Here is a 48725-nt window from a genome sequence, read left to right as displayed (position 1 = left end):
CCATCACGGCGGGGGTGGGGTCGCCAGAGGGTGTGAGCGTGTTTTCAGCCATGTTCTTGCCCCGGTTGAAGTGAGTGAGGGACGGCGGTCGGTGTGGCGCCGTCGGCGGCGCGGACCGGGAAGCCCGGCACCGGTTCGTCGAAGCCGCGTGGGTTCGCCAGCTGCCAGCGCCAGCTGTCGGCGCACATCTGGTCCAGACTGCGCTGTGCGCGCCAGCCGAGCCGGTCCTGGGCGTGCTGCACGTCCGCCCAGTAGGCCGGGGCGTCGCCGGGACGGCGCGGACCGATGTGCACCGCGATGCGGTGCCCGCATGCGCGTTCGAAGGCCGCAATCACGTCGAGCACCGAGGCGCCGTGCCCCGTGCCCAGGTTCACCGTGAGCAGGCCCCGATGGAGCGTCGCGTACCGCAGGGCCGCCACATGGCCTTCGGCCACGTCCATCACGTGCACGTAGTCGCGCACACCGGTGCCGTCGTGCGTCTCGTAGTCGTTGCCGTGCACGACGACGTGCCCGCGCTCGCCCACCGCGACCTGCGAGACATACGGCACGAGGTTATCGGGCGGTCCCTGCGGGTGTTCGCCCAGCAGGCCGCTCTCGTGCGCGCCGATGGGGTTGAAGAAACGCAGGCACGCGATGCCCCAGCGCGGATCGGAGCGGGCGAGGTCCGCGAGCATGCGCTCCACCATCACCTTGGAGCGCCCGTAGGGGTTGACGGCCGCGTACGACGCGCTCTCCCGTATCGGCGAGCGCGGGATGTCGCCGTAGACCGTGGCCGAGGACGAGAAGATCAGCGTGCGCACGCCGGCGCGCTCCATGGCACGCGCCAGCGCGAGGCTGCCCGCCACGTTGACGTCGTAGTAGCCGAGCGGGTCGCTCACCGAGCGGCTCACCGCCTTCAGCCCCGCCAGATGCAGCACCGCGTCGACCCCGTGCTCGGCGAACACGCGGTCGAGCACCGCTGCGTCGCGCACGTCGCCGCGCACCAGCTGCGGCTGCACGCCGCAGATGCGTGCCACGCGCTCCAGCGAACGCGGGTCGCTGTTGACCAGCGTGTCCAGCACCACCGGCAGGTAGCCGGCCGCGATCAACGCCACGCAGGCGTGGCTTCCGACGAAGCCGGCACCACCCGTCACCAGAATCTTTGAGTGGGTCATGGTTGGGACTCGCGCAGTGGGGTTGGCGTGGCCGTGCCTCGGTCCGCCACGCAGCGAAGCAGCTCTTGTTCGAAGCGCGACAGGATGGCGTCCTGGTCGAGCTCCGCCAGCGCGAACGCGCGGCCCGCCGCACCGAGCGCCTGGCGCAGGCCCGGTGAGCATGCGAGCGGCGCGATCGCGTCGGCCAGCACGGCCGCATCGCCCGGGGGCACCACGAAGCCACGGTCCGCGACCACGCGGGCGAGTTCGGTGCCGGGGTGCGCCGTGGCGATCACGGCCTTGCCGCTCGCGAACATGCCGGCCAGCTTCGAGGGCATCACGAGGTCGGCGGCATCGGCACGCTGCGGCAGCACGTGGATGTCGGCCGTGCCCAACAATTCGTTGAGCCGTTCGGCGGGCTGCAGCTCGAGAAAGTGCACGCGGTCCAGGCCGGCGCAGGCCGACTTCAGCGAGGCGCGGCTCGGGCCGTTGCCGCAGATCACGAAGTGAATGTCTTGCCGGTCGGCGAGCAGGCCCGCCGCCTCGGCCAGCAGCTCGATGCCCTGCTTGGCGCCCAGGCTGCCCGCATAGAGCACGACCACGGCATCGGGCGCAATGCCCAGTTCGGCCCGGTAGCCATCGACTGCGCGGGGAGCGGGGCGGATCGCCGAGACGTCCACCCAGTTCGGGAAGAGAACCAGCCGGCCTTCGCCGATGCCCTTGCTCCTGGCCTTGTCGACCATGGCCACCGAGATGGTCGAGACGCGGTCGAACCTCGCCAGCAGCCATCGCTCGAGCGACAGCGCGACACGCCGCATGCCCGCGCCGCGCACGAGGCCCAGGCCGAACGCCGCATCGACTTCGAAGTCCTGGATGTGCAGCCACGACCTGATGCCGAGCAGCTTCGCGAAGCACAGCACCGCGGGCGCGCAGAAAAGCGGCGGCTCCACGACGAACACAAGGTCGGGCTTCCAGCGCGCCTGCGCCAGCAGCAGCGGCATGCTCGACAGCATGAACGAGCACAGGTGCGCCACGCGCGCCAGCGCACGCGGCTGCGAAGGCACCCAGGTGGGCGCGCGCCAGACCGTGAGGCCGTTGCGCCCGGTGGTCTTGCGGTAGGCCCAGGCCGAATGGCCCTCGAACACCGCCCAGTGCGGGAAGAAGGGCGGCGCCGCGATCACGCGCACGTCGTGGCCCCGGGCCTGGAGCCAGTCGGCCATCTCGCCCGAGTATTTGCCGATGCCGGCCAGCTCGGGCGCGAAGTTCATCGAGTACAGCAGGATCTTCACGGCGATCTCCCCAGGGCCGGGCGCAGCAGGCGCACGATCGGAAAGAAGCCGAACAGCGCGCGCATGCGCAGCTCGTACAGCACGAAGTCGGTGACGAAGGCGATGAAGAAGACGTAGTGCGGCTTGTCGGGAAAGAGCGAGATCACGACGCCATACGAGGCCAGCCGCAGCGCGAACTCCAGCAGCGTCCACCACCCGAGCGAGCCCATCGTGGCGTTCAGCGAGAGCATCGTTTCGTGGTGGACCGTGTAGGTCCTCAGCAGGAAGTACGGCGCGATGCACACGAAGATGTCGCGCGCCTCGGGGCCGAGCTTGAGCAGTGGCGCGGCCACCGCCATCAGCCCCGCCAGCCCCACGAAGAGCACGCAGCCGAGCAGGAACGAATGCCGCGCCAGCCGCAGCTTCTCGATCGTCAGGTTGGCCGCGTTGGCGTCCAGCATCGCCGGCGTCTTCGTGACGAGAAAGGCCTGCACGAACTGCGAGGGCGCCTCCGCGAGAAGGAAGGCCAGCTTGAACGCGCCCACATAGCCCAGCGGCATGAAGAGCGCCACCAGCAGCAGGTCCGACTTGCGCAGCAGGAAGGTCAGCAGCGCATACACCGTGGCGCTGGCCTGCGACGCGAGCGCCAGCACGGGCGGCCCGGCCGGCGGCGCCGCGCCGTTCGCCGGCAGGAAGATGGCCGCGCCCACGAGCACCAAGGCCAGCAGGTTGATGGCGAGCAGGTGCGCCACGCCGATCTCCAGGCCGAGCGCAGCGAGCGTCGCCACGCCCAGCACCAGCACGGTCGCGCGCACGCCCGACTCCAGGTTGAGCAGGCCCGCATGGCCCAGGCCCCGGCTGTACGACAGGCGCAGGCTGTTGAAGGCGAAGACCGCGAGCGACAGCACGATCAGCATGAAGGGCGCGCCGGCCACCGGCAGGCGCTGCGCCCCCACGACGCCGGCCGCGAGCAGCGCGGCCAGCGGCAGCCCGATCGCCAGCGTGCGCACCAGGTCGCCGCGGGTCACGCGGGGCGGCACGCTCGCGGCATTGCGCGAGAACAGCAGCGAACTGCCCAGCGTGCCCACGACGAGCGCCACTTCGAGCACCGACTGGTAGACGGAGTACTCGCCGAAGCGCGCGGGCGCCACTTGCGCCGCGATCAGGAAGATCGCCAGGAAGCCCGACAGGTACACATACAGCCGCGACGCGAGCGCCCCCAGCCCCAGGCGCTGCGCCAGGCGGATGCCGGGCAGGGCGAACGAGGTGCCGGCGGCGGGCTTCATGGCGTGCTCCCGTCCGCGGGGTGCTTCGGCGTTGGCGCCTGCGCGACGCCCAGGGTGTCGGCCACGCGGCGCGCGCGCGAGGCGATCCGGTGCGCGTTGTTCTTGGCCCGGCGCGCCATCTGCAGTGCCCAGGTCAGCGCCGCGACCGCGTACACGCGGCGATGCAGCGCGGGCTGCATCGCCAGCTTGGCGGCGCCCTGGAAGTGCAGCGCGAGCACGCGCACCGTGTCGCCCACTGGCGTCTGCAGGCAGGGCTGGCCGTCGACGAAGGCCAGGCGCTTGGCGCCGCCGCGCACGCAGAACTCGCGCACGAAGTGGTTGGTGCCGCCGTTGACGTTGTGATCGATCACCTGGCCGTCGAACACCCGGTTGATCGGCACGGTGTTGCCGCTGGCCTGTGCCCACAGGTACAGCAGCGTCATGTCGGACACCCCGCCGCGCACGCTGCGGGCCGCGAAGCGCTCGGCGATGTCGCGCAGCTGGTGCAGGCCCGCGGGCGTGCTGTACATGCGCACGAGGCAGGCGACGAAGTCCTGCAGGCCGGCCGCCGTCCAGTAGCTCACGTGCGGCGAGATCTGGCAGGGGTTCCAGTCGTCCGTGGGCAGGATGCTGGAGCCGGAGAAGTCGGCGTTGCCCACCAGGCGCGCAATGTGGGCGCCGACGCCGTGGAACAGCAGCACGTCGCTGTCGATCAGCACGAAGGCACGGCAATCGGGGTGCGCTGCGAGATGGTTCGCCAGGAGGAAGTAGCGCCGGAAGCAGATCTTCTCGAACGCCGGCGTGTTGCTCGACAGGTGCACGTAGGCCTGGCAGAAGCGTTCGTATGCGGGGCCGGCATCGGTGTCCGACAGGACGACCAGCTGCTCCTGCGCCATGGCCGCGGATTCGCAGCACAGGCGCAGGGCCGTGTTCTGGCGGTCTTCCACAACGATGAAGGGGAGGGCGTGGTCCATGGTCGGGCAAGCGGGTTGGTACGGGTCAGGGCCGCGGCGCGGTGGCGCTGCGTACCAGCGCGACGTGGGCGGGAAGAAAGTGGAAGTCGGCGTCCAGCGGCATGTCGAGCGTGAGCATTCCGCCCCGCGCGTTCGCGTCGCCGATCCAGCTGCGCAGCTGCGCGGCCGAGAAGCGCGGCGCGCTCGGCTGGGCCCAGGAAGCGCCCAGTGGCGTCAGCACATGCAGCCGGAGTTCGGAGGGCGGCGAGGCCAGGCGTGCGGCGGGCTGCAGGTACTCGCCTGCCATGAGGTTCTGGCACGGCGCGCTCTTGAGGCTGAAGCGCGCCGCCCCCTCGCCGGCATTGAAGGCCAGCCACCGGGTGGGTGCGCCGTTGCGCGCGGCCGCGCAGAACCGGTCCCAGTCGCGCGTCGTCATGCCTGTCGTGTTGTAGACGCCGTCGAACCACCAGCCCGTGGCGACTGCGCCGTAGTGCTGCGACCAGCTGTCGATCACCGCCGACCAGGCGGCGATGAAGCGCGTCGGCGGTGGCTGCTGCTCGGAGACATCGCCCAGGCATTCCATCAGGTAGGCATCCCCTTGCGGCGCGCGGAAGGGCAGGTAGAGGATCAGCGCGATGCCGTGGCGGCGCAGCGCGCGGCCGATCTCCATCGGCAGGTCGCGCGGCGAACGGTGCGCGGCGCTGCGCGGGCACAGCGCTTCGAGGGCGGCGTTCGGCGCGATGAACTGGCCGTTGTTCTGCCCGAGCGTGAGGATGAGGTGGCTGGCGCGCATCTCCGCGAGCGAGGCGGCGAAGGCGTCGACGTCGAAGCGCCCGATGCCGGCGATGGACTGCTTGTCGGGCAGGTAATGCACCATGACGCCGAAGCCCGGGACGCCCGGCGTTTCGGGAAGTGCGGCGACGGCGGGCCGCGCCCACGCGGCCAGCCCGAGCGCCAGCACCGCGAGCGCGCGAAGCAGGGAGCGTGCGCGGTTCGTCATGGCGTGGCCCTCGCCAGCGACGCGTCGCCGCGCTTCAGCCTGAGGTAACTCGCGGCCACCGCGCCTGGCGTGCAGACCCGCGAGAGCGACCATGCGGGGCGCGTGCGCTGGTGCGCGGCCAGGTAGCGCTCGATGCCGCCGAGGCCGACGAATTCATTGCCGATGAAGAACGCGTAGCCCGCGAAGAGCTCCCGGTGCACCGGAAGGTCCGAGAGCAGCAGCGGCACACCCAGCGTGGCCGCCTCGGCGGCCGACAGGTTGAAGCCCTCGAAGGTGGACAGCGAGATGAAGGCCGTCGCGCCCCGGTACAGCCGCAGGAGTTCTTCCCGCGATACCAGCCCCCGGTGCCGCACGCAGCCGCGGAACGCGGGCGCCATGGCCGAGATCATGCGTTCGACCTCCTTGGCGCCGTTGCCGGTGATGTCGAGGTAGTCGACCAGGCCCTGGCGCTTCATGCGCACGAAGAGCTTCAGGATGCCTTCGAAGTTCTTGTGCGGGTAGTAGTGGTAGGCCGCGATCAGGTAGCGCCCGTCGGGCGCTGCCGTGCTGTCGGCGCTAGCGGCGACGGCACCCGCATCCACGGGATTGAAGATCACCGCCGGGTGCTCGCAGCGCCTGAAGTGCCGCTCGAAATCTTCCTGGCTGCTGCGGCTGATGAAGACCACGTCGGCGGCGCTGCGCGCGACGCGGCGCAGGTTCCAGTCGAGCCAGAGGCGCTTGCGCGCGCTGAAGTACTGCGGGTACGACTTGTACTGCACGTCGTGCACCACCACGATCGAATCCCGGTGGCGGCCGAAGGGCGCCAGCAGCGAGAAGGGCAGGAAGTAGTTCGGGAACAGCGAGTACACGCGCTCCCCGCGCAGCCACCCGCGCATCAGGTGGACGTTGTAGAGCAGCGTGTCGAGGATGAAGCGGCTGATCTTCAGCCGCCGTGCGGCCGCGTACAGGTGCGGATGGCGCTCGCTGACCGGCTGCACCTCGTGGCCCGGCGCGTCGCGCATGCTCTCGAGCAGCACCTCGGACACGTTCAGCACCCCGCCCGCCGACGCGTTGAGCCGGATCGTGTCGTAGAAGAGGTAGGTGGCCATGGTCGCTCCTGCGTGCGTGCGTTCTCATGCGGTCGGCAGGCTGGCGCGCGCCGGGTGGGGGGCCGGCCTGCGGAACCATGCCGCGAGGCTGCCGGCGACGACGGCCGCGACCAGCCCCGAGACGGCGAACGGTCCCCAGCCCAGGATCGGCCCGCGCAGGAACGGCACGTAGGCCGCCAGCAGCACCAGCGCGCACAGGTAGCCGGCCGTCAGCGTGCGTTGCGGGTCGATGGCCTTGTCGACGAGGCGAAAGAGCGCCGAGACCGCGAAGCCCAGCAGGGCCGGGCCCGCCAGTCCGAAGTCGAAGTAGGCGGTGGTGAAGGGCGGCAGCGACAGGTTGCTCTGCGAGAAGTTGCCCAGCACGGCCGGCCAGCCGAGCGGGTCGTAGCCCGGGAACATCTTCAGTTCGCGCGGCAGGATGAAGGAGAAGGCCGAGAGCAGGTAGCGCCCGTAGCCGAGGTCGGGCGAGGGCGCGCGCTCCAGGATGCCCGCGACGACGAACATCGCGTCGAAGTCCTGGCTGAACGGGTAGGACGCCAGCTCCGCGCCCCACATGGCGTCCCGCGAGATCAGGTTCAGCACCGGGCCCAGGCCCGCGATGGCGCCGAAGATCACGGCGGCGAGCGTCCACCGGTGGCGCCGCCCCAGCGCATGGATGAGCAGCGGAAGCAGCCCGATCAGGATGACCTGGCGCGCCGTGTTGACCGGGTTGGCGGCGATGGCGGCCAGTGCGAACGCGAGGCCCGCGACGCACCAGGCCCACAGCGTGCGCTGGCGCGTGGCGTGGATCGCGAGCGCCACGCAGCACAGCAGCACCATGAGCTTGGGCAGCGTGGAATAGACGATGTACTGGACCGGCGCGGCCTCCTCTTCGGAAATCACGCCGCGCGCCGTGAAGTTCATGTCGGGGCGCAGGAAGAGCATGGCGAACGCCACCTCCAGGCAGGCCAGCAGCAGGAAGGGGTGGGCGACGCCGGCACTGAGCGCGCGCTGCGCCGGCCGGGGCGCGGCGGGCGGCTCGGGCAGGCCCAGCCGTGCGGCTTCCACGCCGGCCATGTACAGCAGCACGAGCATCAGCGCCTGCGTGTGCGCGGCCTGCCCGACGATGCCGACCTCCCAGAAGTCGGTGTCGGTCGCGATCTGCATCGCCGGCGCCAGCGAGAAGTAGATGAGAACCGCCGTGTAGTGGATCAGCAGGAACACGCTGTCGCTGGCGGTGCCCAGCATCGACAGCTGCACCACCGTCAGCACGAACACCACCCCGTAGCCCCAGACAGGATCGATCAACCCGCACAGCGCGGCGCAGACGATGCCGGACCAGAAGACGAGGGTTCTCATGGCGAGGTCCGTTTCTTCTTCAGGCGTGCTCGGCCTCTGCGGCGGTCCGGCGCGCCGTCTGGTAGTCCGCATAGGTGCGGCGCAGCCCTTCGGCCAGCGGCACGGTGGCGTGCCACCCGAAGCTGGCCGCGCGCGACACGTCCAGCAGCTTTCGCGGTGCGCCGTCGGGCTGGGCCAGGTCGTAGTGGATGCTGCCCTCGTAGCCCACGACCTCGCGGATGTGCTCCACCAGCTCGGCGATCGAGACGTCCTCGCCCGTGCCGAGGTTGATGTGGCCGCGCATCGGATCGGTGTGCTGGTCGTAGGCGGCGCGCGACAGGTTCATCACGTCCAGGCAGCCCTCGACCATGTCGTCCACATACAGGAACTCGCGCCGTGCCCGGCCGCTGCCCCAGATCAGCACGCTCGGCGTGCGGCTGATCTTGGCCAGGTGAAAGCGCTGGATCAGCGCGGGCACCACGTGGCTGTTCTCCAGGTGGTAGTTGTCGCCGGGCCCGTAGAGGTTGCTCGGCATCACGCTGCGGAAGTCGACGCCGTGCGTGGCGCCGTACTGCCGGTTGTAGCTCTCGCACAGCTTGATGCCCGCGATCTTGGCGATCGCGTAGGGCTCGTTGGTGGGCTCGAGCTTGCCGGTGAGCAGGGCCTCTTCGCGGATCGGCTGTTCGGCCAGGCGCGGGTAGATGCAGCTGGAGCCGAGGAACAGCAGCCGCTTGACGCCGGCGAGAAAGGCCTGGTGCGTGAGGTTGGCCGCGATCAGCAGGTTCTCGTAGATGAACTGCGCGGGGTAGGTCATGTTGGCGTGGATGCCGCCGACCTTGGCCGCCGCCACGTAGACCTGGTCGACGCGCTCGGTCGCGAAGAAGCGCGCGACGGCGGCCTGGTCGAGCAGGTCGAGCTCGGCGTGGCTGCGCGTCACGACCTCGTGGCCGAGTTCGCCCAGGCGCCTCGTGAGCGTCTGGCCGACCATTCCGCGATGACCTGCAACATAGATTCGCATGGCGTTCTTTCAGTGAAGGAAGAGGGGGCTTCGGGTCTCAGCGCGAACCGCGCGCCCCGAGCACGACGCGGAAGGTCTTCAGCAGGATCACGACGTCGCGCAGCAGCGACAGCGTGGCGACGTACTCGGCGTCCATGGCCGCGCGGCGGCGGTAGCTCACCTCGTTGCGTCCGCTGATCTGCCACAGGCCCGTGATGCCCGGGCGAACGGCGCAGTAGTACGCCCAGTACGGGCCGTACAGCTCCTTCTGCGCAAACATGCAGGGGCGCGGGCCGACCATGCTCATGTCGCCCTTGAGCACGTTCCAGAACTGCGGAAACTCGTCGATGCTGTAGCGACGCAGGAAGGCACCGAAGCGGGTGATCCGCGGGTCGTGCTCGAGCTTCTGGAACTTCTCCCATTCGCGCCGCGCCGTGTCGTTCTCGCGCAGGTGGCTGGCCAGCAGGGCATCGGCGTCGGGCGCCATGGTGCGGAACTTGTAGAAGCGGAAGATCCGGCCGTCGCGGCCGTAGCGCGGCTGCACGTAGATGGCCGGGCCGCCCGAGGTCAGCAGCACGCCGAGGGCGATCAGCGCGTAGGCCCAGCCCAGGAACAGGAAGAAGGCGCCCGCCAGGAGGATGTCCATGGCGCGCTTGACGGCCTGCAGGAGCCGCGAGCCGCCCACCGGCACGGGGCGGGCGGCGGTGCGGTGCGGCGTGCGTGAAAGGTGCGTGCTCATGATGTCGCGCGCTCCGGTTCGGCGCGGGGGGTGTGCCCCAGCGCGGGCGGATAGATGTTCGGCGGCAGGCCGTAGGGCCCGTAGTCGTAGCCGTAGGCGTTGTGGCGTTGCCGCGCGTCCTGCGCGTTGAGCACCACGCCGTGGAACGCCGCGCCCACATGCGCCAGCCGCTTGGCACTCTCCACCAGGTCGCCCAGTTCGCTGTCGCCGGCGCGGGCCACGAGCATCAGGGTGCCCACGTCCGGTGACATCGCCACGGTCTCGGTCGCCAGCAGGATCGGCGGCGCATCGATGACCACGGCGTCGTACAGCGCCGAGAGGGTCTCCAGCAACCGCGTGAACGCAGTGGAACCCATCATCGTGGCCGGATCGAGCGGCAGCTTGCCGGTGGTGATCACGTCCAGGTGCGGCAGCACCTGCGCATGCACCGCTTGCGCGAGCGTGGCGGTGCCGGCGATCAGCTCCGACAGGCCGGTGGTCGCCTTGAGCCCGAACTGGCTCGCCAGCTTGCCGCGGCGCATGTCGGCGTCGATCAGCAGCACACGCCTGCCGGAGGCCGCCAGCACGGCCGAGAAGTTCGCCGACAGGAAGGTCTTGCCCGCGCCCGGCGTGGCGCTGGTCAGCAGGATGCGGTTGTTCTGCGCGCCCGCCATCAGGAAGCCCAGCGCGGTGCGCAGCCTGCGCACGCCTTCGAGCGCCGGGTCGTCCGGGTGCGAGGCCGCCAGCAGCTTCACGCCGGGCTTGCCCTGGCGGATGGCGCGGTCGAGCGTGCCCTGCCGCGTGCTGAGTGCGATCGTGCTGTAGACGTTCAGGCCGGTGCGCATCTCGATCTCGTCGGGGGTGGCGACCGTGTTCTTGAGCACCTTGCGAAGCACCGACGTGACCGCGCCCAGGAACAGCCCCACGACCAGCGCCAGCGCCATCACGATCACCGCCTTGGGCCGCACCGGCTTCTCGGGCGACAGCGCCTGGTCGAGCACGCGCACGTTGCCGATGCGGCCTTCGCGGGCCAGGCGCATCTGCAGCGAGCTGTTCAGGAGCGACGAATAGAGCTCGGTGTTGACCTTGATGTCGCGCTGCATGCGCAGCGAGTTCTGCTGCAGCATCGGCATGCGGCGGATGCGGTTGTCCACGCCGCCCAGTTCCTTGCGCAACGAGGCGATCTGCGCGTCGAGCGTGATCAGCATCGGGTGCTGGCTGGTGAAGCGGCTTGCCAGGTCCAGGCGCTTCTGGCGCGCGTCGAGCAGCTTGGCCTGCAGGTCGACGTTCTGCGACAGCGCGTTGCGCGCCTCGTCGTCCAGGCTGATGGTTCCGTTCTGGTTGCGGTACTGGTTGTAGGCCTCTTCCGACTGTTCCAGCTGCTGCTTGAACTTGGGCAGCTCGGTGCCCAGGAAGTTCAGCGTGCGCTCGGCCTGCGCGGTCTTCTGGTCGATGTTCTGGCGCATGTACAGGCGCGCCACTTCGTTGAGCAGGTTCGCCAGGTGCTCGCGATCGTCGGTCTGCCAGCTCACGTCGATCACGCTGGACTGCTTGCCCTTCTCGATCACGCGCAGCTCGCGCTGCAGCTCGAGCATGGTGAGCTGCGTGGAATGCCGGGTCAGCTCGAAGGCGCCGCCGGGCCGGGCGTCGATCGAGGCCACGAGCAGGTGGACCGTGCCGCCCGGCACCGAGCTGTCCTGCGGCTCGCCGACCCGGCCGTGCAGCGGGGTGTCGAGGTCGGGGTGCGTCAGGGTGTAGGTGCCGTCCTTGCCAGTGGTCAGCAGGAACTTCTTGCCCTCGAGGGCCGGCGGCACGTCCATCTGCGCGACCGCGATCCGCTCGGTGCCCGACACGTAGCCGCGCATGCCGAGGAAGCCCGGCCTGGACAGCGTCTTGGAATGCCGAGCGATGAAGGCGCCCACGACCGGGATGTAGTGCGGGCGGGCCTTGATGAACAGCTTGGTGTTCTCGATCGCCTGACCGAGCACCATGCGCGACTTCAGGATCTCGGCCTCGCCCGAGGTCGGCGTCTTCACGCCCACGCCGTTGACCGCGGCATCGCCCGCGCCGCCGGGCGAACGTTCGGCATCCTCGAGCTGGATCAGCACGTTCGCTTCGTACACGCGCGGCCCGAAGAGCGCGTAGCCCGCGCCCAGCACCAACACCGCGGCGGTGACCGAGGCGATCAGCCATCGGTTGTCCAGCATCAGGTCGACGTATTCCTTGAACCGCGAGTGCGGGCGCTCGGGTTCCGGGTTGTACGGTGCGGGAAGCGGGGGGTACCAACGCGCATTCATGGGCTTCACCTTCTTTGTCGTGTTCGGGCCGGGGCTGCGCGGCCTACCTGCTGCGGGCGGTGTCGCGCGCGAGGTTGATCACCTGGGCGGCGGGAAGGATCAGGTTGGCGACCCGGTTCCACGAGACCAGCGGCACGCGGTCGACATAGACGACGTCGCGCGGCCGCAGCTCGAAGCGGTCGGCCAGCGCGAGCGCGGCCGGGTTCTTCGCGTTCAGGCTGAAGATCTGCGGCGTGTCGGGCGTCTGCGGCGAGTTGCGGATCACGTAGATCTGCCCGGGGTCGGCCGTGAGCAGGTCGGGCCCGCCCGCATCGCCGAGGGCCTCGTTCAGGCTCATGCGGCCGTTGCGCATCAGCAGCGCCGAGGGCCGCAGGATCTCGCCCATCACGTAGATGCGGCTGTCGTCCCGGCTGCCGACGTACACGATGTCGCCGTTGCGCAGCGGAATGTTGTTGGCGTCGGCGCCGAAGCGCTTGAGCTGCATCAGGTCGATGACCACCGTGCGGTCGCCGCGCGTGAGCGTCACATGCGAACGGTCGCCCCCGGCGGTGATGCTGCCCGCGCGGTTGAGCGCCTCGGACAGCGTCATCGGGATGTCCGTGAAGATCTGCAGCCCGGGCGTGCGGACCTCGCCCTCGACATAGGCGCGCTGGCTGCGGAACGACTGGATTCGCACGCTCACCAGCGGTGCCTTGATGATGCTGCCGATGCGCTTGGCGATCAGCTCGGACGCACCGCTTTCCGTCAGGCCCTGCAGCCGGGTGCGGCCGATGTAGGGAAAGCTGATCTCGCCCGCGGCATCGACGATGAAGCCCGGCGCCACGGTGACGCCGGTCGGGTCGCTCTGCTGCGCGATCACCGCGCCCAGGTTGGGCTGCAGCTCGGGGTTGTTGTAGACGGTGATGCCCACCACGTCCCCCGGCCCGATGGTGTAGGGCGCGGGCCGGCCGAACAGCGCCTTCACGTCGGGCGGGATGCCCGTGTTCCCGGCGAGTTGCGCGCGGACCAGCTCCGGCGTGATGGCCGCGATCCTGCCGCCGGCCGTGCCGTCGGCCGACTGCAGCGGGCCCGGCGTGCCGAAGCCGGGTGCGCAGCCGCACAAGCCGAGCGACAGCAGCAGCGCCATGGCGCGCGACCGGAAGCGGCCACCGGGAAGGGCGCGGGCGCCCTCGGTGGCGAGGAGGCGCTCGCCGCGCGGGTTCGCTGGGGTTGCGGATGTCATGGCAATCTCCTTGGCTTCGGTTGTTGTTTCAGGGCGCGGCGAGCGTGGCCGGGATCGCGCGCGGGGTGCCTGTCGCCGGACGGTCCTGCCGCTGCGGGCTGCCGGTGGCCAGACAGTGCTCGACGACCCAGTCGCCGACGGACTGCAGGAAGAGCTGCTGGCCCTTCACCGTGCAGACGGTGTGGTCCACGTCCCGCATGAACTCGTACTGCAGGCCCTGCATGAACGGTTCGCGGCGCAGGGCGCCGAGCTGGTCGCGGTCGCGGTCGCAGACATGCAGCGATCCCGAATACAGCAGCTGCACCGCCACCTCGCGTTCGACCAGCCGCTTCATCGTGGCTTCGAACCAGATCGCGTTGACGTTGGGTGGCCGCCGGTCCACGAAGTAGCCCGGCAGCGGCTTGCCCACCGTGCTGCCCGGCAGATGGCGCAGCACCCAGCGCCGCGCCTTGCCCGGGAACGACGGGTGCAGCGGCGCCGCGAGCGCGCGGCGCACCGTGAGCTCCCAGCGCGTGCGCCGCTGGGGGAAGGCAAAGCCGTCGAACAGCGAGAGCGCCACCATGCGCGCGTCCACCGCGGCGGCCGACATGGCGTGCTCCACGCCCGAGCACATGGCCACGGTCGCGAACTGGCCGATGCCCTGCATGCGCTGCACGAGGTCCATGGCGGCCTGCAGGCTGTGCACCGCGCGCGTCTGCAGGTCGGGCCCGGTGTCCAGCGCCTCGCTGTCGCCGATGCCGCCCAGGTCGAAGCGCAGGCTGCCCACGCCGCGCGCGGCCAAGAGGTGCGCCAGCTTCACGTTGATGCGGCGCGGCCCGACGCGGTGGTTCGCGCCCATGTTGAACATCAGGCAGGCGACGGGGGCCGGCACGCGCTGCGCGGGGAGGGTGAGCATGCCCATCAGTGCGTTGCCGGGGCCGAAGCACACCGGGGTCTGCGTCAGGTCATTCATGGATCGCTCCCTGCAGGCGGTTGAGCGCATCGGCCGGCACCATCGCGCTGTGGGGAAAGGGGTCGGACGTCCAGTCCAGCGGGTGGCTCAGGTAGGCCAGGCGCACCGGCATGTGGCGCGACTGCTGCTCGGCCGCCCATTGCGCGGTGGACGTGTCGTCGGGCGGGGCCAGCACCAGGGTGTCGTGCAGGGCCGTGAGCGGCAGCGACTGCGGCGTGAGGGCGCGCAGCTGCGCCTGCAGCGCCGGCGAGAGACGCACGCCCAGCGCCTCCTCGGGCAGCGCGTCCGGTTCCCGCGCGAGGCTGCGGCGCCAGGACAGGTCGGGAATGCAGAAGGTCGTGTCGATCGCCTCGACGTGCCGCTCGCGCAGCAGGCGCGCGTAGCCCGGCCCGTCGATCACCGGCTCCCAGAGCACCAGCCGCGCCGGGTCGCAGCGCCCGTTGCGCGCGGCCAGCACGGCCAGGGTGGCGCCCAGCCGCGCGCCGATCCACACGATGGCGGCATGCGGTGCGTGCCGCCGCAGCTCCTCGTGCGCCGCGCACAGGTCGCGGCGCCAGCCGTCGAGCTCGCCCTCGCTCTCGTCGCCCGGCGAGTCGCCGGAGCCGTAGAAGTCGAAACGCAGCGTGGCGATGCCGGCGCGCGCGAGGCGTTCGGCCAGCACCTTGAAGAAGCGGTGGGTGCGCAGGCCCTCCTGCCCGAAGGGCGGGCACAGCAGCACCGCGGTGGGCTCGCCCCGGTGGTCGTCGGCGGCGTGGAACGCGCCGAAGACTTGGCGCGAGGCCGGCCCGAACATGAGCGGCGTGAAGAGGGTCATGCGACACCCCCTGCGCATCGCGCCTCGCTCATGCCCTTGCGCGGATTCAGGGGGCGCATGCGGCGGCCTTCGGGGTCGGCCTGCGAGGGCCGGGCGCGGGCTTCGGTATGGCGCCATTCGGCCAGCGAGCCCACGCTGTCCGCCCGCGCGGGTGCCGGTCCCAGGGCCAGCACCAGGATGCGGCCGGCCACCGGCAGCTCGACGCTGCGGCTGTCCGGTGCCAGGCCCACGTCGAAACTCTGCGGCGACACCAGCAGGCCCACGCCGATGGCCTTCAGGCAGGCTTCCTTGCGGGTCCAGCAGGTCAGGAAGGCGCGGTCGCGTTCGTGTGCGGGCAAGGCGGCCAGCGCCTCCTGTTCGCGCCGCGTGAAATGCGCCGCCGCCAGGTCGGCCGCGTCCGGCATCGGGCGCAGCAGCTCGACGTCGGCGCCCAGCGGGCCGCGACCGCCGATGGCGATCAGCGCCAGGCCCTGGCTGTGGCTCAGCGAGAACTGGGTGCGCGGATGCCCCGCCAGCGACGGCTTGCCGAAGGCGCCGATGGCCAGCGTCAGTGCGTCGGGGGCCAGGCCCGTGTACGCGCACAGCGCCTGGCGCAGCGCGACATGGGCCGCCACGAAGCGCTGCCGGTCGACGGGAAAGCGCAGGTTCTCGGCGCGTGCGCGCTCTTCCTCCGACAGCACCTGGGCGGGCAGGGTGTCGGTGAAGCTGTCCAGCTCGACGTACCGGCAGACCGGTGCGTCGATGGACAGTGCGTTGGCGGCGCCGGTCATGGTCACCCCTTGCGCAGCCAGCTGCCGAGTGCGCCGAGCAGCCCGCCGCGCTGTGCATGCGCGGCCGTGCCGGCGGCCAGGTCGGCGAGGTCCGAAGGCACGCCGTGCGGCGTGCCGTGTGCCGAAGACGCGATCTGCCCGAGGTTCTCGAACAGGTAGCGGCGCGGCTCCACGCGGTGCCCCAGCGTCTGCGCCGCCTGCTGCACGGCGCGCAGCACCAGCAGCGAGTCGCCGCCGAGGTCGAAGAAGTTGTCGCTGGCGCGGATTTCGTCGACGTCGATGCCGATCACGTCGGCCCAGATCTGGGCCAGCTGGGCGTGCTCGGGGCTGAGCAGGCCCCGCTTCGCCTGGCGCTCGTCGCCGTTGAGGGGCTCGGCCGGCGCGCCCTTGTCCGCCTCGTCGGCCGCCAGCTTGCGCAGATAGCGTGCGCTGGCCGAGCCTTCGGCGCTGGCGATCTCGGCGAGCGTGGCATTGGGGTGGTCGGCGACGCGGCCCAGCACCTCGAGGTAGCGTTCGCGCAACTGGGCGCCGGTCTCGCGCAGGTAGACGTCGGCGTTGTAGAGCAGCGCGCCTTCCAGGCCGTGCGGCTTGTCCATCAGCCACACGCCGACGTCGTCGGTGGCGCCGTGCTGCATCACGTGCACCTGGCGGGTCTGCAGGCTGCCGACGGTGCGCGCGCGTTCGCGGGCGTCCTGGAACGAGAACATCGCCTGGTAGGGCCCCGAGGCCTTGATCTGCCCCGCATAGCCGGGCTCGGCCATCAGGCGCTCGAAGGGCACCTGCTGGTGGTTCATCATCGACAGCAGCTCCTGCTTCACGTAGCGCATGAAGTCGGGCAGCGGCAGCGCCATGTCGACCGCGAGCGAGACCGGCAGCACGTTGTTGAAGAAGCCCATGACGTCTTCCGTCTCGGCCTGCTGGCGCCCGCGCACCGGGTTCGCGATGACGATGGCGTCGTTGCCGGTCGCCTGGGCCATGGTCAGCGCGTAGATGCCGAAGGTCAGCATGCTGAGCGTCACGTCCATGTCGCGCGCCACCTCGCGCAGCCGCTGCGTGCTCTGCAGGTCGATGTGGATCCAGTGCGCGCCGCCCTGGCCGCTCTTGCCCGCGCGGCGCGGCATGTCGGTCTTTGGCGGCCGCACGGCCCTGGCGCTTGCGAGCCGGCCGCGCCAGAACGCGAGCTGCTCCTCGCAGGCGGGCTCGGTCAGCCACTTCTCGAGCCACTCGGCATAGTCGCCGTGAGTGGTGGCGAGCGCGGGCAGGTTGTGCGGACGGCCGCGTTCGGCGGCGTCGTAGAACGCACCCAGCTCGCGCTGCATCAGGTCGAAGGACCAGCCGTCCCAGATCAGGTGATGCGGCACGAACAGGAAGACGTGCTCGTTGTCGTCGAGCTGGAACAGGGTCGCGCGCATCATCGGTGCGCTGTGGATGTCGATCGGCCGGTCGGCCAGCTCCTGCATCTGCTCGGCCAGCTCGGCCTCGCGTTGGTCCGCGGGCAGGCCGCGCAGGTCGACCAGCGGCAGGGCGAATTCCACCGACTCTGCGATCGACTGGATCGGGCGACCCGTGTCCTCGTCGAAGCCGATGCTTGTGCGCAGCGACGGCTGGCGGCGGATCATTTCGCGCAGCGCGCCTTCGAAGCGCGCGGCGTCGAGCTTGCCGGTGAGCCGCTGCGCCGAGGGCGCGTTGTAGACCGACCGGCCCGTGTACAGCTGCTCCATGAAGCGGATGCGTTCCTGCGAGGGCGTGAGCGGCGCGCTGCGGCGATCGGGGTGGCAGGCAATCGGCGCCTGCAGGCCGACGCCCGCGCCTTGCAGCGCCTCGATGACCGCGGTCAGCTTCTCGGCCGTGGGCGCCTCGAACAGCGCGCGCAGCGGCAGCGTGACCTGGAACTCGCGGCTCAGCAGCGTGGTGAGCCGCGCGGCCAGCAGCGAGTGGCCGCCCATGGTGAAGAAGTTGTCGTGCATGTCCAGGCCCGGCAGGCTCAGCACCTTCTCCATGACCGCGAGCACCTTGCGCTCGTGCGCGTTGCGCGGACCGGCGCCGCGCCGCACTTCGTTGCGCGCCACCGCCTGCGGCGGCGGCAGCGAGACGCGGTCGACCTTGCCGTTGGCCAGCGTGGGCAGGGCATCGAGCGTCACCACGTGCTGCGGCAGCATGAAGGCCGGCAGGTGCTTGCGCAGGTGCACCATCAGCGCATCGAGGTCGAAGCCGCCCTCGGGCGCCAGCGCCAGGTAGGCCACCAGGCGCACGTCGCCGGGGTTGTCCTCGCGGGCCACGACCACGCTGCGCGAGACGCCGGCCACTTCGCAGCAGCGCACCTCGATCTCGCCGGGCTCGATGCGGTAGCCGCGCACCTTGACCTGGAAGTCGAGCCGGCCGAGGTGGTCGAGCAGCCCGTCGTTGCGCCAGCGGCCGCGGTCGCCGGAGCGGTAGACCTTCTTCGTGGCGCCGAAGATGCGCACCGTGACGAAGCGCTCGGCGGTCAGCGCGGGGCGGTCGAGGTAGCCCAGCGAGACGCCTTCGCCCGCGATGCAGATTTCGCCGGGCACGCCGATCGGGCAGGGCTGCAGGTCGGCATCGAGGATCCAGATCTCGGTGTTGTCGACGGGCCTGCCGATCGAGATGCCACGCGAAGCGATCTCTTCCGGGCGCACATGCCAGGCCGTGGAGTACACCGTCGTCTCGGTCGGGCCGTAGCCGTTCCACAGGCCTTCCATGCGTTCGCACAGCGCCAGCGCCATGCTCGGGCGCAGCGCCTCGCCGCCGGTCCAGCCGCGGAAACCGGGCGTGCCGCCGGCCCACTGGGCATCGAGCAGCAGCTGCCACATGCCGGGCGTGGCCTGCAGCAGCGTGATCTGTTCGTCGTCGAGCGCCCGCGACAGGCGGTTGCCGTCCATCGCGACCTCGCGCTGCACCATCACCAGCTCGGCGCCGGCCGCCAGCGGCAGCAGCAGGTCGGGCACGGCCATGTCGAACGACAGCGTGGTGACGGCGGCGATGCGGTCGGACGGGCCGATGCCCGATTCGCGCTGCATCCACTGCAGCAGGTGCGCCACGCCCCGGTGGTGCGCAATGACGCCCTTGGGCAGGCCGGTCGAGCCGGAGGTGTAGATCACATAGGCCGCGTCTTCGGAGCCGGGGTCGTCGCTGCTCGGCGGCAGCGCGTCGCCCGAGAGCTGGCGCCAGGCGGTGTCGCGGTCGATCTCGAAGACGCGCTGGTCGGCGTCGGCGCGCCAGTCGCGCGGCGCCACCGCGATGTCGGACGAGGTCAGCATCAGGCTGAGGGTGGCGTCGCTGGCGTAGTGGTCCAGCCGCGCCTGCGGAAATGAGGTGTCCATCGGCACGTAGGAGGCCCCTGCCTTGAGGATGCCCAGCATCGCGACGACCATCTCCAGGCTGCGTTCCAGGCACAGCCCCACGCGCTGGCCGCGGCCCACGCCGCGCGCGCGCAGCGCACGCGCCAGTCGGTTGGACAGCGCATCGAGTTCGCCGTAGCTGCAGCTGCGCGCGCCGTCGCGCACCGCCGGGCGGTGCGGCTGCTGCGGCACGCGCGCCACGAAGCCGGCGTGCGCCAGCGGCGCGCCGCGCAGCGGCACGCGCGCGGGCTGCAGCGCCAGCAGCGCACGCGCGGCGCCGGCGGACAGCACGTCGAGCCCGCCGATGGTGTCGTCGGTCTTGTGCGCGGCCGACTGCAGCACGCACTCGAACATGTCGAGCCAGCGCTGCACGCTCACGTCGTCGAACAGGTCGGTGTTGTATTGCGCCTCGACCTGCAGGCTGCCGGCGTGCGGGCGCAGGTTCACGAAGAGTTCGAAGTTCTCGTAGCGCCGGGCGATGGTGTCCTGCACCACGTCGAGCGTGGTGAAGGCCTGCGCGCTGCTCGCCACGTCGGGGTCGACGTTGAAGGTCACGCTCACCAGCGGCAGCCGGCTCGGGTCGCGCTCGAGCGAGAGCTGGCCCAGCAGCGCGCCGTAGGTCAGGGCCTGGTGATCGAAGGCGTCGAGCACGGCGGTGCTGCATTCGTCCATCAGCGCGTCGAAGCGCATGGCCGGGTGCGCGGCGATGCGCAGCGGCAGCAGGTTCACGCAATGGCCGACCAGGCCGGGCACGTCGTGCGCGAGCTGGCCCGAGGTCGGGATGCCGACGACGATGTCCTCTTGCCCCGTGAGGCGGTGCAGCGTCGCCACGAAGCCGCTGAGCAGGCCCGTGAACAGGCTGACGCCGGCCTTGGTGCTCGCGATGCGCACGGCGCCGACCACGCGCCGGTCGAGCAGGCGCTCGGCGCGGCGCGAATTGAAGGTGCGGGCGGCCGGGCGGGGGCGGTCCAGCGGCAGGTCGAGCACGGGCTGCGTGTTGCCCGCGAAGCGCTCCAGCCAGTAGTCGATGTGCGCCTGCATGTCGGGGCTCGCGGCCGCGACGGCTTCCTCGGCGGCGAAGTCCGCGAAGAGCGGTGCGGCCTTGAGCTTCAGCCCGATGCCGGTTTCCTCGGCATAGAGGTGGCCCAGCTGCTCGGTGATGACCGCCCACGACCAGCCGTCGCAGACCACGTGGTGCGCCGACATCACGAGCTCGTGCTCGTCATCGCCCAGGCGGTACAGCACCGCCCGGAACAGCGGCCCGTGTTCGAGCGAGAACGGCGTGCAGACCGCCTCGTCGTGGGCCGCGTGCAGCGCCTGCGCGAGGGCTTCGGGCGCCAGCCCGCCCAGGTCGTGGCGGACCAGGTGGTTCCCGGCCGGGGGGCTGACCAGCATGAAGGTGCCGTCCGGCGAGATCGTGGCGCGCAGCGCCTGGTGGCGTTCGAGCAGCCGGTCGGTGGCGCGCGCCAAGGCGTCGCCGTCCAGCGCGCCGCGCAGGCGCAGCACGACCGACTCGTTGTAGGCCATCGAGGCCTCGGGGCTCAGCGTGGCGCCGAGCCAGATTTCGCGCTGCGACTCGGTGGTCGCAATGATGCATTCGACGAGGCCACCGCTCGCGGTGGGCTTGAGTGCGGCGTTCATGCTGCGGCCTTTCCGTTGATGAGGCGCTCGTGCAAGGCGGCGTCTTCGGGTACGTACCAGTACGGCTGGCCGTCGCTGTCGCGGGCCAGCACGCTGCCGTCCTCGGCGGGCTTGCGCGCGTCGAAGCGGGTGGGGGCGGGAGCGCGGCGCGGAAGGAAGCCGGATTCCTGCATCTCGGCGACCGACTCCTTGAAGGCGCGCTGCAGAAAGGCGATGTCCTCGGCGCTGTGCGCGCTCGTGAGGAAGCACGGGAAGTTGTCCAGGATGTGCACGCCGCGGCTGCGCATCATGGCGAACAGCAGGTCCTGCAGCGGCTGGTCCTCGAGCCAGCTCACGCGCCACAGCGACGCGAAATGGCGGATCTCGATCGGCGCGCCGACCTCCTGGCACCAGCCCGAGAGCTCCGTGGCCATGGCGGTCGTGCTGGCGGTGAGCCCGGCCTGCAGCGCGGGCCCGGCTTCCTTCAGGTGCGTGAGCGAGGCCTTGGCCGCCGCGAGCGCCAGCGGATGGCGCACGAAGGTGCCGGCGAAGTAGGTCACGCCCACGCCCGGGATCGAGTCGTCGCCGTACTGCCAGGCGCCGCCGTCGAGCGCGTCCATGAACTCGCGCTTGCCGGCGATCACGCCCACGGGGAAGCCGCCGCCGATCACCTTGCCGTAGGTGGCGAGGTCGGCGCGCACGCCGAACAGTTCCTGGGCACCGCCCAGCGCGCTGCGAAAGCCGGTGATGACCTCGTCGAAGATGAGGCAGCAGCCGTTCTTCGCGGTGACGTCGCGCACGTCGTGCAGGAACTCGCGCGGCTGGAAGTCGGGGCGGCGGCTTTGCACCGGCTCGACCAGCACGGCCGCCAGGTCCGCGGCGTTCTCGCGGATGAAGGCCAGCGCCTCGGGCGTGCCGTAGTCGAGCACGCGGATGTCGCCGAACATGCCGCTCATCACGCCGGGCGCGGCCGACAGGCCCTTGCCGCCCTTGCCGGCGCGCACCAGCACTTCGTCGAAGGTGCCGTGGTAGGAGCCCGTGAAGGCCACCACCGTGCTGCGCCCGGTGACGGTGCGCGCGATGCGCAGCGCCGCCATCACGGCTTCGGAGCCGGTGTTGCACAGGCCGGCGCGCTCGCTGCCCGTGAGTTCGCAGATGAGGCGGGTCACGTCGGCTGCGAGCGGATGCTGCGGTCCGATCTCGTAGCCCGCGTCGAGCTGGGCCCGCACGGCGTCCTGCACGAAATCGGGTTGCCAGCCGAACAGGTTCAGCCCGAAGCCATTGAGCGCGTCGACGTACTCGTTGCCGTCGAGGTCCCAGAGCCTGGAACCCTTGGAGCGCTCGATCACGATCTGGTAGGTGATCTCCTTGGTCAGCGGACGGAAGCCGTTGACCACGCGCGGATCGGCCATGTGGGCGCGGTTGTCCTCGGTGAAGCGCTTGCTCTTTGGCGTGCGCTCGACATAGCGCCGCACGAAGGTCGCCAGCCGCGCCTTCTGCCGCGCGCTGGGTTCGGCGGTGCGCTGGGTGTGGATGCGGGCGATGGCGCCGAAGGCCTTGTTGACGTCGTAGCGAAGCGGCGCCTCGGCGGGCGGCTGTGGCTGCGCGGCGGGCACGGCCTCGGCCGCCACGGGCACCGCTGCGACCGCCACCGGCGCGGCGGCGCCGGACAGGAGTGCAAGCTGCTGGCGCATCAGCTCCATCTGCTGCGCGATCACCTGGTTCAGCAGGCCGGTGGGCTGCGCAAGCCCTTGCGGTGGCGTTGGCATCGACACCTGCACAACGGATGTCGCAGGCATGGTGGGCATGGCGGGCACAGCCACCGGTTCGGCCTCGGGCGGCAGGCTCTGCAGCAGGTACGCGGCCAGCGCGTCGAAGCTGCGGTAGTTCTCCATCAGCTGGCGGAAGCTCAGCTCGACCTTGAAGCGCTTCTTGATCTGCGTGGCGGCCTGGGTCAGCGTGAGCGAGTCCATGCCGAGCTCGCCGAACGGGGCATGGCCCTCGGCCTGGGCCATGTCGATGCCCGAGATGTCTTCGAACAGGGCCCGCAATCGGCTGTCGACCGACGCCGCGCGCGACGCCTCGGGCGGCGGGGAAGAAGGCAGAGGAAGGTCAGGCGAGGGCGCTGCAGCGGTCACGATCGGCTCCAATGAAACAGGCAGGACGGGCGCAAGGGCGGGCGACACCGGCGCGGCGGGCGCGATGTCGACCCACAGGCGCTTGCGTTCGAACGGGTAGGTGGGCAGGCACACGCGCCGGGCGCCGGCGCGGGGTGCCAGCAGGGCGAGATCAACTTCGGCGCCGCAGGTCCACAGGCGTGCGGCGGCCAGGCGCAAGGTCCGGGTCTCGTCGGCCGGCTCGCCGTGCAGCAGCGACACCGCCACCGCGCCGGCCTTCGACGCCGGGGCCAGGCCTGGCAGGCGGTGCTGTCGCACCAGCGCGGCCAGCGTGTTGCGGGGGCCGACTTCCACGAACACCGGATGGGTGGCGTCGTCCGCCGCGCTCTGCAACGCGGGTGAGAAGCGCACGGTGCCGCGCAGGTGCTGCGCCCAGTAGGCCGGGCTCGTGGCCTGCGCGTCTTCGAGCAGGCGACCGGTGAACGTGGAGTAGAGGGGGATCTGCGGCGCGTGCAGCGCCACCTGGCTCACGAGCGCCTCGAAGGGCGCCACCGCGGCGTCCATCATGGCGGAGTGAAAGGCGTGCGAGGTCTGCAACAGCCGGCAGGCGACGCCCTCGGCTTCGAGCGCGGCCTGGAGTTCGGCGATGGCCTCGGTGGGGCCGGCAGCCACGCAGGCGCCGGGTGCGTTCTCCGCGGCGAGCGAGACCTGGGGCGAGGACGCGAGCCGCGAGGCCAGCGCGTCTGCGCCGAGCCGCACCGACAGCATCGTCCCGGCGGGCTGCGCCTGCATGAGCGCGCCGCGGCGGGCAATGAGCCGCGCCGCGTCTTCCAGGCGCATCACGCCGGCGATCACGGCCGCGACGAATTCGCCGACGCTGTGGCCGATCAGCGCGTGCGGGCGCAGGCCCAGTGACAGCAGCCGCCGCGCGAGCGCGTACTCGAGCGTGAAGAGCGCGGGCTGCGTGACGGCTGTCGGCGCGAGCGCCTGCGGGTCGTCTGCGAACATGCGCTCGCGCAGGTCGAAGTCCAGCGCGCCCTCGAAGGCGCGCAGGCAGTTGTCGAACGCGGCCGCGAACACCGGATCGCCGGCATGCAGCGCGCGGCCCATGCCCGGGTACTGCGCGCCCTGGCCCGGGAACATCAGCACGGGCTGCGGCGCGCGCTCGGCGATCCGGTCGCTCACGCGCCACGCCGTGTTCTCCGAGCGCAAGGCCTCGATGGCCTGCGCCGCATCGCCGGCCACCACGGCGCGGCGGAAGGCATGGGCCTTGCGGCCGACGCACAGGGTGAACGCCGCGTCGGCCAGGCAAAGCCCGGGCTGTTCCTCCAGGTGCGTTGCCAGTTGCTGCGTCGCGACCGCCAGCGCGGCCTCCGAGCGGGCCGACAGCGCCAGCACGTGGACGCCCGGCTGCGTGGTGCGCGCCTGCCGCGCCGGCGCTTCCTCGAGCACGACGTGCGCGTTGGTGCCCCCGACGCCGAACGAGCTGACGCCCGCGCGGCGCGGCAGCGCGGCCCGCGGCCACGGCTGCAGCTGGTTGCTCACGTGGAACGGCGTGCGTGCGAAGTCGATCGCCGGGTTCGGTGCCGTGAAGTGCGCGGTGGGCGGAATCAGTTCGTGGTGCAGCGACAGCGCCGTCTTGATGAGGCCGGCGGCGCCCGCGGCCGTGACCATGTGGCCCACGTTGCTCTTGAGCGAGCCCAGCGTGCAGTAGCCCCGCGCGTCGGTGTGCTCGGCGTAGGCGACGGCCAGGGCCTCGACCTCGACCGGGTCGCCCATCGGCGTGGCGGTGCCGTGCGCTTCCACGTAGGAAATGCTGCGCGCGTCCACGTCCGCCGCGGCCAGCGCGGCGCGGATCACGGCCGCCTGGCCGTCCACGCTGGGCGCGGTGAAGCTGGCCTTGGCGCCGCCGTCGTTGTTGACGCAGGCGCTGCGCAGCACGGCATAGACGGTGTCGCCGTCGGCCTGCGCGTCGGACAGCCGCTTGAGCAGCACCACGGCGGCACCGTCGCTGAACACGGTGCCTTTGGCCTGCGCGTCGAAGCTGCGCGTGTGGCCGTCGGGCGAGAGCATCGAGCCCTCGTTGTAGAGGTAGCCGCTGCGGGGCGGGCAGGTGACCGAGGCGCCGCCCGCCAGCGCCATGTAGCACTGGCCCGTGCGCAGCGCGTGGAAGGCCTGGGCCACCGCGACCAGCGAGGTCGAGCACGCGGTGTTGACGCTCACCGCCGGCCCGCGCAGGTTGAGCCGGTTGGCCACGCGGGTGGTGATGTAGTCCTTCTCGTTGGCCAGCATCACCTGGAACTCGCCGACGGCCTCCACGAGGTCGGGCCGCGAGGCGACGTGGCGCTGGAAGTAGGTCGCGTTGTACGTGCCCGCATACACGCCCACCGGGCCCGGCGCTTCGTCGGGCACGTAGCCCGCGCGCTCCAGACACTCCCAGCAGATCTCGAGGAACACGCGGTGCTGCGGGTCCATGAGCGCGGCTTCCTTCGGGCCGATGCCGAAGAAGGCGGCATCGAAGCCCTCGATGCCGTCGATCACGCCGCGCGCCCGCACGTAGGCCGGGTCGCGGCGCAGCGACTCGCCGACGCCGGCGTCCAGGCTGGCGTCATCGAAGAAGCTGATGGTGTCGCGCCCGGCGACGAGGTTGTCCCAGAACTGCTCCACATCGCCCGCGCCGGGGAAGCGACCGGCGGTGGCGATGAGAGCGATGGGCTCGGGGACGCTGGCGGCGTCCTCGCGCACGGGCACGGGTTGCGGCGCCTGCGGCGCCTCGCCAGCCGACTGCAACTGCGCCGCGATGGCGCCTGGCGTCGGGTGGCGGAAGAAGAGGTTGGTCGACAACGGCGGCGCGCCCTCGCGCTGCAGGTCCGCCAGTACCTGCAGCACCAACAGCGAGCTGCCGCCCAGGTCGAAGAAGTTGTCGTGGCGCCCGGCCTTGTCGATGCCCAGCGCGCGCGCGAAGGCGTCGCACACCTGCTGCTCGAGCGCGTCGCGCGCGGCCTCGAAAGGCTGCGCGAGTTCGGGGCGCTCGGCGGCCGGCTCGGGCAAGGCATTGCGGTCGAGCTTGCCGTTGGGCGTGACGGGGAGTTGCGCAAGCCACACCTGCGCCGACGGAAGCATCACCGCGGGCAGGCGGGTCGCCAGGTGCGCGCGCAGCGTGTCCCACGCCAGCTTCTGCGTGCGCGCGACCAGGTAGGCGACCAGGCGCAGCTGGCCGTCGCGACCGGGCCGCGCGATCACCGCGCAGGACTGCACCGCGGGGTGCGCGAGGATGGCCGCCTCGACCTCGCCGGTCTCGATGCGGTGGCCGTGGATCTTGACCTGGCCGTCGATGCGGCCGATGAACTCGAGGGTGCCGTCGGGCAGCCAGCGGGCGAGGTCGCCGGTGCGGTAGAGCCGCTCGCCCGGCGCGCCGAAGGGGTCGGGCACGAAGCGCGCGGCCGTGAGTTCGGGCTGGCCCAAATAGCCGCGCGCCAGGCCGTGTCCGCCGATGCACAGCTCGCCCACGAGTCCGCTGGGCAGCAGCTCGAGCGTCGGGCTCAGCACGCGCAGCACGGTGTCCTTGATCGGGCGCCCGAGCGGTACCGAGCGCGGGCCCGCTGCGATCGCGGCGCGCTCGATGCGGTGGGTGGTCGCGAAGGTCGTGCACTCGGTCGGCCCGTAGCCGTTGCTGAGCGTGAGCCCGGGGAGTGCGTCGAGCGCGCGCCGCACATGGGGTACCGACAGCGCCTCGCCGCCGGTGAACAGGTGCGCCAGGCCCGCGAGGTGCTGCGGATCGCCATCGACCACGGCGTTGAAGAGCGAGGCCGTGAGCCAGGCGGTGTGGACCTCGTGGCGGGCGATGGTGCGTGCGAGGCCGGCGCCGGTGGGTACCCGTTCGCCGTGGATCACGCAGCGCCCGCCGTTGAGCAACGGCCCCCAGACTTCGAGCGTCGAGGCATCGAAGGCAAGCGGCGCCGCGTGCAGCATCGCGCGCCCCGGTGCGAGCTCGATGTAGTCGACATCGACGACCAGCCGCAGGATGGCGCGATGGCTGATCTCGATGCCCTTGGGTACGCCGGTCGAGCCCGAGGTGTACATGAGGTACGCCAGCGATTCGCCGTCGAAGGCCGGCGGTGTCCACGGCGCGGGGGCCGCGCCGTCTTCGGGCGCGTCGATCCGCACGGCGGTGCAGTGGGCCGGCACGAGAGAGGCCAGTGCCTCGATCGTCACGACCCGGGTCACGCCGGCCTGGTCGAACATCGTGGCGACGCGTTCGGGCGGGAAGTCGGTGGGTACCGGCACGTAGGCCGCGCCCGCCTTGAGGATGCCGAGCATGGCGACGATGGCGGCCATCGAGCGCTCGAACACCATCCCGACGGGGTCGCCTGCCTGCACGCCCGACTGCTGCAGACGCTGTGCGAGCCGGTCGCTGCGCGCGTCGAGCTCGGCGTAGGTCATCGTTTCGTCGCCTTCCACCAGCGCCACCGCGTCGGGCGTGGCCGCGGCCCGGCGGCCGAACACGGCGGGCACGGTGAGCGACAGGTCGGGCGCGGCGGGCGGCGTGGCCCAGGCGGCGAGCTGGTCGCGGCGGTCGGCGTCGGGCAGGGCGCGGATGTTGTGGAGCGCCGCACCGGGATGCACCAGCAGATCGGAGGCGGTGTCGGCGATGGCTGCGAGCAGGCGGCTGGCGCAGGGCGCGTCCATCAGGCTCGCGTCGACGTCCAGATGCAGGCTGGCGGGGAGTTCTGTCCGGGCTTCGAGCCGCAGGGGCGGCAGGGTGTCGGCGGTGTGCGGCGTGGCTCGCCGGTCGAGGTCGAGCCGGGTCAGCCACGCGCTCGCGGTGCCGGGCAGCGACGTCGGCATGCCTTGCGGCCCCGGCAGGGCCGCGCCCAGCCAGCGCGATTGCAGCAGCAGCCAGGCACCCACGAAGAGCGTGTCCGGCAGGTACCCCGTGGTGCCCAGCGAGGCGAGCCAGCGCTGCGCGAACCCGGCTTCGAGGACCAGCGAGACGCCGAGCCGTTCGCCTGCCGCCGTGCGCGTGGGCGGCGACACGAACAGATCGCCCAGCGCGGCCAGCGAGACCACGGCGGCCTCCGGCGACGAAGCAATGTGGGTTTCCATGCAATTACCCGGCTGCAGACTGTGAATGGAAAATTCAATTGAAGGAATCGAATTGATTTCAATTGGATTTGGTTCTTGGTTTGTCGCGATCCTATGAACTTGGTGAGCCTTCTGTTTGGCTCTTTTCTCCATGTTTAAATTTTGATATAAATATTTCCGAATCGAACTACCTAAGCCATGACATTTGAGGTACCAAGGCCATTTGTAGTGGGCGTTTTGTCACCCCTGTAGGAAGCCATGATGGAACGTCGATTCAAAAAAATGGCCATTCTTCTTCGCTATGTCTGCAGACCTGCGAGTCTGAGTTTCGGCATCAATTCGATGAAAATTTCTAAAGTCAGACAAGTTTTGACGATTGACAAGAAACTTTTCGCGAATTGAGACAGTTGGAAGGAATCGGCATTCGAGCGTTGAGCACTCAGAATGGGGTAGATATTTTTCTTCCGTGGAATGGATTTTTGTCTTTTGGGTAATTCGAGGGTGAATTTGAAAATTCTCAAAGGGCCTAAAAGATCTAATGAAAAATGTTACTTGTCATCTGATTTTTGGTGCCTGGGTTGCAATTTTTTTCGTGGTTCTTGGTGATCATTGAAATTCAAATGATGTCCATTGTTTTAATGAAATAGAGAGCAATGGGGGTCGAGGTACTTTCCCCTCTGTCAGCGCACGGAGCGCGGGGATGCATTGCGACAATCGCCGGCAAATTTCGGAAAGGCGGTCGCGCCATGGGTACCGGCATTGATCCCGGCTGATTTCTGTCGCGCCGGCCGGAAGGCCCGAACCGGGTCCGGGCATCGATGCAGCGGGCCCGTCATTTCGTCCGCAATTCACCGCCGGACCGCGGCGCGAATGCTTTGCGGGCACGGGTTTTCAGGCCGGACGGACGGCGTTTTTCTCGACGCGACCGGCGGATCGTGGGGGCCGCGCCAGGTACCCGGTCCCAGGCAGGCGCTTTGTCACGCTCGCATGCACGCCGGGCAGGGCGCATGGCTCCCTCACCAAAGGGCGCTTCGCTCATGTGCGAAGGCGCGGCGATGCCTAGACTGGCCCTGCCATGCATCGTCCACTGTGATCCTCCCTGTGTGGTGTGGGAGGGGCGAGGACACAGCAGCGTGCGTGGCCCTGTTGCTGGAACGCCTGGGCGAAGGCCTGTTGTCGGTGCGCACCGACGACGCCTTCCGCCACGGGCCGCTTGCAGGCGCGTGAAAGCGCGCTAGAACGACGAGATGGAACGAAGGAGTGCAGCCATGGCCACCCAACCCGATCTTCCGTCTCCGATCACGCCCGACCTGCCGGTCGAGCCCGACGAAGGGCCGGAGCACGCGCCCGACGAGCCCACCGACCCCGAGCCGCCGCCGAGCGCGAGATAGGCAGAGCGCCCGTCGCGCCGCGCTAAGCTCGCGCGATGGATGAAATCGATTGCGCCGTCATCGGTGCCGGCGTGGTGGGTCTGGCCGTGGCGCGCGCATTGGCGCTCGCGGGCCGGGAGGTGCTGGTGCTGGAGTCCGAAGGGGCCATCGGCACGGGAACGAGTTCCCGCAACAGCGAGGTGATCCACGCGGGCATCTACTACCCGCAGGGATCGTTGAAAGCGACGCTGTGCGTGGAAGGACGCGACGCGCTGTACAGCTACGCGCAGGCGCGCGGCGTGCCGCACAGCCGTTGCGGCAAGCTCATCGTGGCGACCTCGGCCGAACAGGTGGGGCAGCTCGACGCGATCCGCGCCAAGGCCGCGGCCAACGGCGTGGGCGACTTGGTGCTGCTCACCGCGCAGCAGGCCAACGCGATGGAGCCGCAGCTGCATTGCGTGGCGGCGCTGCATTCGCCGAGCACGGGCATCGTCGACAGCCACGCGCTGATGCTGGGCCTGCTCGGCGACCTCGAGAACGCGGGCGGCATGCTGGCGCTCAAGTCGCCCATCGAACGCGCCGAATGCGTGGATGGGGCCGTCGTGCTGATCGCCGCCGACGGCACGGCCCTGCGTTGCCGCACCGTGGTCAATGCCGCGGGGCTGGGTGCGCCGGCGCTGGCGCGCCGCTTCGAAGGCATGCCGGCGTCGGTGGTGCCGCGCGAGCACTTCGCCAAGGGCAGCTACTTCACGCTCGCGGGCCGCGCGCCGTTCGGCCGGCTCATCTATCCCGTGCCGGAGCCGGGCGGGCTCGGCGTGCACCTGACGCTCGACCTCGGCGGGCAGGCCAAGTTCGGGCCCGACGTGCAGTGGGTCGAGACGGCCGACGACCTCGTGGTCGATCCCGCACGCGGTGAACGCTTCTACGACGAGGTGCGCCGGTACTGGCCGGCGTTGCCCGACGGCGCGTTGATCCCGGGCTATGCCGGCATGCGTCCGAAGATCTCGGGGCCGGAGGAGCCCGCGGCCGATTTCGTGATCGCGGGGCCGGCGTCGCATGGGGTGTCGGGGCTGGTCCATCTCTTCGGCATCGAGTCGCCCGGACTCACCAGTTGCCTGGCCATCGGACGGCACGTGGCGGACCTGCTCGCCGACGCCTGATGCATGCACTCGGGCACAACTGAGCACATCTGTCGCGCATGAGGGGCTTTCGAGCCTGTAACATGACAGCACGCCATATGCTGGCGTGAAGCCGCCGGCGCGGTGCCGGTGTCATCACGGAGGAAAGATTCCAATGAGTGCATCCAACAATCTTGAAGCAGCAGCCGAAGACATCGCAAGCGACGTGCGCGGCGTGCTGGCCAGCAAGGACCTGGATTCGGTTCCCCACATCAAGGCGCTGCGCCAACGCATCGACACCAAGCTCGCCATCGCGCGCGAGCTGGCTTCCGAAAAGAGCAAGCTGGCCGCCAAGAAGGCGCGCCAGGCGGCCACCGCCACCAACACCTACGCCCACGACGAACCTTGGCAGGTTGCCGGCGCCGCACTGGCCGTCGGCGTGCTGGTGGGCCTGTTGCTTGGCCGCCGCTGAGCGTCACTGCACCGGCCCGAGCGCGCACCGCCGTCCCTTCGTTCGCCGTCGCCACGCTGTGGCCGGTGAGGGCGGAGGCGGCGCATGAGACTGCTGTCCCTGTTCGGGCTCGATGCCCGCATCCGCCGGTTGCGCATCGCCGCCGCCGAAGGTGCGCTGGCGGCCGAGGACCGGGTGCAGTTGCTGCGCATGGCCTGGGAGGACGAGAAGCAGCGGCTGAAGCTGACCCTCGTCCTGGTCGTCGCCGTGCTGGGGCTGACCACCGTCGCGGTGGCGCTGCTCTCGATGGCGGTGGTCGTGCATTACTGGGACACGCCGTACCGCGTCACCGCCGCCTGGGTGGTGGCCGGTGTCTGGGCGGTGCTGTGGCTGGCGGCCGTCGTCGGCCTGATGCGCAGCCTGAGCAATGCCTCCAACAGCTTCGTTCCGACCTTTCAGGAGTTCGAGCGCGACTGGGCCTGGGTCCAGGACCGCTTCAACCTCGGCAAGGACCCGGAGCTGGACGACGAAGCGCCGCGTCCGCCGCGCCCCGCCACGCGTGAAGAGCTGCTGGCCCGCATGGACCGCCAGCGCGAGCGCATCGCCACCCTGCAGGGCGGTCGCGAGACGCAGCCGGCCTCGGGCGAGCCCGTCAATGAATCGGCCGCGGCAACCGCGTTGCGCATTGCGCGCGAACACCCGGTGGCCGCCGGGGTGGTCGCTGCCGCTGCTGTGGCGGTGATCCGTCCGAAGCGGCTGCTGCGCTGGGCCACGGTCATTGCACCGGTGCTCTGGCGCATGCGCTGAGCGACCGGCAGCAAGAAGAACGGACTCAGGCCTTGCGGCGATCCTGCTGCAGCGCCTGGGCTGTTTCGCGGACCAGCCCGGGGCCGCGATAGATCAGGCCGGTGTAGATCTGCACCACGTCCGCTCCCGCGGCGATCTTGGCCTTGGCATCGGCCGCACTCAGGATGCCGCCCACCCCGATGATCGGAAAGTCCTTGCCCAGCGCCGCGCGCAGTTGCTCGATGACGCGGTTGCTGGCTTCGCGCACCGGCGCGCCCGAAAGGCCGCCGGCTTCCTGTGCGTGCGGCAGGCCGGCCACCGCGTCGCGTGCGAGCGTGGTGTTGGTGGCGATCACGCCGTCCATGCCGTGGCGTTGCAACGTGGCGGCAATCACCGCGACCTGGGCGTCGTCGAGGTCGGGTGCAATCTTCACGAACAGAGGCGCGCGCTTGCCGTGGCGCGTGGCCAGCGCTTCGCGCCGCTCGGCCACGGCGCCCAGCAGGGCGTCGAGCGCTTCGTCGCTCTGCAGCGAGCGCAGGTTGGCCGTGTTGGGGCTGGAGATGTTGATCGTCACGTAGTCCGCGTGCGGGTAGACGCCGTCCAGGCAGGCCAGGTAGTCGTCCACCGCGCGCTCGATCGGCGTGGCTGCGTTCTTGCCGATGTTCAGGCCCAGCAGCATCGGCGACTTGCTGGCGCTGGCCTGCTTGCGAAAGCGCGCCTTCTGCACGTTGGCCAGGAAGGCGTCGAGCCCTTCGTTGTTGAAGCCCAGGCGGTTGATCAGCGCATCGCGCTGTGGCAGGCGGAACATGCGCGGCTTCGGGTTGCCGGGCTGGCCCTTGGGCGTGACCGTGCCGACCTCGACGAAACCGAAGCCCATGGCCGCGAAGGCGTCGATGCAGCGGGCGTTCTTGTCCAGCCCGGCGGCCAGGCCGACGCGGTTGGGGAAATTCAGGCCCGCGAGCTGGATCGGGTCTTCGACGCGCGTCGCCGCGTAGGCGCAGGCCAATGGCGTGTTCTGGGTGCGGGCCAGCCCGTCGAGGGTGATTTCATGGGCGTGCTCGGGGTCGAAACCGAACAGAAAAGGGCGGGCCAGGCCATAGAGCGAAGAGGGCAACAGCAGGGGCATCGGATAATTCTCGACTTCAATGAGCCAAGGATTCTCCGCGATGACCGCACCCGCCTCCCCAACCCCTCTTTCCCAGGATGAACTCAAGGCCCAGGTCGGCCTTGCCGCGCTGGCCTACGTGGTCAAGGGCGAGATCGTCGGCGTGGGCACCGGCTCCACGGTCAACAAGTTCATCGACGCGCTGGCCACGATCAAGGACGAGATCAAGGGCGCCGTCTCCAGTTCGGTCGCGTCCACCGAGCGCCTGCGCGCACTGGGCATCCCGGTGTTCGACAGCAACGAGGTGGAAGAGCTGGCCGTCTACATCGACGGCGCCGACGAGATCGACCACCGGGGCTTCATGGTGAAGGGCGGCGGCGCGGCGCTCACGCGCGAGAAGATCGTCGCGGCGCAGTCCAAGCGCTTTGTCTGCATTGCCGACGCCTCCAAGCTGGTCGAGACGCTCGGCGCGTTTCCGCTGCCGGTGGAAGTGATTCCGATGGCCGCGCGCCGCGTGATGCGTCAGTTCGCCGGCCTGGGCGGCATCGCCCAGGTGCGCGAGAAAGACGGCCTGCCGCTGGTGACCGACAACGGCCAGCACATCGTCGACGTCACCGGCCTGCGGATCACCGACCCGCGCGCCTTCGAATCCGAAGTGAGCCAATGGCCCGGCGTGGTGACGGTGGGGGTCTTCGCCCACCAGAAGGCCGACGTGTGCCTGCTGGGCACGGCGTCGGGCGTGAAGACGTTGCAGTTCGCCGGCTGAGCGGCGGCGATGCAGCACGGGGGCGAGGCCCCCGTCGTCTCTAGAACTTGATGCCGGCCGGGTTGTTCGGGCCCGGTGCGTTCGAGGGCGGTGCCGGCGCGGGGTTCGGCGGCTGCAGGGGCGTGTCGGTCGCACGGGGTGCGGCCGCCGCCGGTGCCTGCTGCGCGACGAGCGGGCGCGCTGCGGGCGGGCGGTAGCCCGGGGGCAGGCTGTTGCTCTTGGGATAGCCGGCCGCGTCGAGGTAGCGCGACCATTCCACGTCCGAGAAGCCCTTGAGCTGCTGCGACCCGACGGTCAGCAGCGGCAGCGCGTTCTGTCCGCTCAGGCGCTGAAGGGCGTCGACGTCCTCGTTGCTCTTGATGGTGCGTTCCTCGAAGGGAATGCCGCGCGTGGTGAGCAGCGTGCGCGCTTCGTTGCAGGGGCCGCAGCCTTCGCCGCTGTACAGCGTGACGGGGTAGCGCTGTGCCACCTGGCGCAGTTCGTAGGGAAGCCCGCTGTTCGTCGGCGCGTTGACGCCGGCCGGCTGGGGCCCGCCCGTCGGTGCGTTGGTGACGACAGGGGGCTGGTCCGAGAACGTGACCTTGCCGTTCTTGTCGACCTGGCGGTAGACCGTCTGCGCCAGCACGCTGGCGGTCGACAACACGAGGACCAGGCCGATCAGGCCGCGCATCGGGAGTTTGTAAAAAGTCGGATACATATCTCCCGAGTATCGCAAGCTTCAGCGCCGTATCAAGCGGGCTGGGCCTGGGCCATGCCCTGATGTCGCAGCAGCGCATCAAGCTGCGGCTCGCGGCCCCGGAAGGCCTTGAACGAATCCATGGCGCTGCGGCTGCCGCCGGCCTCCAGGATGGCCTGACGGTATCGGCGGCCGGTCTCGATGTTGGGCTCGCCGTCGGCGCCCACGGTTTCCTCGAAGGCCGCGTAGGCGTCGGCGCTCAGCACCTCGGCCCACTTGTAGCTGTAGTAGCCGGCCGCGTAGCCGCCCGAGAAGATGTGGCTGAAGGTGTTCGGCGTGCGGCTGAAGGGCGGCGAGGGCATCACGGCCACTTCGGCGCGCACCTGACCGAGCAGCGCCATCACGGCGCCCGGTGCGGCGGCGGCGGCCTGGTGCTCGGTGTGCAGCAGCATGTCGAACAGCGAGAACTCGATCTGGCGCAGCGTCTGCAGCCCGCTCTGGAAGTTCTTGGCGGCGGTCATCTTGTCGAAGAGCGCGCGCGGCAGCGGCTCGCCGGTGTCGACGTGGGCCGTCATGTGGGCGAGCACGTCCCACTCCCAGCAGAAGTTTTCCATGAACTGGCTCGGCAGCTCGACCGCGTCCCACTCGACGCCGCTGATGCCCGACACGTCGCGCTCGTTCACCTGCGTGAGCATGTGGTGCAGGCCGTGGCCGAACTCGTGGAAGAGGGTGGTCACGTCGTCGTGCGTGAGCAGTGGCGGCTTGCCGTCGACGCCGCTGGCGAAGTTGCACACCAGCTGCGCGACCGGCGTCTGCAGCACGCCGTCGTCGGGGCGCAGCCAGCGGGCGCGCACGTCGTCCATCCAGGCACCGCCGCGCTTGGCGGCGCGGGCGGAGGGGTCGAGGTAGAACTGGCCGACCTTCTGGCCGGCGCGCTCGATGCGGTAGAACTCGACGCTCGGGTGCCAGGTGGGCGCGTTGTCGCGGCGGATCGACACCTCGAACAGCGTCTCGACGATCTTGAACAGGCCGGCCATCACCTTGGGGGCGGGGAAGTACTGCTTCACCTCCTGCTCGCTGAAGGCGTAGCGCGCTTCCTTGAGCTTCTCGCCGACGTAGGTCCAGTCCCAGGCCTGTGGGTCGAGGAGGTTCAGCTGTTCGGCCGCGAAGGCGCGCAGGTCGGCCAGGTCGCGCTCGCCGTAGGGCTTGGCCTTGGCGGCGAGGTCGCGCAGGAACTTGACGACCTGCTCGGGCGATTCGGCCATCTTGGGCACGACCGAGAGTTCGCCGAAGTTCTTGTAGCCCAGCAGCTTCGATTCTTCCTCGCGCAGCGCGAGGATCTCGGTGATGAGCGTGGTGTTGTCGAACTTCGGATCGCCGAGTTCGCTGGCGCGCGTGACGTAGGCGCGGTACAGGGTTTCGCGCAGTGCGCTGCTCTTGGCGAACTGCATCACCGGCAGGTAGCACGGCATCTTGAGCGTGAGCTTGTAGCCCTTCTTGCCTTCGGCCTCGGCGGCCGCGCGCGCGGCGCTCACCACGTCTTCGGGCACGCCGTCGAGTTCACCCAGCTGCGCGTAGTGCGCGAAGGCGTCGGTGGCGTCGAGGGCGTTCTCGCTGAACTTCTGGCTCAGCTCGGCCTGGCGTTCCTGGATGTCGGCAAAGCGCTGCTTGGCCTCGCCCTGCAGCTCGGCGCCGCCGAGCACGAAGTTGCGCACGGCGTTCTTGTGCGCCTGGCGCTGCTCGGGGTTGAGCGTGGCCGGGTCGATGGCCTTGTACTTGGCGTACAGGCGCTCGTCGGAACCCAGGCGCGTCCAGAAGGCGGTGACGCGCGGCATGGCCTCGTTGTAGGCGGCGCGCAGCTCGGGCGTGTCGACCACGGCATTGAGGTGGCCCACGGCGCCCCAGGCGCGGCTGAAACGTTCGGAGGCCACGTCGAGCACCTTGGAGATCGCGATCCAGTCGGCCGGGAATTCGGGCGCCGTCACCGTCTGCAGCGCGGCCTCGGCATCGGCCAGCAGCGCGTCGACCGCGGGCGACACGTGTTCGGGCTTGATGCGGTCGAACAGGGGGAGGTCGGTGAAGTCGAGGAGCGGATTGGTCATGTGAAAGATCCTGGGCGAGCGTAGCGAAGCCATTTCGGGAACCACCGCGGAACCGGCTTTGCCGGGCCGCCGGTGGTGCCCCTTGAGGGGGAGGCGGCTACACGCAGTGAGCCAACAACGGGATGGTTCTTATCTTGCGGCGCGTTCGGCCGCTTCAAGGGTGTTGACCAGAAGCATCGCGCGCGTCATGGGGCCGACGCCGCCGGGCACGGGGGTGATCCAGCCGGCCACTTCCTTCACACCGTCGAAATCGACGTCGCCGGCCAGCTTGCCGTCGGCCTTGCGGTTCATGCCCACGTCGATGACGACCGCGCCGGGCTTCACCATGTCGGCGGTCAGCAGGTCGAGCTTGCCCACGGCGGCGACGACCACGTCGGCCTGGCGCGTGAGGGCTCCCAGGTCTTTCGTGGCGCTGTGGCAGACGGTCACGGTGGCGCTCTTGGCCAGCAGCATCATGGCCATGGGCTTGCCGACGATGTTGCTGCGGCCGATGACCACGGCGTGCTTGCCGCGCAGGTCATAGCCGATCGATTCGAGCATCTTCATGCAGCCGTGCGGCGTGCAGGGCCAGAAGCCCGGGGCACCGGTCATCAGCGCGCCGGCGCTGGCCACGTGGAAGCCGTCGACGTCCTTGGCGGGCGAGATGGTCTCGATGACCTTCTGGCTGTCCATGTGCTTGGGCAGTGGCAGCTGCACCAGGATGCCGTGCACCTTGGGGTCGTCGTTGAGGGCGCGGATGCGCGCCAGCAGGTCGGCTTCGCTCAGGTCGGCGGGGTAGGTCTCGAGCGTGGCCGAGAGGCCGGTCTCGGTGCTGTCGTTGACCTTGTGCTTGGTGTAGACCTGGCTCGCCGGATCGCTGCCCACCAGGATGATGGACAGGGCCGGGTTCACGCCGCGGGCCTTCAGCGCAGCGGTGCGGCCGGACACCTCGGCGCGGATGGTTTTGGCGAGGGCGTTGCCGTCGATCAGTTGGGCGGTCATCGGTTTTGATTTTCCAAGTAAAAACGCCCGCTTGCGCAGGCGTGGGGAAGGTGCGTGGCTATCGCAGGGATAGCTGCAGCTCAGGAGGCCTTGGCGGCTGGGGCCGCTTGCCCGAGCGCGATCTTGAGCAGATCGGCCACGGTGTTGGCGTTGAGCTTTTCCATGATGTTGGCGCGGTGCGCCTCCACCGTCTTGATGCTGATGCCCAGGTCGTCGGCGATCTGCTTGTTCAGGCGGCCGGCGACGATGCGCTCGAGCACCTGCGCCTCGCGGCCGGTGAGCTTGGACAGCAGCGCGTCGCGGCTGGCCGACTGCTGGTGCTGCGTGAAGGCGCCGCGTGCGTGTTCGAGCATGCGCTCGACCAGCGACACCAGCTCTTCGTCGTTGAAGGGCTTCTGGATGAAATCCATCGCGCCCTTCTTCATGCTGTCGACCGCCATCGGCACGTCGCCGTGGCCGGTGATGACCACGATCGGCAACGGAGAACGCCGTTCGATCAGCCGATCCTGCAATTCGAGGCCGGTCATGCCGGCCATGCGGATATCGACGATCAGACAGGCGACTTCGCGCGGGTCGTATCGGGAGAGAAAGGATTCGGCGGACTCGAAACAGCGGACTCTGTAGTCCTTGCCTTCGAGCAGCCATTGCAGCGAATCGCGTACGGCTTCGTCGTCATCGACGACATAGACCGTGCCCTTCTTCGGAATCAAACTCATGCAGGTACCTTTGCCTCGTCGCTTGCTACGGAACTGATAGCGTCCAACACCGGAATCCAGAAGGAAAAACGGCATCCGATCACATCCGGGCCATTGTAGATGTTCTCCGCCTGCATCCGGCCGCGGTGCGACTCGACGATGGTGCGGCACAGGTTGAGCCCGATGCCCATGCCCTCGGGCTTGGTGGAGAAGAAGGCCTCGTAGAGCCGGTCCATGACCTCGGGCGAGAGGCCCTTGCCCGTGTCCTGCACCGAGAACTCGATGGCATTGTGCCCCTCGATCACCTTGGGCAGTACGCGCAACTCGACGCTGCGGCGCGCCAGCGGGCGGTCGGCGATGTCGATGGATTCGGCCGCGTTCTTCAGCAGATTGACCATCACCTGCTCGATGAGGATCGGGTCGACGCGCACCACCGGCAGCCGCGCGGCCACGTAGTGGTTCAGGCGCACGTTGCGCCGGCGCAGTTCGATGCCCGCGAGTTCGACCGCCTCGCTCACCATGGTGGCGACGTCAGCCGGCGTGCGGTTGGGTTCGCTGCGCTTCACAAAGGAGCGGATGCGCTGGATGATCTGGCCCGCGCGCTGCGCCTGCTTCGAGGTTTTTTCGAGCGCGGCGAGCAGGGCGTCGTTGTCGATCGTCTGCCCCTTGATGCGCGACATCATCCCGTTGCAGTAGTTGGCGATGGCCGTGAGCGGCTGGTTGAGCTCGTGCGCCACGCTGGAGGCCATTTCGCCCATGGTGATCAGGCGGCTCGCGGCCTGGGCCTTGTCGGCCTGCGCGGCGGCCTGCTCTTCGGCGTCGCGGCGCGGCGTGATGTCGGTGGCGATCACCAGCTGCGCCAGGCGGCCGTCGACCCAGGTCAGGTAGCGCGAGCGCACCTCGAGCCACTTGCCTAGGTGCGGCACGAAGATCTCGTTGTTCGCGGTCTGGGCGGCGGTGAGGGTGTCGATGGGCAGGCCGGCGTAGGGGTCGACGTCGTCCAGGCCTTCGTCGTGCGCGTTCGACGGCGGCACGCCGGCCTGCGCCACCATGCCCAGGTGGCCCACGGTGTCGGAGCCGAACCACAGTCGGTACAGCTTGTTGGCGAACAGCAGTTCTTCGCTGCCGATGGGCGCCACCGACACGGCGGCGTCGAGCGCCTCGAGCACGGTGGTGAAGCGTTCGTACGAGGCGGACAGCTGCTCGCGGATGCGCGTCGGCTCGGTGATGTCGGTCATCGACGTCATCCAGCCGGTCTGGTGGCCGCGCGCGTCGATCAGCGGCGACACGTACAGGCGGGCGTTGAACACGCTGCCGTTCTTGCGCTTCACGCGCACCTGGAAGCCGCCGGGCAGGGCGCGGCCGTGCAGTTCTTCTTCGAGGCGCTCGTTCATCACCTCGCGGTCGGATTCGAGCCAGTAGGGGAAGGGCGGCGTCTGGCCGACGAGCTCGTCTTCGCTCCAGCCCGTCATGGCGCAGAACGCGGCGTTCACGTAGGTGATGCGGCCTTGCAGGTCGAGCACGCGCATGCCGGTGAGCATGGAGTTTTCCATCGCGCGGCGGAAGTTGGTCTCGGCGACCAGCCGCTGCTGCGCCTGCAGGCGGCGGCGCGTGTGGCGCCAGGTGCCGATCAGCATCCAGCTGGTCATCACGCTGAGGGCGCACACGAGCCAGAAGAGGCCGTTGCCCACCACGCCCTGCGAGGTGCGGTAGGCCTGCGCGCGCAGCATCAGCGCATTGCCCACGGGCGACACCGGCACTTCGTATTCGTTGGTGGCTTCGGTCCAGGGCAGCAGGCGAGTGCCGCTGTTCTTCAGCGGCGTGGTGTTGCCGGCGATGACGTTGCCCTTGGCGTCGAGCAGCGACACGGCATAGCGCGCCTGCACCTCGGAAGGCATGCCGTAGCGCAGCAGGCCGTCGATGGAGAACTCGCCGAGCACGACGCCGGCGAACAGGCCCTGGTCGAACAGCGGAATGTGCAGCTGCAGCATCGCGGCCGGTTCGCCGCCGGCCACGGGCTGCGAGTACACCGGCTGGCGCAGCTCGCGCGCCAGCGCGTAGTTGCTTTCGATGTCGCCGGGGCGCAGCACGTCGCCGATCAGGTGCTGTTGCGCCGGATGCACGCTGGGTGCGGCATAGCCGGCCTTGAAGCGGCGGCGGTCGTCGATCCAGCTGATGGTCTGCAGCTCGGGGAACTGGCTCACGAGCGACTCGGCGCGGCTCGTGAACTCGACCGGATCGATCTCGCGGTTGGAGGCATCGCGCGCGATGCGCATCAGCTGTTCCTGCCGCTCCAGCAGGCGCAGGCGCATGCGCTGTTGCGCGTACTCGACATCGCGCCGCACCGACTCCTGCTCGCGCTCGACTTCTTCGGAGCGCAGGTACCAGAACGCCGACACGATGGCCGCGAGAAACAGCAGCACGGCCGCCATCGGCGCGAGCATTGCGACGGCGTCCTGCAGCACGGGTGTCTGCTTGCGCCACCACGTGCGCCACCAGGACAGCGGCGAGGCTTTGACGGCACTGCGGGCAACCGCGAGCGGGGAGGAGAGAGGCATGGGCGGAGTTTAGGGGATGGCCCTCCCGGGCAAGAGGCCCTGCCGGGGACGTGCCTCCTTGATATTTCATAATAAGAAATCAACAAGCACTATTTGAAATAGGGAAACTTCTATGCGAAACTCCGGCGCGCTCGGTGCCCAGCGCACTAAATTACAGCCACAGCCCTAAAAGGAGAGACAAGCATGTCGGCAAATCCCGAGAACCTGTTCGGCTCGGCCGCAAACGATGCGGACGCCCAGGAGACGCGTGAATGGATGGATGCACTGTCTTCCGTCATCCAGAGCGAAGGGCCCGAGCGGGCGCACTTCCTGCTCGAACAACTGCTCGAACATGCGCGCCAGAACAGCGTCGACATGCCGTTCTCGGCCAACACCGGCTACGTGAACACCATCGAGCCGGGCGTGGAAGCCCGCAGCCCCGGCAACCTCGAGATCGAACAGCGCCTGCGCGCCTACATGCGCTGGAACGCCATGGCCATGGTGGTCAAGGCCAACCGCATCCACCCGCCCGAAGGCGGTGACCTGGGCGGCCACATCGGCTCCTTCGCCTCGCTGGCCAGCATGTTCGGCGCCGGCTTCAACCACTTCTGGCACGCCGAGAGCGAAAACCACGGCGGCGACCTGCTGTACATCCAGGGCCACGTGTCGCCTGGCATCTATGCCCGCGCCTACCTGGAAGGCCGCCTCTCCGAAGACCAGCTGCTCAACTTCCGTCAGGAAGTCGACGGCAAGGGCCTTTCGAGCTACCCGCACCCGAAGCTGATGCCCGAGTTCTGGCAGTTCCCCACGGTGTCGATGGGCCTGGGCCCGCTGATGGCGATCTACCAGGCGCGCTTCCTGAAGTACCTGCACGCCCGCGGCATCGCCAACACCGAGAACCGCAAGGTCTGGGTGTTCTGCGGCGACGGCGAAATGGACGAAGTCGAATCGCTCGGCGCCATCGGCCTGGCCGCGCGCGAGAACCTCGACAACCTGATCTTCGTCATCAACTGCAATCTGCAGCGCCTGGACGGCCCGGTGCGCGGCAACGGCAAGATCATCCAGGAGCTCGAAGGCGAGTTCCGCGGCGCCAACTGGAACGTCATCAAGCTGATCTGGGGCAAGGGCTGGGACGCGCTGCTCGAGAAGGACCATGACGGCGCGCTGCGCAAGATCATGATGGAGTGCAACGACGGGGACTACCAGTCGTTCAAGGCCAACGACGGCGCCTACGTGCGCAAGAACTTCTTCGGCCGCGACCCGCGCACGCTGAAGATGGTCGAGCACCTGACCGACGACGAGGTCTGGAACCTGCAGCGCGGCGGCCACGATTCGCAGAAGGTGTACGCCGCCTTCCACGCCGCCCAGAACCACAAGGGCCAGCCCTCGGTGCTGCTCGTCAAGACCGTCAAGGGCTTCGGCATGGGCAAGATCGGCGAAGGCAAGAACACGGTCCACCAGACCAAGAAGCTCGGCGACGAAGACATCAAGGCCTTCCGCGACCGCTTCAACATCCCGATTCCCGACAGCCAGATCGCCGAGCTGCCGTTCTACAAGCCGGCCGACGACACGCCGGAAATGCGCTACCTGCACGAGCGCCGCAAGGCCCTGGGCGGTTACCTGCCGCACCGCCGCGTCAAGGCCGACGAGAGCTTCACGGTGCCCTCGCTCGACACCTTCAAGGCGGTGATGGAGCCCACGGCCGAAGGCCGCGAGATCTCGACCACGCAGGCCTACGTGCGCTTCCTCACGCAGCTGCTGCGCGACAAGGCCCTGGGCCCGCGCGTCGTGCCCATCCTGGTGGACGAGGCCCGCACCTTCGGCATGGAAGGCCTGTTCCGCCAGATCGGCATCTACAACCCGCACGGTCAGCAGTACACCCCGGTCGACAAGGACCAGGTCATGTACTACAAGGAAGACAAGGCCGGCCAGATCCTGCAAGAGGGCATCAACGAAGCCGGCGGCATGTCCAGCTGGATCGCTGCGGCCACGTCGTACAGCACGAACAACCGCATCATGGTGCCGTTCTACGTGTACTACTCGATGTTCGGTTTCCAGCGCATCGGCGACCTGGCCTGGGCGGCCGGCGACATGCAAGCCCGCGGCTTCCTGCTGGGCGGCACCTCGGGACGCACCACGCTGAACGGCGAAGGCCTGCAGCACGAAGACGGTCACAGCCACATCCTGGCCAACACCATCCCGAACTGCGTGAGTTACGACCCGACCTTCGCGCACGAAGTCGGCGTGATTCTGCACCACGGCTTGAAGCGCATGGTCGAGAAGCAGGACAACGTCTACTACTACCTGACGCTGCTCAACGAGAACTACGCGATGCCCGGCCTGCAGCCCGGCACCGAAGAGCAGATCATCAAGGGCATGTACCTGTCCAAGCAGGGCCCGGTGGTCAAGGCCGCCAAGGGCGCCAAGGAAGCACCGACCGTGCAACTGTTGGGCAGCGGCACCATCCTGCGCGAGAGCTTTGCCGCGCAGGAACTGCTCGAGAAGGAGTGGGGCGTGTCGGCTTCGGTGTGGAGCTGCCCGAGCTTCAACGAACTGACCCGCGACGGCCAGGACGCCGACCGCTGGAACCTGCTGCACCCCGACCAGACGCCGCGCGTGCCCTTCGTGGCCGAGCAGCTCGGTGCCTCGACCGGCCCGGTGATCGCGTCGACCGACTACATGAAGGCGTACGCCGAGCAGATCCGTCCGTTCGTGCCGAAGGGCCGCAACTACAAGGTGCTGGGCACCGACGGTTTCGGCCGCAGCGACTTCCGCGCCAAGCTGCGCGAACACTTTGAGATCAATCGTCACTACATCGTCGTGGCCGCGCTCAAGGCGCTGAGCGAAGATGGCACCGTGCCGGTGGCCAAGGTGGTGGAAGCGATCAAGAAGTACGGCATCAATGTCGACAAGGTCAACCCGCTTTACGCTTGAACATCAACAACCAACGAACGAACGGCGCCTGACGGCGGGAGACAACGATATGGCAGCAGTGGAAGTGAAGGTGCCGGACATCGGCGATTTCGATGAAGTCGCGGTGATCGAGGTGCTCGTGAAGGTGGGCGACACGGTCAAGGCCGAACAGTCGCTCATCACGGTCGAATCGGACAAGGCGTCGATGGAAATCCCGTCGTCCACGGCCGGTGTGGTCAAGGAAATCAAGGTCGCCGTGGGCGACAAGGTCAAGGAAGGCTCGGTGGTGCTGGTGGTCGAGGCCGAGGGCGCGGCTGCCGCCGCCCCGGCGCCGGCCGCTGCGCCTGCTGCGGCGGCACCCGCTGCGGCGGTTGCAGCGCCTGCGCCCGCCGCAGCCGCACCGGCAGCCTCGGGCCCGGTCGACGTCAAGGTGCCGGACATCGGCGACTTCAAGGACGTCGCGGTCATCGAGCTGCTGGTGAAGGTGGGTGACACCATCGCCGCCGAGCAGTCGCTGATCACGGTGGAGTCGGACAAGGCGTCGATGGAAATCCCGTCGTCGGCCGCCGGCGTGTTGAAGGAACTCAAGGTCAAGGTCGGCGACACCGTCAACATCGGCGACCTGATCGCGGTGCTCGAAGGCGCCGCAGGGGCTGCAGCACCCGCATCGGCGCCCGCGCCGGCACAGGCCGCGGCTGCTGCGCCCGCTGCTGCAACCGCCAGCGCACCTGCGCCGGCTGCCGCTGCGCCTGCTGCAGCTGCCCCGGCCCACCAGCCGACCTCGGCCCCCACCGGCAGCCTGCCGCACGCCTCGCCCTCGGTGCGCAAGTTCGCACGCGAACTCGGCGTGCCGCTCGAAGAGGTCAAGGGTTCCGGTCTCAAGGGCCGCATCACGCAGGAAGACGTCCAGAACTTCACCAAGGCCGTGATGAGCGGCCAGGCCAGCACCAAGGCCTCGGCGGCCAAGGCGCCGGCCGGTGGTGGTGGCGACGGCGCGGCGCTGGGCCTCATTCCGTGGCCCAAGGTCGACTTCACGAAGTTCGGCACTGTCGAGCGCAAGGACCTGTCGCGCATCAAGAAGCTCAGCGGCGCGAACCTGCACCGCAACTGGGTGATGATCCCGCACGTCACCAACAACGACGAAGCCGACATCACCGAGCTCGAGGCCTTCCGCGTCTCCACCAACAAGGAGAACGAGAAGTCGGGCATCAAGGTCACGATGCTCGCCTTCGTGATCAAGGCGGTGGTCGCGGCGCTGAAGAAATTCCCTGACTTCAACACCAGCCTGGACGGCGACCAGCTCGTCTACAAGCAGTACTACAACATCGGCTTCGCGGCTGACACGCCCAACGGGCTCGTGGTGCCGGTGCTGAAAGATGCCGACAAGAAGGGCATCCTGCAGATCAGCGCCGAGATGGGCGAACTCGCCAAGAAGGCGCGCGACGGCAAGCTCGGCTCGGCCGACATGCAGGGCGGCTGCTTCTCGATCAGCTCGCTCGGCGGCATCGGCGGCACGCACTTCACGCCCATCATCAACGCCCCCGAAGTGGCCATCCTCGGCCTCTCCAAGGGCCAGATGAAGCCGGTGTGGGACGGCAAGCAGTTCGTGCCGCGCCTCACGCTGCCGCTGTCGCTGTCGTATGACCACCGCGTGATCGATGGCGCTCTGGCTGCGCGTTTCAACGCCTACCTGGGCCAGGTGCTCGCGGACTACCGTCGCATCCTGCTATGACCACGGTTGTGGCCGTCCGAAAGGGTGGCCAGGTCACGATGGCGGCCGATTCGCTGGTGACCTTCGGCGACACGCGCATGTCGCACAACGCCGAAGCGAACCAGAAGATCTTCACCGTCGAGGATGCCGCGGGCCAGAGCCTGTTCGCGGTGGCGGGCGCCGCCGCGCACCAGCTGGTGCTCCAGCATGCGCTGGCGGCTCAGCCGCGCGAGGCGCTGCAGTTCGGCAGCAAGCACGAGGTGTTCCACACCTTCACGCAGCTGCATCCGGTGCTGAAGGATTCGTTCTTCATGCAGACCAAGGAAGACGAGCACGAGCCCTACGAGTCGAGCCAGTTCACGATGCTGCTGGCCAACCCGAGCGGCATCTACGGCATCTACAGCTACCGCGAGGTGTTCGAGTTCAAGCAGTACTGGGCCATCGGCTCGGGACGCAGCTTCGCGCTCGGCGCCATGCACGCGGCCTATGACAACAAGTCGCGCAACGCGCGCGACGTGGCGGAGGCGGGCATCGCCGCCGCCTGCGAATTCGATCGCAATTCGGCCCTGCCGGCCGACGTTCTCACACTCAAAATGAAAGTGTCCAAATGAGCGAACAACACATCAAGGTGCCGGACATCGGCGACTTCGACGAAGTCGCGGTGATCGAGGTGCTGGTCAACGTCGGCGACACGGTCAAGGCCGAGCAGTCGCTCATCACGGTCGAATCGGACAAGGCCTCGATGGAGATTCCCTCGTCGGCCGCCGGCGTGGTGAAGTCGCTGGCCGTGAAGGTGGGCGACAAGGTCAAGGAAGGCTCGGTCGTGCTGACGCTTGAAGTCGACGGGGCCGCCGCGCCCGCGCCGGCTGCGGCGGCACCCGCACCGGCCGCAGCTGCTGCGCCAGCGCCCAAGGCGGCCGCACCGGCCCCTGCCGCGGCAGCGTCCGTGGTGGTGTCCAGCTACGGCGGCAAGGTCGATGTCGAGTGCGACGTGGTCGTGCTGGGCGCCGGCCCCGGCGGCTACTCGGCCGCCTTCCGCGCGGCCGACCTCGGCCTGAAGGTCGTGCTGATCGAACGCTACGCCACCCTCGGCGGCGTGTGCCTGAACGTCGGCTGCATTCCCTCGAAGGCGCTGCTGCACGTGGCGTCCGTCATGGACGAGGTGAAGCACTTCGCCGACCTGGGCGTGAGCTTCGCCGCGCCCACGGTCGACCGCGCCAAGCTGCTCGGCCACAAGAACAAGGTGGTGGGCAAGCTCACTGGCGGCCTCACGGCCATGGCCAAGATGCGCAAGGTGACGGTGCTGCGCGGCGTGGGCAACTTCATCGACCCGTACCACCTGGAAGTCGAAGAGACCTCCGGCACGAGCTGGGACACCACCGGCAAGAAGCAGACCGTCAAGTTCCGCAACGCGATCATCGCGGCCGGCTCGCAGTCGGTGAGCCTGCCCTTCATGCCGAAGGACCCGCGCGTGGTCGACTCGACCGGCGCGCTCGAGATGGGCACCGACCCCAAGCGCATGCTGGTGCTGGGTGGCGGCATCATCGGCCTCGAAATGGGCACGGTGTATTCGACGCTGGGTGCGCGCCTCGATGTGGTCGAGATGCTCGACGGCCTCATGCAGGGCGCCGACCGCGACCTCGTGAAGGTCTGGCAGAAGATGAACGCGCCGCGCTTCGACAACATCATGCTCAAGACCAAGACGGTCGGCGCCGAAGCCACGAAGGAAGGCATCAAGGTCACCTTCGAGGGCGAGAACGCGCCGAAGGAACCGCAGGTGTACGACCTCGTGCTGCAGGCCGTGGGCCGCAGCCCGAACGGCAAGAAGATCGGCGCCGAGAAGGCCGGCGTCACGGTGAGCGATCGCGGCTTCATTCCGGTCGACATCCAGATGCGCACCAACGTGCCGCACATCTTCGCCATCGGCGACATCGTGGGCCAGCCCATGCTGGCGCACAAGGCGGTGCACGAGGCGCACGTGGCGGCCGAAGTCATTGCCGGCGAGCAGAAGGGCGACAAGGAGCTGTCCAGCGCCGCCTTCAACGCCCGCGTGATCCCCAGCGTGGCCTACACCGACCCCGAAGTGGCATGGGTCGGCCTCACGGAAGACCAGGCCAAGGCCGAAGGCATCAAGGTCAAGAAGGGCCACTTCCCGTGGACCGCATCGGGCCGCGCCATCGCCAACGGCCGCGACGAAGGTTTCACCAAGCTGCTGTTCGACGCCGAGACGCACCGCATCCTGGGTGGCGGCATCGTCGGCACGCATGCCGGCGACATGATCGGCGAGATTGCGCTGGCCATCGAGATGGGCGCGGACGAGATCGACATCGGCAAGACCATCCATCCGCACCCGACGCTGGGCGAAAGCATCGGCATGGCAGCGGAAGTGGCGCACGGCACCTGCACGGACCTGCCGCCGGCGAAGAAGGCGGCCTGATCTGGAGGCGCTACGGCGCCTGTCGAGCGCCCACAAAAAATCCCGCCGCGGCGGGATTTTTTTCGTCCTGGATTCGGTGTGCCGAGTCAGTCGCTGGCGGTGCCCATGGCTGCCGCCTTGACCTCGTCGCCCTGGCCGCTGAGCACCCGGCGGGCGCCGTCGAAGCGGCGCTGCCAGTAGCTGCCGTTCATGTCTTCGACACGGACCTGGGCGCCGGAGCGGGGGGAGTGGATGAACTTGCCTTCGCCGACGTAGATGCCGACGTGGCTGAAGGTGCGGCGCATGGTGTTGAAGAACACGAGGTCGCCGGGCTTGAGCTGGCTGCGGTCGATCTTCTCGGTGGCGGCGGCCTGTTCTTCGGCGCGGCGCGGGAGCACGTGGCCCACCGTCTGGTTGTACATGGCGCGGACGAAGCCGCTGCAGTCGAAGCCGGATTCGGCGGTGTTGCCGCCACGGCGGTAAGGAACGCCGAGGAAACCGATGGCGGTCACGACGAGGTCGGACGTGCGCTCTGCGACGGTCTGGCGAACCTGATGGAACTGGCCGACCAGGCCGCGTTCGGCAAGGATTCGGTCCATCTCATCCGATCGATCCTGTTGAGGGGGGGCGGCGTGGACGGCCACGGCGAACAGGAGGGATACGGGTAGGACGAAAAAACGCATGGCGCGTAGGATATTGATGACGCGCAGTTATGTCAATTTAATCTGAATTGTTGAATGCGTGCGTAAACCATTGATTTACATGAACTTTTTCGATCCGGCGAAAGAAAAAATGTAACGGTGAACGTTTATGCGGCATAAGGATTCGAATGTAAACGTCTCGGTCGATATGACTTTGTGGTCTTAAGAGTCGATATGTGCGTTTCATTTGTTGTCAAGATGGCCTCAAATTCAGGAAATCTTCATGAACTTGCGAAATTTCTCCTTTCGTCGCTCCCTGGGAAGCCTCGTGGTGCTCGCCGGTTGCGGCTTGGCTGGCGCGGCCATGGCGCAAGTGCGTGCCGAAACCGTCGCCTCCGGTCTTGAGAGCCCCTGGGGCGTGGCCTTCCTGCCGGAGGGCCGTTTCGTGGTCACCGAGAAGCCCGGCCGCCTGCGGTTGGTGG

At 69.1% G+C, this 48725-nt stretch carries 33 protein-coding genes; 10 read left to right on the top strand and 23 right to left on the bottom strand.

The window, feature by feature from the left end; genetic code table 11:
* Positions 1-44: 44 nt before the first annotated feature.
* The 16 genes from galE to AC07Y4_RS22630 are packed head-to-tail and all read right to left on the bottom strand — an operon-like array spanning position 45 to position 27996.
* On the bottom strand, positions 45-1154 hold the full coding sequence (galE, locus tag AC07Y4_RS22705) for a UDP-glucose 4-epimerase GalE (protein ID WP_495275166.1): 1110 nt from the start codon (positions 1152-1154) through the stop codon (positions 45-47).
* Positions 1151-2422: a glycosyltransferase WbuB gene (locus AC07Y4_RS22700; RefSeq protein ID WP_495275165.1), complete on the bottom strand. Its 1272-nt coding sequence runs from the start codon at positions 2420-2422 to the stop codon at positions 1151-1153. The genes galE and AC07Y4_RS22700 overlap by 4 nt, the downstream gene beginning before the upstream one ends.
* Positions 2419-3687 (bottom strand): polysaccharide biosynthesis protein, encoded by a 1269-nt coding sequence (locus AC07Y4_RS22695; protein ID WP_495275164.1) that lies wholly within the window; start codon positions 3685-3687, stop codon positions 2419-2421. Before AC07Y4_RS22695 ends, AC07Y4_RS22700 begins: the two co-directional genes overlap by 4 nt.
* Complete coding sequence (locus AC07Y4_RS22690) at positions 3684-4640, bottom strand: hypothetical protein (protein ID WP_495275163.1); 957 nt, start codon at positions 4638-4640, stop codon at positions 3684-3686. Before AC07Y4_RS22690 ends, AC07Y4_RS22695 begins: the two co-directional genes overlap by 4 nt.
* Positions 4641-4665: 25 nt before the next feature.
* Positions 4666-5619 (bottom strand): hypothetical protein, encoded by a 954-nt coding sequence (locus AC07Y4_RS22685; protein WP_495275162.1) that lies wholly within the window; start codon positions 5617-5619, stop codon positions 4666-4668.
* Positions 5616-6707 carry a glycosyltransferase gene (locus AC07Y4_RS22680; RefSeq protein WP_495275161.1) on the bottom strand — a complete coding sequence of 364 codons (1092 nt, stop codon included), beginning with the start codon at positions 6705-6707 and terminating at the stop codon, positions 5616-5618. Before AC07Y4_RS22680 ends, AC07Y4_RS22685 begins: the two co-directional genes overlap by 4 nt.
* Positions 6708-6731: 24 nt before the next feature.
* A complete protein-coding gene (locus tag AC07Y4_RS22675; protein WP_495275160.1) occupies positions 6732-8045 on the bottom strand; it encodes a hypothetical protein in 1314 nt (437 codons plus the stop codon).
* 19 nt (positions 8046-8064) lie between these two features.
* Positions 8065-9042 (bottom strand): GDP-L-fucose synthase family protein, encoded by a 978-nt coding sequence (locus tag AC07Y4_RS22670; protein ID WP_062473254.1) that lies wholly within the window; start codon positions 9040-9042, stop codon positions 8065-8067.
* A gap of 37 nt (positions 9043-9079) precedes the next feature.
* On the bottom strand, positions 9080-9760 hold the full coding sequence (locus AC07Y4_RS22665) for a sugar transferase (RefSeq protein ID WP_495275159.1): 681 nt from the start codon (positions 9758-9760) through the stop codon (positions 9080-9082).
* A complete protein-coding gene (locus AC07Y4_RS22660; RefSeq protein WP_495275158.1) occupies positions 9757-12036 on the bottom strand; it encodes a polysaccharide biosynthesis tyrosine autokinase in 2280 nt (759 codons plus the stop codon). The genes AC07Y4_RS22665 and AC07Y4_RS22660 overlap by 4 nt, the downstream gene beginning before the upstream one ends.
* 43 nt (positions 12037-12079) lie before the next feature.
* A complete protein-coding gene (locus AC07Y4_RS22655) occupies positions 12080-13258 on the bottom strand; it encodes a polysaccharide biosynthesis/export family protein (protein ID WP_062473261.1) in 1179 nt (392 codons plus the stop codon).
* A gap of 28 nt (positions 13259-13286) precedes the next feature.
* Positions 13287-14210, bottom strand: coding sequence for a hypothetical protein (locus AC07Y4_RS22650; RefSeq protein ID WP_492684057.1), 924 nt, complete (start codon positions 14208-14210; stop codon positions 13287-13289).
* Positions 14203-15024, bottom strand: coding sequence for a serine aminopeptidase domain-containing protein (locus tag AC07Y4_RS22645; RefSeq protein ID WP_369629150.1), 822 nt, complete (start codon positions 15022-15024; stop codon positions 14203-14205). The genes AC07Y4_RS22650 and AC07Y4_RS22645 overlap by 8 nt, the downstream gene beginning before the upstream one ends.
* Entirely contained in the window at positions 15021-15794 is a 774-nt protein-coding gene (locus AC07Y4_RS22640; protein ID WP_495275157.1) for a 4'-phosphopantetheinyl transferase family protein, read from the bottom strand. Before AC07Y4_RS22640 ends, AC07Y4_RS22645 begins: the two co-directional genes overlap by 4 nt.
* Positions 15795-15796: 2 nt before the next feature.
* Entirely contained in the window at positions 15797-20794 is a 4998-nt protein-coding gene (locus tag AC07Y4_RS22635; RefSeq protein ID WP_495275156.1) for an amino acid adenylation domain-containing protein, read from the bottom strand.
* Positions 20791-27996, bottom strand: a complete 7206-nt coding sequence (locus AC07Y4_RS22630; RefSeq protein ID WP_495275155.1) for an amino acid adenylation domain-containing protein — start codon at positions 27994-27996, stop codon at positions 20791-20793. The genes AC07Y4_RS22635 and AC07Y4_RS22630 overlap by 4 nt, the downstream gene beginning before the upstream one ends.
* A 1247-nt stretch (positions 27997-29243) precedes the next feature.
* Here AC07Y4_RS22630 and AC07Y4_RS22625 point away from each other — a divergent pair.
* The 4 genes from AC07Y4_RS22625 (at position 29244) to AC07Y4_RS22610 (ending at position 31721) form a co-directional block, all read left to right on the top strand.
* Positions 29244-29366, top strand: a complete 123-nt coding sequence (locus AC07Y4_RS22625) for a hypothetical protein (RefSeq protein WP_062479916.1) — start codon at positions 29244-29246, stop codon at positions 29364-29366.
* Positions 29367-29401: 35 nt separating this feature from the next.
* Positions 29402-30505, top strand: coding sequence for an NAD(P)/FAD-dependent oxidoreductase (locus tag AC07Y4_RS22620; RefSeq protein WP_495275154.1), 1104 nt, complete (start codon positions 29402-29404; stop codon positions 30503-30505).
* A 133-nt stretch (positions 30506-30638) separates the two neighbouring features.
* A complete protein-coding gene (locus tag AC07Y4_RS22615; protein WP_056580064.1) occupies positions 30639-30935 on the top strand; it encodes a glycine zipper domain-containing protein in 297 nt (98 codons plus the stop codon).
* Between the two features lie 84 nt (positions 30936-31019).
* The gene (locus AC07Y4_RS22610; protein ID WP_495275153.1) at positions 31020-31721 is read left to right on the top strand and encodes a phage holin family protein; all 702 of its coding nucleotides are present in this window, start codon (positions 31020-31022) and stop codon (positions 31719-31721) included.
* 25 nt (positions 31722-31746) lie between these two features.
* Here the strand turns inward: AC07Y4_RS22610 and AC07Y4_RS22605 are convergent, their stop codons facing one another.
* Positions 31747-32826, bottom strand: coding sequence for a quinone-dependent dihydroorotate dehydrogenase (locus tag AC07Y4_RS22605; RefSeq protein WP_495275152.1), 1080 nt, complete (start codon positions 32824-32826; stop codon positions 31747-31749).
* Positions 32827-32866: 40 nt separating this feature from the next.
* Here AC07Y4_RS22605 and rpiA point away from each other — a divergent pair, with 40 nt between their 5' ends.
* A complete protein-coding gene (gene rpiA / locus AC07Y4_RS22600; RefSeq protein ID WP_062479923.1) occupies positions 32867-33571 on the top strand; it encodes a ribose-5-phosphate isomerase RpiA in 705 nt (234 codons plus the stop codon).
* 40 nt (positions 33572-33611) lie between these two features.
* Here the strand turns inward: rpiA and AC07Y4_RS22595 are convergent, their stop codons facing one another.
* From AC07Y4_RS22595 to AC07Y4_RS22575, 5 genes are all read right to left on the bottom strand, one after another.
* The gene (locus AC07Y4_RS22595; RefSeq protein ID WP_495275151.1) at positions 33612-34241 is read right to left on the bottom strand and encodes a glutaredoxin family protein; all 630 of its coding nucleotides are present in this window, start codon (positions 34239-34241) and stop codon (positions 33612-33614) included.
* Between the two features lie 59 nt (positions 34242-34300).
* Positions 34301-36349, bottom strand: coding sequence for a M3 family metallopeptidase (locus tag AC07Y4_RS22590; protein WP_495275150.1), 2049 nt, complete (start codon positions 36347-36349; stop codon positions 34301-34303).
* 129 nt (positions 36350-36478) lie between these two features.
* On the bottom strand, positions 36479-37330 hold the full coding sequence (gene folD / locus AC07Y4_RS22585) for a bifunctional methylenetetrahydrofolate dehydrogenase/methenyltetrahydrofolate cyclohydrolase FolD (RefSeq protein ID WP_493192071.1): 852 nt from the start codon (positions 37328-37330) through the stop codon (positions 36479-36481).
* Between the two features lie 80 nt (positions 37331-37410).
* Positions 37411-38046: a response regulator transcription factor gene (locus AC07Y4_RS22580; RefSeq protein WP_056580071.1), complete on the bottom strand. Its 636-nt coding sequence runs from the start codon at positions 38044-38046 to the stop codon at positions 37411-37413.
* Positions 38043-40583, bottom strand: a complete 2541-nt coding sequence (locus AC07Y4_RS22575) for a PAS domain-containing sensor histidine kinase (RefSeq protein WP_062479933.1) — start codon at positions 40581-40583, stop codon at positions 38043-38045. The genes AC07Y4_RS22580 and AC07Y4_RS22575 overlap by 4 nt, the downstream gene beginning before the upstream one ends.
* A 183-nt stretch (positions 40584-40766) precedes the next feature.
* On the opposite strand from AC07Y4_RS22575, the gene aceE reads away from it, so the two are divergent.
* The 4 genes from aceE to lpdA are packed head-to-tail and all read left to right on the top strand — an operon-like array spanning position 40767 to position 47623.
* Positions 40767-43496, top strand: coding sequence for a pyruvate dehydrogenase (acetyl-transferring), homodimeric type (aceE, locus tag AC07Y4_RS22570; RefSeq protein WP_062479935.1), 2730 nt, complete (start codon positions 40767-40769; stop codon positions 43494-43496).
* A gap of 49 nt (positions 43497-43545) precedes the next feature.
* Positions 43546-45207, top strand: coding sequence for a dihydrolipoyllysine-residue acetyltransferase (aceF, locus tag AC07Y4_RS22565; protein ID WP_495275149.1), 1662 nt, complete (start codon positions 43546-43548; stop codon positions 45205-45207).
* Positions 45204-45797 (top strand): MFS transporter, encoded by a 594-nt coding sequence (locus AC07Y4_RS22560; protein WP_495275148.1) that lies wholly within the window; start codon positions 45204-45206, stop codon positions 45795-45797. Before aceF ends, AC07Y4_RS22560 begins: the two co-directional genes overlap by 4 nt.
* Positions 45794-47623 (top strand): dihydrolipoyl dehydrogenase, encoded by a 1830-nt coding sequence (lpdA, locus tag AC07Y4_RS22555; RefSeq protein WP_495275147.1) that lies wholly within the window; start codon positions 45794-45796, stop codon positions 47621-47623. The genes AC07Y4_RS22560 and lpdA overlap by 4 nt, the downstream gene beginning before the upstream one ends.
* An 86-nt stretch (positions 47624-47709) precedes the next feature.
* Here lpdA and AC07Y4_RS22550 read toward each other — a convergent pair whose 3' ends face one another.
* Positions 47710-48285, bottom strand: coding sequence for a C40 family peptidase (locus AC07Y4_RS22550; protein WP_062480809.1), 576 nt, complete (start codon positions 48283-48285; stop codon positions 47710-47712).
* A 241-nt stretch (positions 48286-48526) separates the two neighbouring features.
* Here AC07Y4_RS22550 and AC07Y4_RS22545 point away from each other — a divergent pair.
* Positions 48527-48725, top strand: a 199-nt coding sequence (locus AC07Y4_RS22545; protein ID WP_495275146.1) for a PQQ-dependent sugar dehydrogenase, incomplete at its 3' end; no start/stop codon positions are given.

It is taken from the genome of Variovorax sp. GW460-12-1-14-LB1, from assembly GCF_059423605.1.
This window is presented reverse-complemented; position numbering and strand designations above follow the sequence as displayed.

Excerpts from the sequence above, each read along its gene's own strand:
- galE (WP_495275166.1), bottom strand. The coding sequence starts at position 1,154 with ATGACCCACTCAAAGATTCTGGTGACGGGTGGTGCCGGCTTCGTCGGA.
- AC07Y4_RS22695 (WP_495275164.1), bottom strand. The coding sequence starts at position 3,687 with ATGAAGCCCGCCGCCGGCACCTCGTTCGCCCTGCCCGGCATCCGCCTG.
- AC07Y4_RS22690 (WP_495275163.1), bottom strand. The coding sequence starts at position 4,640 with ATGGACCACGCCCTCCCCTTCATCGTTGTGGAAGACCGCCAGAACACG.
- AC07Y4_RS22685 (WP_495275162.1), bottom strand. The coding sequence starts at position 5,619 with ATGACGAACCGCGCACGCTCCCTGCTTCGCGCGCTCGCGGTGCTGGCG.
- AC07Y4_RS22680 (WP_495275161.1), bottom strand. The coding sequence starts at position 6,707 with ATGGCCACCTACCTCTTCTACGACACGATCCGGCTCAACGCGTCGGCG.
- AC07Y4_RS22675 (WP_495275160.1), bottom strand. The coding sequence starts at position 8,045 with ATGAGAACCCTCGTCTTCTGGTCCGGCATCGTCTGCGCCGCGCTGTGC.
- AC07Y4_RS22670 (WP_062473254.1), bottom strand. The coding sequence starts at position 9,042 with ATGCGAATCTATGTTGCAGGTCATCGCGGAATGGTCGGCCAGACGCTC.
- AC07Y4_RS22665 (WP_495275159.1), bottom strand. The coding sequence starts at position 9,760 with ATGAGCACGCACCTTTCACGCACGCCGCACCGCACCGCCGCCCGCCCC.
- AC07Y4_RS22660 (WP_495275158.1), bottom strand. The coding sequence starts at position 12,036 with ATGAATGCGCGTTGGTACCCCCCGCTTCCCGCACCGTACAACCCGGAA.
- AC07Y4_RS22655 (WP_062473261.1), bottom strand. The coding sequence starts at position 13,258 with ATGACATCCGCAACCCCAGCGAACCCGCGCGGCGAGCGCCTCCTCGCC.
- AC07Y4_RS22650 (WP_492684057.1), bottom strand. The coding sequence starts at position 14,210 with ATGAATGACCTGACGCAGACCCCGGTGTGCTTCGGCCCCGGCAACGCA.
- AC07Y4_RS22645 (WP_369629150.1), bottom strand. The coding sequence starts at position 15,024 with ATGACCCTCTTCACGCCGCTCATGTTCGGGCCGGCCTCGCGCCAAGTC.
- AC07Y4_RS22640 (WP_495275157.1), bottom strand. The coding sequence starts at position 15,794 with ATGACCGGCGCCGCCAACGCACTGTCCATCGACGCACCGGTCTGCCGG.
- AC07Y4_RS22635 (WP_495275156.1), bottom strand. The coding sequence starts at position 20,794 with ATGAACGCCGCACTCAAGCCCACCGCGAGCGGTGGCCTCGTCGAATGC.
- AC07Y4_RS22630 (WP_495275155.1), bottom strand. The coding sequence starts at position 27,996 with ATGGAAACCCACATTGCTTCGTCGCCGGAGGCCGCCGTGGTCTCGCTG.
- AC07Y4_RS22625 (WP_062479916.1), top strand. The coding sequence starts at position 29,244 with ATGGCCACCCAACCCGATCTTCCGTCTCCGATCACGCCCGACCTGCCG.
- AC07Y4_RS22620 (WP_495275154.1), top strand. The coding sequence starts at position 29,402 with ATGGATGAAATCGATTGCGCCGTCATCGGTGCCGGCGTGGTGGGTCTG.
- AC07Y4_RS22615 (WP_056580064.1), top strand. The coding sequence starts at position 30,639 with ATGAGTGCATCCAACAATCTTGAAGCAGCAGCCGAAGACATCGCAAGC.
- AC07Y4_RS22610 (WP_495275153.1), top strand. The coding sequence starts at position 31,020 with ATGAGACTGCTGTCCCTGTTCGGGCTCGATGCCCGCATCCGCCGGTTG.
- AC07Y4_RS22605 (WP_495275152.1), bottom strand. The coding sequence starts at position 32,826 with ATGCCCCTGCTGTTGCCCTCTTCGCTCTATGGCCTGGCCCGCCCTTTT.
- rpiA (WP_062479923.1), top strand. The coding sequence starts at position 32,867 with ATGACCGCACCCGCCTCCCCAACCCCTCTTTCCCAGGATGAACTCAAG.
- AC07Y4_RS22595 (WP_495275151.1), bottom strand. The coding sequence starts at position 34,241 with ATGCGCGGCCTGATCGGCCTGGTCCTCGTGTTGTCGACCGCCAGCGTG.
- AC07Y4_RS22590 (WP_495275150.1), bottom strand. The coding sequence starts at position 36,349 with ATGACCAATCCGCTCCTCGACTTCACCGACCTCCCCCTGTTCGACCGC.
- folD (WP_493192071.1), bottom strand. The coding sequence starts at position 37,330 with ATGACCGCCCAACTGATCGACGGCAACGCCCTCGCCAAAACCATCCGC.
- AC07Y4_RS22580 (WP_056580071.1), bottom strand. The coding sequence starts at position 38,046 with ATGAGTTTGATTCCGAAGAAGGGCACGGTCTATGTCGTCGATGACGAC.
- AC07Y4_RS22575 (WP_062479933.1), bottom strand. The coding sequence starts at position 40,583 with ATGCCTCTCTCCTCCCCGCTCGCGGTTGCCCGCAGTGCCGTCAAAGCC.
- aceE (WP_062479935.1), top strand. The coding sequence starts at position 40,767 with ATGTCGGCAAATCCCGAGAACCTGTTCGGCTCGGCCGCAAACGATGCG.
- aceF (WP_495275149.1), top strand. The coding sequence starts at position 43,546 with ATGGCAGCAGTGGAAGTGAAGGTGCCGGACATCGGCGATTTCGATGAA.
- AC07Y4_RS22560 (WP_495275148.1), top strand. The coding sequence starts at position 45,204 with ATGACCACGGTTGTGGCCGTCCGAAAGGGTGGCCAGGTCACGATGGCG.
- lpdA (WP_495275147.1), top strand. The coding sequence starts at position 45,794 with ATGAGCGAACAACACATCAAGGTGCCGGACATCGGCGACTTCGACGAA.
- AC07Y4_RS22550 (WP_062480809.1), bottom strand. The coding sequence starts at position 48,285 with ATGCGTTTTTTCGTCCTACCCGTATCCCTCCTGTTCGCCGTGGCCGTC.